The organism is Alistipes sp. HGB5, from assembly GCF_000183485.2.
GTDB lineage: Bacteria > Bacteroidota > Bacteroidia > Bacteroidales > Rikenellaceae > Alistipes > Alistipes finegoldii.
Genome location: NZ_AENZ01000002.1, coordinates 1 through 57671, shown reverse-complemented (window position 1 = coordinate 57671; position 57671 = coordinate 1). Strand labels below are relative to the sequence as shown.

39 protein-coding genes and 1 pseudogene (1 of these 40 running past the window's edge) are annotated in these 57671 nt (G+C 55.8%); 27 read left to right on the top strand and 13 right to left on the bottom strand.

The window, feature by feature from the left end; translation table 11 throughout:
- From mfd to HMPREF9720_RS00195, 8 genes are all read left to right on the top strand, one after another.
- On the top strand, positions 1–2149 hold the 3' portion of the coding sequence (gene mfd / locus HMPREF9720_RS00230) for a transcription-repair coupling factor (RefSeq protein ID WP_009596117.1). It extends 1178 nt beyond the left edge of the window; the window shows 2149 of its 3327 coding nt (coding positions 1179–3327); its start codon lies off the left edge, out of view; the stop codon is at positions 2147–2149.
- A complete protein-coding gene (locus HMPREF9720_RS00225; protein WP_009596112.1) occupies positions 2146–2886 on the top strand; it encodes a type III pantothenate kinase in 741 nt (246 codons plus the stop codon). The genes mfd and HMPREF9720_RS00225 overlap by 4 nt, the downstream gene beginning before the upstream one ends.
- Positions 2861–4234 carry an OmpP1/FadL family transporter gene (locus tag HMPREF9720_RS00220; RefSeq protein WP_254654343.1) on the top strand — a complete coding sequence of 458 codons (1374 nt, stop codon included), beginning with the start codon at positions 2861–2863 and terminating at the stop codon, positions 4232–4234. Before HMPREF9720_RS00225 ends, HMPREF9720_RS00220 begins: the two co-directional genes overlap by 26 nt.
- Positions 4235–4350: 116 nt before the next feature.
- Positions 4351–5685: a tetratricopeptide repeat protein gene (locus tag HMPREF9720_RS00215; RefSeq protein ID WP_009596104.1), complete on the top strand. Its 1335-nt coding sequence runs from the start codon at positions 4351–4353 to the stop codon at positions 5683–5685.
- 3 nt (positions 5686–5688) lie between these two features.
- On the top strand, positions 5689–6564 hold the full coding sequence (lptC, locus tag HMPREF9720_RS00210; protein ID WP_009596094.1) for an LPS export ABC transporter periplasmic protein LptC: 876 nt from the start codon (positions 5689–5691) through the stop codon (positions 6562–6564).
- A gap of 3 nt (positions 6565–6567) precedes the next feature.
- Positions 6568–7830 carry a hemolysin family protein gene (locus tag HMPREF9720_RS00205; RefSeq protein ID WP_009596097.1) on the top strand — a complete coding sequence of 421 codons (1263 nt, stop codon included), beginning with the start codon at positions 6568–6570 and terminating at the stop codon, positions 7828–7830.
- A gap of 90 nt (positions 7831–7920) precedes the next feature.
- Positions 7921–9954: a peptidylprolyl isomerase gene (locus HMPREF9720_RS00200; RefSeq protein ID WP_009596114.1), complete on the top strand. Its 2034-nt coding sequence runs from the start codon at positions 7921–7923 to the stop codon at positions 9952–9954.
- 102 nt (positions 9955–10056) lie between these two features.
- Positions 10057–11199, top strand: a complete 1143-nt coding sequence (locus tag HMPREF9720_RS00195; protein WP_009596062.1) for an iron-containing alcohol dehydrogenase — start codon at positions 10057–10059, stop codon at positions 11197–11199.
- Between the two features lie 273 nt (positions 11200–11472).
- Here the strand turns inward: HMPREF9720_RS00195 and scpA are convergent, their stop codons facing one another.
- Together scpA and HMPREF9720_RS00185 are read right to left on the bottom strand one after the other, a co-directional pair.
- Positions 11473–13611, bottom strand: coding sequence for a methylmalonyl-CoA mutase (scpA, locus tag HMPREF9720_RS00190; RefSeq protein WP_009596087.1), 2139 nt, complete (start codon positions 13609–13611; stop codon positions 11473–11475).
- Between the two features lie 2 nt (positions 13612–13613).
- A complete protein-coding gene (locus HMPREF9720_RS00185) occupies positions 13614–15464 on the bottom strand; it encodes a methylmalonyl-CoA mutase family protein (RefSeq protein WP_009596057.1) in 1851 nt (616 codons plus the stop codon).
- Positions 15465–16070: 606 nt separating this feature from the next.
- Here HMPREF9720_RS00185 and HMPREF9720_RS00180 point away from each other — a divergent pair.
- Together HMPREF9720_RS00180 and HMPREF9720_RS14895 are read left to right on the top strand one after the other, a co-directional pair.
- Positions 16071–18227, top strand: a complete 2157-nt coding sequence (locus tag HMPREF9720_RS00180) for a glutamine synthetase III family protein (RefSeq protein ID WP_014775974.1) — start codon at positions 16071–16073, stop codon at positions 18225–18227.
- A gap of 131 nt (positions 18228–18358) precedes the next feature.
- The gene (locus HMPREF9720_RS14895; protein WP_009596077.1) at positions 18359–18691 is read left to right on the top strand and encodes a hypothetical protein; all 333 of its coding nucleotides are present in this window, start codon (positions 18359–18361) and stop codon (positions 18689–18691) included.
- Here HMPREF9720_RS14895 and HMPREF9720_RS15735 read toward each other — a convergent pair.
- Positions 18684–18884, bottom strand: a complete 201-nt coding sequence (locus HMPREF9720_RS15735) for a hypothetical protein (protein ID WP_244989989.1) — start codon at positions 18882–18884, stop codon at positions 18684–18686. The two genes, HMPREF9720_RS14895 and HMPREF9720_RS15735, sit on opposite strands and share 8 nt — an antisense overlap.
- 81 nt (positions 18885–18965) lie before the next feature.
- On the opposite strand from HMPREF9720_RS15735, the gene HMPREF9720_RS00170 reads away from it, so the two are divergent.
- The 6 genes from HMPREF9720_RS00170 (at position 18966) to rpsU (ending at position 24483) form a co-directional block, all read left to right on the top strand.
- On the top strand, positions 18966–19652 hold the full coding sequence (locus HMPREF9720_RS00170; protein WP_039939397.1) for a hypothetical protein: 687 nt from the start codon (positions 18966–18968) through the stop codon (positions 19650–19652).
- Between the two features lie 24 nt (positions 19653–19676).
- Complete coding sequence (locus HMPREF9720_RS00165; protein WP_009596101.1) at positions 19677–20525, top strand: ATPase; 849 nt, start codon at positions 19677–19679, stop codon at positions 20523–20525.
- Positions 20488–21303: an N-acetylmuramic acid 6-phosphate etherase gene (locus HMPREF9720_RS00160; RefSeq protein WP_009596115.1), complete on the top strand. Its 816-nt coding sequence runs from the start codon at positions 20488–20490 to the stop codon at positions 21301–21303. The genes HMPREF9720_RS00165 and HMPREF9720_RS00160 overlap by 38 nt, the downstream gene beginning before the upstream one ends.
- Positions 21284–23095 (top strand): menaquinone biosynthesis decarboxylase, encoded by a 1812-nt coding sequence (locus tag HMPREF9720_RS00155; protein WP_009596111.1) that lies wholly within the window; start codon positions 21284–21286, stop codon positions 23093–23095. The genes HMPREF9720_RS00160 and HMPREF9720_RS00155 overlap by 20 nt, the downstream gene beginning before the upstream one ends.
- Before the next feature lie 41 nt (positions 23096–23136).
- Positions 23137–24192, top strand: coding sequence for a helix-hairpin-helix domain-containing protein (locus tag HMPREF9720_RS00150; protein ID WP_009596078.1), 1056 nt, complete (start codon positions 23137–23139; stop codon positions 24190–24192).
- Positions 24193–24291: 99 nt separating this feature from the next.
- Positions 24292–24483: a 30S ribosomal protein S21 gene (gene rpsU / locus HMPREF9720_RS00145; RefSeq protein WP_009596091.1), complete on the top strand. Its 192-nt coding sequence runs from the start codon at positions 24292–24294 to the stop codon at positions 24481–24483.
- A 422-nt stretch (positions 24484–24905) separates the two neighbouring features.
- On the opposite strand, the gene HMPREF9720_RS00140 is transcribed toward rpsU, so the two are convergent.
- From HMPREF9720_RS00140 to HMPREF9720_RS15715, 10 genes and pseudogenes are all read right to left on the bottom strand, one after another.
- Positions 24906–27629, bottom strand: coding sequence for a hybrid sensor histidine kinase/response regulator transcription factor (locus HMPREF9720_RS00140; RefSeq protein WP_009596080.1), 2724 nt, complete (start codon positions 27627–27629; stop codon positions 24906–24908).
- A 17-nt stretch (positions 27630–27646) separates the two neighbouring features.
- Positions 27647–28144 carry a carbohydrate-binding protein gene (locus tag HMPREF9720_RS00135; RefSeq protein WP_009596055.1) on the bottom strand — a complete coding sequence of 166 codons (498 nt, stop codon included), beginning with the start codon at positions 28142–28144 and terminating at the stop codon, positions 27647–27649.
- A 70-nt stretch (positions 28145–28214) separates the two neighbouring features.
- Positions 28215–29717, bottom strand: a complete 1503-nt coding sequence (locus HMPREF9720_RS00130; protein WP_175282378.1) for a DUF4185 domain-containing protein — start codon at positions 29715–29717, stop codon at positions 28215–28217.
- A gap of 44 nt (positions 29718–29761) precedes the next feature.
- Positions 29762–31327: a DUF4185 domain-containing protein gene (locus HMPREF9720_RS00125; RefSeq protein ID WP_139022425.1), complete on the bottom strand. Its 1566-nt coding sequence runs from the start codon at positions 31325–31327 to the stop codon at positions 29762–29764.
- Positions 31328–31361: 34 nt separating this feature from the next.
- Positions 31362–32960 carry a RagB/SusD family nutrient uptake outer membrane protein gene (locus tag HMPREF9720_RS00120; protein ID WP_022044653.1) on the bottom strand — a complete coding sequence of 533 codons (1599 nt, stop codon included), beginning with the start codon at positions 32958–32960 and terminating at the stop codon, positions 31362–31364.
- Between the two features lie 11 nt (positions 32961–32971).
- Complete coding sequence (locus tag HMPREF9720_RS00115) at positions 32972–35908, bottom strand: SusC/RagA family TonB-linked outer membrane protein (RefSeq protein WP_009596089.1); 2937 nt, start codon at positions 35906–35908, stop codon at positions 32972–32974.
- A gap of 17 nt (positions 35909–35925) precedes the next feature.
- The gene (locus HMPREF9720_RS00110; protein WP_009596103.1) at positions 35926–37512 is read right to left on the bottom strand and encodes a glycoside hydrolase family 172 protein; all 1587 of its coding nucleotides are present in this window, start codon (positions 37510–37512) and stop codon (positions 35926–35928) included.
- Positions 37513–37537: 25 nt separating this feature from the next.
- Positions 37538–38398: a carbohydrate kinase family protein gene (locus HMPREF9720_RS00105; protein ID WP_009596099.1), complete on the bottom strand. Its 861-nt coding sequence runs from the start codon at positions 38396–38398 to the stop codon at positions 37538–37540.
- Between the two features lies 1 nt (position 38399).
- On the bottom strand, positions 38400–39728 hold the full coding sequence (locus HMPREF9720_RS00100) for a sugar porter family MFS transporter (RefSeq protein ID WP_009596107.1): 1329 nt from the start codon (positions 39726–39728) through the stop codon (positions 38400–38402).
- An 804-nt stretch (positions 39729–40532) separates the two neighbouring features.
- A pseudogene (locus HMPREF9720_RS15715) lies at positions 40533–40634 on the bottom strand (site-specific integrase); the annotation flags it as partial.
- Between the two features lie 564 nt (positions 40635–41198).
- Between HMPREF9720_RS15715 and HMPREF9720_RS14890 the strand changes: the two are divergent.
- The 11 genes from HMPREF9720_RS14890 (at position 41199) to HMPREF9720_RS00045 (ending at position 57591) form a co-directional block, all read left to right on the top strand.
- On the top strand, positions 41199–41345 hold the full coding sequence (locus HMPREF9720_RS14890; protein ID WP_227042929.1) for an integrase core domain-containing protein: 147 nt from the start codon (positions 41199–41201) through the stop codon (positions 41343–41345).
- Between the two features lie 663 nt (positions 41346–42008).
- Entirely contained in the window at positions 42009–43397 is a 1389-nt protein-coding gene (locus HMPREF9720_RS00090; protein WP_009596088.1) for an MFS transporter, read from the top strand.
- A 73-nt stretch (positions 43398–43470) separates the two neighbouring features.
- On the top strand, positions 43471–44007 hold the full coding sequence (locus tag HMPREF9720_RS00085) for an RNA polymerase sigma-70 factor (RefSeq protein ID WP_254654342.1): 537 nt from the start codon (positions 43471–43473) through the stop codon (positions 44005–44007).
- 180 nt (positions 44008–44187) lie between these two features.
- Positions 44188–45189, top strand: coding sequence for a FecR family protein (locus HMPREF9720_RS00080; protein WP_009596067.1), 1002 nt, complete (start codon positions 44188–44190; stop codon positions 45187–45189).
- Between the two features lie 40 nt (positions 45190–45229).
- Entirely contained in the window at positions 45230–48817 is a 3588-nt protein-coding gene (locus HMPREF9720_RS00075) for a TonB-dependent receptor (protein ID WP_009596056.1), read from the top strand.
- Positions 48818–48843: 26 nt separating this feature from the next.
- Entirely contained in the window at positions 48844–50349 is a 1506-nt protein-coding gene (locus tag HMPREF9720_RS00070) for a RagB/SusD family nutrient uptake outer membrane protein (protein WP_009596108.1), read from the top strand.
- 23 nt (positions 50350–50372) lie between these two features.
- Entirely contained in the window at positions 50373–52442 is a 2070-nt protein-coding gene (locus HMPREF9720_RS00065) for an FISUMP domain-containing protein (RefSeq protein WP_009596084.1), read from the top strand.
- Between the two features lie 43 nt (positions 52443–52485).
- Positions 52486–54660 (top strand): glycerophosphodiester phosphodiesterase, encoded by a 2175-nt coding sequence (locus HMPREF9720_RS00060; protein WP_227042930.1) that lies wholly within the window; start codon positions 52486–52488, stop codon positions 54658–54660.
- Positions 54661–54694: 34 nt separating this feature from the next.
- The gene (locus HMPREF9720_RS00055) at positions 54695–55510 is read left to right on the top strand and encodes a glycerophosphodiester phosphodiesterase family protein (RefSeq protein WP_014775990.1); all 816 of its coding nucleotides are present in this window, start codon (positions 54695–54697) and stop codon (positions 55508–55510) included.
- A gap of 27 nt (positions 55511–55537) precedes the next feature.
- Complete coding sequence (locus tag HMPREF9720_RS00050) at positions 55538–56593, top strand: NAD(P)H-dependent glycerol-3-phosphate dehydrogenase (protein ID WP_009596054.1); 1056 nt, start codon at positions 55538–55540, stop codon at positions 56591–56593.
- Between the two features lie 17 nt (positions 56594–56610).
- A complete protein-coding gene (locus HMPREF9720_RS00045; RefSeq protein ID WP_009596121.1) occupies positions 56611–57591 on the top strand; it encodes an endonuclease/exonuclease/phosphatase family protein in 981 nt (326 codons plus the stop codon).
- The last annotated feature ends 80 nt before the right edge of the window (positions 57592–57671 follow it).

Genomic DNA, 57671 nt, shown 5'->3' with positions numbered 1-57671 from the left:
GTGCCTCTATACCGACCATCAGATTTTCGACCGCTACCAGCGTTACCGCATCAACGGCGAGATCAGGCGCGACGAACAGATGACCGTCGCCGAGCTGAACCAGTTGCGGCCGGGCGACTATGTGGTGCATATCGACCACGGCGTGGGCCGCTTCGACGGGCTTGTGAAGATCAACGAAAACGGCAAGGCGCACGAGGCGATCAAACTGGTCTACAAGGATGGAGACGTGCTGTTCGTGAACGTCCATTCGCTCCATCGCATTTCGCGCTACAAGTCGGGCGACGGCGAGCCGCCGAAGGTCTACAAGCTGGGCAACGGCGCATGGCAGAAGCTCAAGAACGCCACCAAGAAGGCCGTCAAGGATATTTCGCGCGAGCTGATCGCCCTCTATGCCAAACGCAAGGCCAGCAAGGGATTCGCATTTACGCCCGACAGCTATCTGCAGCACGAGCTGGAGGCGTCGTTCCAGTGGGAGGACACGCCCGACCAGCAGACGACCGTGGCGGCCGTCAAGAAGGACATGGAGTCCGACCAGCCTATGGACCGGCTGGTCTGCGGCGACGTGGGCTTCGGCAAGACCGAGGTGGCGATCCGCGCAGCGTTCAAGGCGGCCGTGGACGGCAAGCAGGTCGCCGTGCTGGTGCCGACGACGATTCTCGCCCTGCAGCACTACCGTTCGTTTTCGGAGCGTCTGCGCAACTTCCCCGTGCGGGTCGAGTATCTCAACCGCACGAAAACGGCCAAAGAGGTGTCGCAGATCCGCGCCGACCTCGAAGCGGGCCGTATCGACATCCTGATCGGCACGCACAAGATTCTGGGCAAACAGATCGTATTCCGCGATCTGGGGCTGCTGATTATCGACGAGGAGCAGAAATTCGGAGTAGCGGCCAAGGAGAAGCTGACGCAGCTGGCGGTCAATGTCGATACGCTGACTCTCACGGCGACGCCGATTCCGCGAACGCTGCAATTCTCGCTCATGGGTTCGCGCGACCTTTCGGTCATCTCGACGCCGCCGCCCAACCGGCAGCCGATTGTCACCGAATCGCACGTCTTCTCGGAGGAGATCATCCGCGACGCCGTTGAAACGGAACTCGCGCGCGGCGGACAGGTCTACTTCGTCCACAACCGCGTCGAGGACCTGATGACCATGCAGGGGCTTATCACCCGCATCTGCCCCAAGGCCCGCGTGGGCGTGGGACACGGCAAGATGCCTGCCGAGAAGCTGGAGCGGCTGATCATGGACTTTATCTACGGGGAATTCGACGTGCTGGTCGCCACGACCATCGTCGAGAACGGCATCGACATTCCCAACGCCAATACGATCATCGTGAACAACGCCCAGAACTTCGGCCTGAGCGACCTGCACCAGCTGCGCGGACGTGTGGGCCGCAGCAATCAGAAAGCCTACTGCTACCTGCTTTCGCCGCCCGACGAACTGCTGTCGTCCGATGCGCGCCGCCGCCTGCGGGCCATCGAGGAGTTCTCCGATCTGGGATCGGGCTTCAATATCGCCATGCAGGACCTCGACATCCGCGGCGCGGGCAATCTGCTGGGAGCCGAGCAGAGCGGATTCATCGCCGATATCGGTTTCGAGACCTATCAGAAGATCATGAACGAAGCGATCGCAGAACTGCGCGCCGAGGGACTGCACGTCGCGGGCCTGAACGATTCGGAACAGGAGGTGGTCGAGCAGCTGCGCTATATCGACGACGCGCATATCGAAATCGAGGTCGAAGCCGGTCTTCCCGACTCCTATGTGGCGCAGCAGGCCGAGCGCCTGAAGCTCTACCGGGAGCTGGATTCGACCAAGAACGAGGAGGCGCTGCTGGCCTTCGGAGAGCGTCTGGTGGACCGTTTCGGCCCTCTGCCGCGTGAAACCGAAGAGCTGCTCAACGTGGTGCGCCTGCGCTGGGAGGCGATCCGGCTGGGCATGGAGCGCGTGAAGGTCAAGAACGGGCTGATGATCGTGCATTTCGTCGGCGAGCAGGACTCGCCCTACTACAAGAGCGACACTTTCATGGACCTGCTCCGCAAGGTCACGCAGAATCCCGGCAGATTTGTGTTGAAACAGCACAATAATCGTCTGGCGATGACCGTTAGGAATGTCAAAGACATTGAAGACGCATATAAAACGTTGCAGCAGCTTTGAATTTAGTAGTAGATATCGGAAACACCCTCGTGAAACTCGCTGTTTTCGACCGGGGGGAGATCGTTTTTCAGCGCTGCGTGGAGCGGCTGCATCCGTCGATGCTCGAAGAGCTGTTCGCGGTATGGCCCGTGCGCCGGGCCGTCGTGGCTTCGACGCGCGGCGAAGTGGGCGAAGTGGCCGATCTGCTCCGGCCGCGCGTGGAGTATCTGCTGGAGTTCTCTTCGCAGACGCCCGTACCCATCGGCAACGCCTACCTGACGCCCGAAACGCTGGGCCGCGACCGGCTGGCCGCGGCGGTCGGCGCCACGGTGCTTTATCCGGGCCGCAACGTGCTGATCGTCGATTTCGGTACGGCGGTGACCATCGATCTGGTAACGGCCGACGCAACGTTCCGCGGCGGGTGCATATCGCCGGGCATGAAGACCCGTTTCAGGGCGCTGCACGACTATACGGCCAAACTGCCGCTCTGCGCCGCGACCGAAAGCGAAGAGCTTGCGGGGCTTACCACCCGGCAGGCCATCGAGCTGGGCGTGATGAACGGAATCGCGTTCGAAATCGAAGGCTATGCGGCCCGCATGCGCAGCCAAATAGACGATTTATGCGTAATTTTTACCGGAGGAGACGCGAATTTCTTTGTTAAACGAATTAAAAATACGATATTTGCAAATTGTAATCTGGTTTTTTGCGGATTGAATAGAATTTTAGAGTACAATGCAAGTGAAGAACACCTTAATTAAACTGGTTGTCATTGCAGCCGTGATGATTCCCTGCGCCGCTGCGGCTCAGACAAGCAGTATTAACGCATTCTCTCCCTACACGATGTACGGCATCGGCGAACAGAACACGCCCGGTACCCTGCCGATGCGTTCGATGGGCGGTGTAGGTGTGGCCATGCGCAGTTCGGGCGTGGTCAATCTGCTCAATCCGGCGGCTTTCAGCGCCGCGCCGCAGAAGAGTTTCCTCTTCAACTTCGGGCTGGAGGGCCAGAATTACTACAACTCCCAGAAGGTCGACGGCATGTCGAAAAGCACGGCCTACAACACCTTCAACTTCCACGACATCGCATTTCAGCTGCCGCTGGCCAAGAAGCTCGGTCTGGGCTTCAGCCTCACGCCTTACAGTTCGGTAGGCTACCGCACAAAATACACCCATGACTACGATCCGTCCGATCCCGTATGGGGCAACGTCGGCCGCGCGCAGTACATCTATCAGGGCGAGGGCGACGTGACGGAGGTCAAACTCGGCGTCGGCTGGGAGCTTTTCAAGAACTTCTCGCTGGGTATCGCCGCGCAGTATTACTGGGGCGATATCGACCGCTCGTTCGTGATGACCCCGACCCCGATCACGGGCGACGGCTCCTACTCTTCGACGGTAGGTACCGACAACTACAGCATTTCGAGCATCAAGGGGCAGATCGGCGTGCAGTGGAATGCCATCTTGAATCAGAAACGCGCCCTGACGCTGGGCGCCGCCTATGATTTCGGCGGCGACCTCAATCCCACGGTGACGAAAAATATCTATGTGGGTGACCTCTACAACTCCACCGTAAAGGGCGATACGACGCATTTGGCACTCGTATTGCCCCGTCAGCTTTCGGCAGGTGTCTTCTACCAGACCTCCAAGTGGACGATGGGGGTGGATTACGTCTATCAGGACTGGGGCGGCCGCAACAGGCAGACCGAATCCACCGGCGTCAGCGGACCGGACCGGAGCGCCTTTGCGGTGGCATATGCCGATACGCATACGATCAAGGCCGGCGTGGAGTACACCCCCAACCGCTACGATGTGCGTAATTTCCTGAAACGCTGGTCCTACAGGGCCGGATTCCGTTACGGAACCCACAACCAGACCTACAACGGCGACAAACTGGGACAGTATGCCGTGACGCTGGGTATCGGCGTGCCCGTGAAGTTCCTCGCCATCTCGTCCATAGACGTCGGCGTCGAATACGGCCGCCGCGGTTACAACTTGGCCGAACGCCTCGGACTGGTGCGGCAGCAGTATTTCAAATTCTCGATCGGCTTCACGCTCTTTGCCGGCAGCGAGAACGGCGAGTACTGGTTCCTGCGGCCTAAATACGATTAGTTTTTGACCCGAAAATTTGCACTTTTGGAGAACCGGCAGTAAATTGCATTGGATTTCGGTACATCCGACGGACACTAAAACATATAAAATTAAATACAAAAATTAATCTCTGACCGATGAAAAACGTTAAAATTCTGCTTTCCGCTGCTCTTGTATTCGTAGGGGCGACGGCTCTGGCTCAGGACTTCAGCGCTCCGCAGTACGAGAAGTGGGGAGACACGCCCGAACAACGCGAAAAGAACATTCTGAACAGCAACTTCCTCAAGGAGTCGTGCGACAACCGCGACTACAATGCCGCTGCTCATTATCTGAATGAACTCATCAACAGCGTTCCGACCGCTTCGGTCTCGTTCTACCAGCGCGGCGCCGTGATCTACAAGAACAAGATCAACCGTGCCAAGAGCGTCGCCGAGAAGAATACGTATATCGACTCGCTGATGCTCATGTACGACCTGCGCGCCAAGTATTTCGGAGATCATCCCAAGCAGGGTACCGCTTTCATTCTCGATCAGAAGGCGCGCGAGTTCCTGCGCTACAAGCCCAACGACCGCAAGGGTATCCGTGAAGCGTTCCGTGCCGCAATCGAGGCCGGCGGCGACAATACCGATCCCGAAACCGTCGTGGCTTATTTCAGCAACCTCTGCGACGACTACAAGAACACCGACGAGGTGCTGCCCGACGAGATCATCGCCGAGTACGACCGCCTGACGCCGTTCTTCGAGAAGAATCCCAATGCCAACGAGTACAAGGCACAGTTCGACGCCGCGTTCGGTCTGAGCGGTGCGGCAAGCTGCGAGAATCTCGAAAAGCTCTTCCGCGGCAAGCTCGAAGCGGCTCCCGACGACGAGGCGCTGCTGGCGCAGGCCGTGGCGCTGATGTCGCGCGCCAAGTGCGACGGCGACTTCTATTTCACGCTCGCAGAGAAATACTATGCCGTGAAACCCTCTTCGGAGACCGCCATGTTCCTTGCGCAGGCTTTCCAGAGCAAGGGCGACTACGCCAAGGCGATCAAATACCTCAACGAGGCGCTTGCCGTCGAGCAGGATCCTGCGGAGCGTCAGCTGCTGCTGGTGCGCATCGCGCTGATCGACTTGGTCGCAAACGATATCCCCGGAGCCGCTTCCGCTGCGCGTCAGGCCCGCGACCTGAATCCTGAGGACGGCGTGCCCTATTACGTGCTGGCTCAGTGCTATGCCATTTCGGCTGCCAACTGCGGCGGTTTTGCCGGTCAGGCTACCTTCTGGGCCGCTTACGACACGATGTCGAAAGCCATCGAACTGCTGCCTGCCGATTCGGAATACATCGAGTCTGCTAAAACGTCGTTGAATGCGTTCCGCAGCCGTTTCCCGACCTCGGAGGAGTGCTTCTTCAACGAGCTGCAGGCTGGTTCCCGCTATACCGTGACCTGTGGTACGGCCGCCGGTGTCGTGACTTCCGTACGTCCCCGTTAATAAATGAACAGGCTCATCGCAAGATACGCCATGGTAGCACTCTCCGTTATGGGGAGTGCTATCTTGCTATTCTCTTGCGAACGCGACGAGGCGGAGGATGCTGCGGCTTCCGAAGAGACGATGAGAACCGAATACAGTGAAAATCTGTCGATCGTCGAATCGCAGAACGGCCGCCGTTCCTACCATTTCGTAACTCCGCTGGTCGAGGGCTATTCGCTGGCCCGCGAACCTTACCGCGAGTTCCGCAAGGGAGTCAAGATCACCACTTACAAGGACGATTCGCTCTCCACGGTCGATGCCGTGCTGACGGCCAATTACGCCATCTACTACGAGAACCGCAAATTGTGGGAGGCCAAAGGCAATGTCGTGGTCGTCAAATCGGATGGCAAGAACCTCTACACGCAGCAGTTGTTCTGGAATCAGCAGACCAAGAAGATCTATTCGAACGTCGATTCGAAAATCGTGCAGAACGACGGACGCGACGTCTTTATCGGCGAAGGTTTCGAATCCGACGAGGAGTTCAAGGACTGGCGTTTCCGCCGTATGAAAGGCCGCATGGAGGTCGAGGTCAAACCCACCGAACAGGAGGTCGAGGTCGTTCCCGATTCGACTGCCGGAGGCCGGACAGGGGCGTCGGGACCTGTCCCTGCGCAGCAGTCCGGCAAAACCGCCGTTGCATCCGCCGGCGAGCCTATGCCCGAACCCGCTGTCAAGCCCGCCGTCGCTCCGGTTCCGGTCCGGCGGCCCGTTCGCAGGGATGCGCCCGGCAGACCGGCGTCCGCAGGGGAGCCTGCCGAAGCCCGGCCCAGAACGGAACAGCAGCAGATGAAGCCGGTGGATCTGAAACTGGACGATGACGAGATACAATCAACCCAATAAGAGATGCTTACTTCGGTCATACTGATTGTCCTGATGCTGTTGCTGTCGGCATTCTTTTCGGGTATGGAGATCGCTTTTACGAGCAAGAACCGCCTGAAACTGGAGATCGACCGCAAGCAGAGCCGCATGTTCGACCGCATAGCGGATATATTCTCCCGCCACCCCGGACAGTATATCACCACGATTCTGGTGGGCAACAATATCGCGCTGGTCATCTACTCGCTCTACATGTCGCTGCTGCTGCGCGGTATTTTCTACGCGCTGGGGTGGGAGAGCATCGCCCGGAACGGTTCCGTGGCGATCGAAACCGCCGTTTCGACCGTCATCATCATCTTTTTCGCGGAATTCCTGCCCAAGTCGGTCTTCCGCAACAATCCGAACTTCTATTACCGCGCGCTGGCGCCGGTAATCTATTTCTTCTATTTGCTGCTCTATCCGATCGCGCGGCTGACGACGCTCATTTCGCACGGTATCCTGCGTCTGACGGGCCGCCGCGTCGAAGAGCGGACGACGACGCACAGTTTCGACCGCGAGGACCTCGCGTCGCTGCTCGACACCAACAGTTCCGAGCCGCGTCCCGAACCCGACAACGAGCTGAAGCTGTTCCAGAACGCGTTGGATTTCGCCGACCTGCGGGTGCGCGACTGCATGGTGCCGCGCGTGGACGTCGAGGCCGTGGACATTGACGATACGACCATCGAACAGCTCACGGCGCGTTTCGTCGATTCCAAGTATTCGCGTATCTTCGTCTGGCGCAAGAGCATCGACAACATCATCGGCTATATCAACTCGAAGAGTCTGTTCACCCGTCCGGCCGGTATTTCCGACGTGATGATGCAGGTTAATTTCGTCCCTGAGACCATGCCGCTGCAACTGGTGCTGCAGAACTTTATCAAGCACCGCACCAACATCGCCGTGGTGATCGACGAGTTCGGCGGCACGGCGGGCGTCATTTCGCTCGAAGACGTGCTGGAACAGATTTTCGGCGAGATCGAGGACGAGCACGACGTGCCCGACCTGACCGAAAAGCAGGTCGGTCCCGACGAGTATGTCCTCTCGTGCCGTCTCGAAGTGAAATACCTCAATGAGAAATACGGTCTGGGTATCGAGGAGAGCCGCGAATACGATACGCTGGCGGGTTTCATCATCTTCAATTACGAGGGGATTCCCACGGCCGGCGAGACCGTTTTCGTCGGCGGTCTGCAGGTGCGAATCCTGCGTACGACGCGTTCGCGGATCGACTTGGCGCGGGTCCGGAAGTTGTGAGAATTTTTATGGCATAATAAGGGCCTTTTCCGAATAAATTTACTACCTTTGACTGCTAATTCGAAACAATACGAATAATTTACAATTTATATGGCAAGTTTAAACACTTTACGCACCAAGTTCGGCATCGTGCTGTCGATTGTCATCGCAGGCGCCCTCTTGGCTTTCATTCTCTCCCTGAAGACCGAAATGGGCTTCTCAGGCAACGACCCCCGGGTCGGTGTTATCGACGGTGAAAAGATCAACTATTCGGAGTATTACAACCAGTATGAGCAGGTCAAGGCGCAGAGCGGTGCTCAGGAGAGCAACGAACAGCAGTCGGCGATGCTTGCCAACGCTGCATGGCAGGCCCTGATCGGCAAATACGTGCTGACTCCCGGATTCGACAAGATGGGCCTTCGCGTTACCGAGCCTGAACGTATGTCGATGGTCAGCGGCCAGCATCCTTCGCAGGCTTTCTACAATGCCTTCGCGGATCCCCGCACGGGTGAGTACAACGTCGCCGCCGTTCACCAGTTCCTCTCCGAGGCCGAAGCCAACGCGCAGGCGCAGCAGGCTTGGGCGCAGCTCAACGAGCAGGCCCGCATGGAGCGCGAGGTCGCCAAGTTCCTCGGCCTGATCAAGGGCGGTGTGTATGTCAATTCGCTCGAAGTGGCCAACGGTGTGAACTCCGCCAACAACACCTATGCCGGCAAGTGGGCCGGTAAGAAATACTCGGCCGTTCCCGATTCGCTGATTCAGCTCAAGTCGAGCGACATCAAGGCGTATTACAACAGCCACAAGAACATGTTCAAGCAGACGCCGTCGCGTGCGCTTTCGTATGTCGTGTTCGAGGTTTCTCCGACCGACGACGACATGCTGGCGCTCGAAAAGAGCGTCGCCGAGGTCGGCGCGCAGTTCGCCGCCACCGAAGAGCTGAAGTCGTTTGTCCGCGCCAACCGCAATGGCAAAATCGCCGACAACTACGTCTCGGCGAAGCAGCTTTCGGAAGAGGAGGCCAAGGCCCTGCTCGACGGCGCCACCTACGGTCCCGTACTGAAGAACAACGAGTGGACGATGGCCCGCGCGCTGGATACCAAGATCGTTCCCGACTCGATGGGCATCCGCCACATCGTACTTCCCTATACGCAGGAGGCGCTGGCCGACAGTCTGCTGACCGTGCTCAAGGGCGGTGCCGATTTCGCTCAGGTCGCTGCGCAGTATTCGGTTTATGACGCTACCGCCGCCAACGGCGGCGAGGTGGGCGTCATGCCGTTCTCGGCCTTTTCGGGCGAATTCGCTGCAGCGCTTGCCAATGCGAAAACCGGCGATATCGTGAAGATCGCTTCCGGCGACGCCATTCAGCTGATGCAGGTTTACCGTGCCGACAAACCGTCGAAGCACGTTCAGGTCGCTTCGATCACCTATCCGGTCGAGGCTTCGGCCGCTACCCGCCGCGACATCCACAATCAGGCCGGCACCTTCTCTGTGAACGCCAAAGGTTCGGTCGAAGCGTTCAACGACGCCGCTTCGGCTGCCGCCGTTACGCCGCGCATCGCGTCGCTGGCGCAGGGCGAGCGTACGATCCGCGGTCTTGAGGATTCGCGCGACGTCGCCCGCTGGGCTTACGGCGCCGAGGTGGGCGATGTTTCCGAAATCTTCCCGGTAGGCAAGGATTATGTGATCGCCATGCTGACCGAGATCGACGACAACGAATTCGCTCCCCTCGAAAAGGTTTCGGCACAGATCCGTGCTCAGGTACTCCGCGACAAGAAGTACGACTATATCGTGAAGGAGCTCTCCGGCTCTACGCTCGACGAGCAGGCCAAGAGTCTCGGAACCGAAGTCGCAGACTTCGACAACGTGACCTTCGGGGCTTTCTATGTGAACGGTCCCGGTTTCGAGCCCCGTCTGATCGGCGCTATCTCGTCTACGACCGAGAAAGGCGTTCTCTCGGCTCCGGTCAAAGGTCTGAGCGGCGTATATGTCTTCGAGGTGGATGACATCCAGACCTCGGACAAGCAGACTGCCGAAGGCGAGAAGGTGCGTGCGCAGGCTATGGCCGAGAGCATGGCCCAGCAGTTCTCGGTGCAGGCTATCCAGCAGATGGCCAAGATTCAGGACCTGCGCGGAAAATATTTCTAAACCCGATTTTCGAGACATAAAAGAACGCCGGAGTATTCCGGCGTTCTTTTTGTTATTTTTGCGTATATTTAGGAGTCGTATTGAAACTTATCGCATACCGTTATGAATAATTTCATTTATCACAATCCTACGAAACTGGTTTTCGGCAAAGGACAGATCGCCAGACTCGGCAAACTGATCCCTGCCGACAAGAAGATCATGATTACCTTCGGCGGCGGCAGCGTGCGCCGCAACGGGGTTTACGATCAGGTCTTGAAGGCGCTCGAAGGGCGCGACTGGGTCGAGTTCTGGGGCATCGAACCCAATCCCTCCGTCGAGACGGTCCGCGAGGCCGTGGCTTTGGGCCGTGAGAACGGTTCCGACTTCCTGCTGGCCGTGGGCGGCGGATCGGTCATCGACGGTACGAAACTCATCGCTGCGGGCCTGCTCTACGACGGCGATCCGTGGGATATCGTGCTCAAGGGACAGGCGGATAAAACCGTTCCGCTGGGCACCGTCCTCACGATGTCGGCCACGGGTTCGGAGATGAATTCGGGTTCGGTCATTTCGCGTCAGGAAACCAAGGAGAAGTACGCCTTTTACGGCGATTATCCGGTCTTCTCGATTCTCGATCCCGAAACCCTCTACTCGCTGCCGCAGCGGCAGATCGCCTGCGGGCTCTCCGATACCTTCGTACATGTGCTGGAACAGTATATGACCACGCCCGGCCAGTCGCGTCTGATGGACCGCTGGGCCGAGGGCATCCTGCATACGGTGATCGAAATCGCTCCGAAAATCCGGGAGAACCAGCATGATTATGCCGTGATGTCGGAGTATATGCTGGGGGCGACGCTGGCGCTGAACGACATGATCCGCATGGGCGTGACGCAGGACTGGGCGACGCATATGATCGGTCACGAGCTGACGGCCCTGCACGGACTGACACACGGTGCGACGCTGGCGATTGTCATCAATGGCACCCTGCGCGTGCTCCGGGAGCAGAAGCGCGGAAAACTGCTCCAATACGGCGAACGGATCTGGGGCATTGCCGACGGTTCGGAAGAGGAGCGCATCGACCGTACGCTCGAAGCCACCGAAAAATTCTTCCGTTCGCTGGGGCTTTCGACCCGGCTTTCGGAGGAGGGGATCGGCGAAACGACGATCGCGGAGATCGAACGCCGCTTCAATGCCTCCGGCGTCAAGTACGGCGAAGCGCAGAATGTAGACGGCGCCGCGGCGCGCCGGATACTCGAAGCGTGCATGTAGGCCGTTCGCACCGGATTTAAGCAGAGGGGCTGTCTGACAAGTCCCCGAAATTGGAAATCACCCCTGCCAGAGTTTTATCTGACGGGGGTGAAATTCTAAAAATCGGACTTGTTAGACAGCTCCTTTTGTTTTCGGAGGTGCGCTTCGTGTAAATCGGTCGGTTTTTGCGAAAGCAGGGAATTTCGTCATAGTCCGCCTTTCCGCTCTTTTCCCCGAACGGATAAAAAATACCCTCCGGGAAACCGGAGGGTATCGCTATTGCTTTCAGTCGCTTTAGTCGGCGAGCAGAATTTCGAGTATCTTGATAGCTGCGGTGGCGATCGGCGTACCGGGGCCGAAGATGGCGGCGGCGCCGTCCTTATACAGCTGGTCGTAGTCCTGTGCGGGGATCACGCCGCCGACGATGACGATGATGTCTTCGCGGCCGAGCTTCTTCAGCTCTGCGATGATCTGCGGCACGAGGGTCAGGTGGCCTGCGGCCAGCGACGAGACGCCCACTACATGCACGTCGTTCTCGACGGCCTGCTTGGCGGCCTCTTCGGGAGTCTGGAACAGCGGGCCCATATCGACGTCGAAGCCGATGTCGGCGTAACCCGTGGCAACTACCTTGGCACCGCGGTCGTGGCCGTCCTGACCGAGCTTGGCGATCATGACGCGCGGCTGACGGCCCTCTTTCTTGGCGAACTCGGCGCACAACTCCTTGGCGCGCTCGAACTGTTTGTCGTTTTTCACTTCTGAACTGTATACACCTGAGATGGAACGGATAACTGCTTTGTAGCGGCCTACGACGACTTCGCAGGCATCGGAGATCTCGCCCAGCGAAGCGCGGACCTTGGCGGCCTCGACGGCCAGCTCCAGCAGGTTGCCCTGCTTGGTCTTCACGCACTCGGTGATCGCGGCCAGCGCCTTCTTCACGGCGGCTTCGTCGCGGTTGGCGCGCAACTCCTTCAGACGCTTGATCTGGCTCTCGCGTACGGCGGTGTTGTCCACTGCGAGGATGTCGATCGGAGCCTCTTTTTCCAGACGGTATTCGTTCACGCCGATGATCTTCTCGGTGCCGGAGTCGATGCGGGCCTGCTTGCGGGCCGCTGCCTCCTCGATACGCATCTTCGGAATGCCGGTCTCGATAGCCTTGGCCATGCCGCCCAGCTTCTCGACCTCCTGAATACGCTCCCAAGCCTTGTCGGCGATCTCCTGCGTCAGCGATTCGACGTAGTACGAACCTGCCCACGGGTCAACCTCGCGGCAGACGTTGGTCTCCTCCTGAATGTAAATCTGCGTGTTACGCGCAATACGCGCCGAGAAGTCGGTCGGCAGGGCGATCGCCTCGTCGAGGGCGTTGGTGTGCAGCGACTGGGTGTGTCCCAGTGCGGCGCCCATGGCTTCGATGGCCGTACGGGCCACGTTGTTGAACGGGTCCTGCTCGGTGAGCGACCAGCCCGAAGTCTGCGAGTGGGTGCGCAGGGCCAACGATTTGGGGTTCTTGGGATCGAACTGCTTCACGATCTTGGCCCACAGCATACGCGCGGCGCGCATCTTGGCGATCTCCATGAAGTGGTTCATGCCGATGGCCCAGAAGAACGACAGGCGCGGTGCGAAGGCGTCCACCGACATGCCGGCGTTGATACCTGCGCGCAGGTACTCCAGACCGTCGGCCAGCGTGTAGGCCAGCTCGATGTCGGCCGTTGCGCCCGCCTCCTGCATGTGATAACCCGAAATCGAGATCGAGTTGAACTTGGGCATGTTCTTCGAGGTGTACTCGAAGATGTCGGCGATGATGCGCATCGAGAACTCAGGGGGATAAATATAGGTGTTGCGCACCATGAACTCCTTGAGGATGTCGTTCTGGATCGTACCGGCCAGCTGGTCGAGTGTGCAGCCCTGCTCCAGTCCGGCTACGATGTAGAAGGCCAGCACGGGCAGCACGGCGCCGTTCATGGTCATAGACACCGACATCTTGTCGAGCGGAATGCCGTTGAAAAGCACCTTCATGTCCTCGACCGAGCAGATCGACACGCCGGCCTTGCCCACGTCGCCCACCACGCGCGGGTGATCGGCGTCGTAACCGCGGTGCGTCGCCAAGTCGAACGCCACCGACAGACCCTTCTGGCCTGCGGCGAGGTTGCGGCGGTAGAATGCGTTGGACTCCTCGGCGGTCGAGAAACCCGCATACTGGCGGATGGTCCACGGACGCATCACGTACATCGTCGAGTAGGGACCGCGCAGGAAGGGGGCGATACCTGCCGCGTAGTTCAGGTGCTCCATGCCTTCGAGGTCTTCGGCCGTATAGGCGCCCTTGACGGGAATGCGTTCGGCCGTCAGCCACGGCTCGACCTGTCCGCAGCCTTTCGAGGCGCAGCAGCTCTTCTGCTGGCCTGCGTCATATGTCAGTTCTGAAAATTTAGCTCTCATGATTAGATTCCCATCTCTTTAAGGTAGAATTTAAGTGTTTCCAAGACGTTCGACTTCACGTTGATGAAGTTGGTGATGCCCTGCGCTTCGAGTTCGGGTGCGCAGGCGGGCGCTCCGGCAACCACGAGGATCGCCTTGCCGCAGAGCAGCTCCTTGATTTTGGGAGCGGCCTCGGCATAGTCGTCGTCGCTGGCGCAGACCACGACGATCTGGGCTTTCGACTCCAGCGCGGCTTTCACGCCCTCCTCGATCGACTTGAAGTAGGTGTTGTCGATCACCTTGATGCCGGCGCATGCGAAGAAGTTGCACGAGAACTGCGAGCGGGCGCGGGCCATGCCCAGATTGCCGCACGTCAGCATGAATGCCTTCGGCTCCTTGCCGCTGCGATCGACATGCAGGCGCATCTCCTCGAACGCCATGGCGCCGCGGTAGGGAACGAGCACGTTGCCCTCGGCCTGCTTGCGCGTAACGGACTCGGCGGTGATCTCCTTGCCGGCGACCTCCGTAAAGTTGGGATACTGGTTGGCGCCGAGCAGTATCTGGCGGCGCGTTGCGATGTTCTTGTCCTTGGCTGCAGCCGACGCTTTGATGCGCTCGGCGATGAAGCCTGCCTTGTAGGCTTCGGTGTAGCCGCCCTTCTCCTCGATTTCGAGGAAGAGCTTCCACGCCTCGGCGGCGATCGACTGCGTGAGGTTCTCGATGTAGTACGAACCGCCGGCCGGGTCTACCACCTGATCGAAGTGCGACTCGTGCTTGAGCAGCAGTTCGACGTTGCGGGCGATGCGCTTCGAGAACTCGGTCGGGTTTTCGAACGATGCGTCGAAGGGCGTAACCTCCAGCGAATATACGCCGCCGATTGCGGCCGACATGGCTTCGGTCGTGCCGCGCAGCATGTTTACATAGGGGTCGTATACGGTCTGGTTCCACTTCGACGTCTCGGCGTGGATCTGCATCTTGCAGGCGCAGTTCTTTTCGGGATTGTAGCCCTTGACGATGTTGGCCCACAGCATGCGCGCCGCACGGAATTTTGCGATCTCCATGAAGTAGTTGGAGCTTACCGAGAACGAGAAGCGCAGCTTGCGTGCGGCTTCCTCGATCGTCAGTCCTGCGTCCATCAGGCGTACGAGGTAGTCATGGCCTGCCGAAAGGACGAAGGCCAGCTCCTCGACGATGGTCGAACCGGAGTTGCCGAAGATCTGACCCGATACGGTCACCACGCGGATGTGCTTGTACTCTTTGGTCTTGCGGATCAGCTCTGCGATGCGGGCGAAGCACTTCTCGCCGTTGGGCGAGCAGAAGTCGCCTTTGGTCGAGAGGCCCTTGACCAGCGGGTCGATGCAGAACGCGATGCGGACATCCTCTTTGGCGATGCCCTCTTTTTCGATCTTCGCCAGTACGAGTTCGGCTACGTCAGCCGTTTTCTGACCGCAGAAGGTCAGCTGGACGGCCGGAATGCAGATCTCGCCAAGCAGCGTGTCGAGGTCGGCGGCGGTGAAAGCCTCCGACGCGATGCAGAAGCCGAGCGAATCGACGCCTGCGTTGAGGATCTTCAGCGCCTCGGCGTTTGCCTCCTTGGGGCATACGACGCTTACGGTCTGATGTACGCGCCAGCGGTTGTGTGCGCGTGTACCCCGTACGTAAGGGAACTCGCCTGCCTGCGAGCCCAGAAACTTGATGCCTTCGAGGTTCTCGGCGCGGTAGTAGGGACGGACGTTGAATCCTTCGCCCGTTTTCCATACCAGTTTGCGCTCGTAATCAGCACCTTTCAGGTCGGCCGTAATCACTTCCTCCCACTTCTCGGTCGGGACCGGCGGGAATTCGGTGAACAGCTTTTCACGTTTGGTATTTGCCATAACTATTTAGAGATTAGTATAAGTGTTGTTTCAAAATTGCTTGTAAAGGTACAAAATTATTAATGATTGAAACAAGAAATTGTTAATAAAATAACACTATATAATTTCTTTTTATAATGTGGTGCATTTCGTTTACTTTCGCCAGCGGGCTGAACGGTCGATTCTGTCGGAGGTAAAATAGTTGAAATATGTTCTTTATTACTTCTGTTTTGCGAAAAAACCAAAAATTGCGATTTTTGGGATTTCGGTGAAAAATTGAGGTGTTTTTCCGGAAAATGGCGTGAAAATTCGGGCTGATTGCTGAAAAATGGCCTTGTTTTTCGGAAAATGTTGAAAAAAAAATCGGTGTTTTTCGAAAAATAGCCGTTTTTGTAAAAACAACGTAACGGAAAAATAATTACATTTGCAACCAGATAACAATACATACGGCGGCGGGGGAGAAGCCTCCGGTTAGTTAGGTCGGAGAGAGCCTGCCGCGAGGCAGTTGTCCGTTGAATTTCAGGTTAGGTTTTAGTTTAGCAATTATTTCGGTTTCTCCCCTGCCCGTATGTTTTTCGGAACGCTAATCCAATTCAGTTGATTATGTCATCATTACTCAGATTCAAGATGGTCGATGCGGCTATAAACCACACCGCCGTCGAGGTTAATGCCCCCGAAGGACGTCCGTCGGACTATTTCGGCAAGAAGGTGTTCGGGCGCGCCGCCATGCGCAAGTACCTGAACAAGGCGACTTACGAAGCGTTGGTCGATACGATGGAAAACGGCACGCGCCTGACGCGCGAGGTCGCCGACAGCATCGCGGCGGGCATGCGGCAGTGGGCGCTGGAGCACGGCGCGGACCACTACACGCACTGGTTCCAGCCCTTGACGGGCGGTACGGCAGAGAAGCACGACGCCTTCGCCGATCCCGACGGCTGCGGTTCGGTGCTGGAGGAGTTCTCCGGCAAGCTGCTCGTACAGCAGGAGCCGGACGCCTCGTCGTTCCCCAACGGCGGCATCCGCAATACGTTCGAGGCCCGCGGCTATTCGGCGTGGGACCCGACGTCGCCGGCGTTCATCGTCGATACGACGCTCTGCATTCCGACCGTCTTCATCGCCTATACGGGCGAGGCGCTCGATTACAAGGTGCCTCTGCTGCGTTCGATCACGGCCGTGAACAAGGCTGCGACGGAGGTGTGCCGCTACTTCGATAAGAACGTGCAGCGGGTCGTGTCGTATCTGGGCTGGGAACAGGAGTATTTCCTTGTGGACGAAAGCCTGTGGGCCGTGCGTCCCGACCTGATGCTCACGGGCCGTACGCTCATGGGCCACGAGTCGGCCAAGAACCAGCAGCTGGAGGACCACTATTTCGGTGCGATCCCGACCCGCGTGATGGCATTCATGAAAGACCTCGAATACGAATGCCTGAAACTGGGCATTCCGGTCAAAACCCGTCATAACGAGGTGGCGCCCAATCAGTTCGAGCTGGCTCCGGTCTACGAGGAGGCCAACCTCGCCAACGACCACAACCAACTGCTGATGACCGTGATGGACAAGATCGCCCGCCGTCACCGGTTCCGCGTCCTGCTGCACGAAAAGCCCTTCAAGGGCATCAACGGTTCGGGCAAGCACAACAACTGGTCGCTGGGCACCGACACGGGCGTGAACCTGTTCGGACCGGGCAAGACCGCTTCGGAGAACCTGCAGTTCATCACCTTCCTCGTGAATGCCATCTCCGCGGTCTACAAGTTCAACGGCCTGCTGAAGGCGTCGATCATGAGCGCCACGAACGCCCACCGTCTGGGCGCCAACGAAGCGCCTCCGGCCATCATCTCGACCTTCCTCGGCACGCAGGTTTCGGCCGTACTCGACAAACTGGCCGCCAGCAAGGGCGACGACGCGATCCGTTTCGACGCCAAGAACGTCTTCAAGATGAGCGGTATCTCGCACATCCCGACGCTGCTGCTCGACAACACCGACCGCAACCGCACTTCGCCGTTCGCCTTTACGGGCAACCGCTTCGAGTTCCGCGCCGTGGGTTCGTCGGACAACTGCGCCGAAGCGATGATCGTGCTCAACACGGCGATGGCCTACGAGCTGACGGAGTTCCGCAAAAAGGTGGACGCCAAGATCGAAGCCGGCATGAAGAAGGAGAAGGCCATTTACGAGGTGCTGAAACAGATGATCAAGGCCTGCAAGGCGGTGCGTTTCGACGGCAACGGCTATTCCGACGAGTGGAAGGCCGAGGCGAAGAAGCGCGGTCTGGACTGCGAGACCTCGACGCCGCTGATTTTCGAGCGTTACCTCGACAAGGCGACCCTCGAAATGTTCGGTTCGATGGGCGTTTTCACCGATGTCGAGCTGGAGGCCCGCACCGAGGTGAAGTGGGAGACCTACACCAAGAAGATTCAGATCGAAGGCCGCGTGCTGGGCGATCTGGCGATGAACCATATCGTGCCTATCGCGTCGAAATACGAAGCCCTGCTGCTGGACAAAGTCTACAAGATGTCGCAGATTCCGGGACTGAACGCTTCGGCCGACATTGCGCTGATCAAGAAGATTCAGTATCATACGGCGGAGATTCAGCGTCTTACGGGCGAAATGATCGACGCGCGCAAGAAGGCCAACAAGATCGAGCAGATGCGCGAAAAGGCGATCGCCTACCACGATACGGTGTCGGTTTTCTTCGACGAGATCCGCCGCCATATCGACAAGCTGGAGGAGATCGTGGACGACCAGATGTGGCCGCTGCCCAAGTACCGCGAGCTGCTTTTCCTGCGCTGATGCGCTCCATAGTAAATAGTATTGACGTATTGTGCGATAATCCGGGCGGCAAGCCCGGATTATTTCTTTATCTTTGCTTCCCCGGAGGCTGCGAATAGTGTGCGGCCGCCGGATTGATTATAATATTAAGTATGGAGTATTTGAAGAGTTGGTTTCGCGGATTCGAGCAGGGGATTGCCGATTTGCAGCCGCAGCAGCGGGAGGTGCTGTTCCGTGCGTGCGCTGTAAACTGCGTGCATGGAGGACCGTTCGGACTCTACCGCAGTCTGTTCGAGGCGGCGGAGGGGGATTTGGACCGGTTTTTTGTGAAAATAGACGAACTGGACGGCGTTCGCGGCGAAATCGTGTGTGCGGGACGGGAGTACAACCTCTGTTTCGAGGCCTGTTCCTGTGCCCTGCACCGTGCGGGGTGCGTGAATACGCCGATGTTGTGCGAATGTTCGCGGCAAAGCTGCTTTACGTGATGTCCGAACTCTGGCCGGATCGGAAATTCGGGATGGAAGTCCGCGCGTCGATCCTGCGGGGCGCTGACGAGTGCGTGCTGAATATCACGGTCGGATAACGGATTGGTGTGCGGTGCCCGGAGGGTGTCGGGAAACGGTGATGCCGGACGATGCTTTGGCTGATGCCGCACTTGATGCGGAATCGTGATTTCATAATGTGGGTAATTGTTTTTCTGCATTTATTTTTTTACTTTTGTTTTTGACCGTATGTTGCGGACGAAGAACCCAGTTGTGAATGAAGCGAAAAATAGGAACGGCATTGCTGACGGTATGCGTCACCGCAGCAGCATATGCCCAAGGCCCGCTGTCGGCAGCAGATCGGACGCGGAACGCAAAAACAGCGGCGCGTATCGAACGGTACCGGCTCGATTCGAAAGAGAACAACCTCTTTGTGACGGCCGCGTCGGGGATTACGGCGCATAACCAGGCGACTGCCGGCGTGAAGGTGGAGTACAGCCGCCAACTGAAAGGAAATTTTTATTGGGGTGCGGATTTTTCGGCCCGGTGGCATCTGGGAAGTTTGATGGATTACGACTGGAGCGGCCGTGGACCTGACCCTTACCGCAATACGGTGGCACAGGATATTTACAAACTGGATGCAATGGCCTATTACCGGCTTCCGGTGGTGAAAGGCAGGCTTTTTCTGCGTTTCGGAGCTGGTGTCGGGGCGGGATATCACCGGATGATCCGGGATGTGGACGGCGAAAAGGATATGGATAAAGATAAGGTGTTGCCTTACTTCAATGTAGAATGTGCGTGGATTCTGCGGGTGACGAAGGGGTTTGAACTGAAATTTTCACCGACGATCCTGCTCGCGCCCTCCGAATTTTCGGTGTCGCCCGTCAAACTCGGTGCGCCGACCGATGTGACGCCGTGGCTTACGGACGCCGGATTTTCGCTTACATGCGGCTGGCGGTTCTGATGAATTGAGAAGAAACAGTATAGTATGAAAATTATTGCCGACAGCGGATCGACCAAATGCACCTGGCTGCTCACCGACGGCGTGCATACCCGCGAGGTGCGCACGCGGGGAATCAACGCCGTGCAGCACTCGCCGGAGCAGATACGCGAAGCCCTTGCGGAACTTCCGCCCTGCGGCGCGGCCGAAGCCGTCTATTTTTACGGTGCAGGGTGCGGACATACGTTTCCCGACGCGACGGCGAAGATGGTCCGGGAGTTCGGTGAACATTTCGGCGCGGCGCGTATCGAAGCCGAATCGGACCTGCTGGGGGCGGCGCGGGCGTTGTTCGGCCGGGGCGAAGGCGTGGCCTGCATCCTCGGCACGGGTTCCAATTCGTGCTGGTGCCGCGGCGGCGAAATCGTGGAAAACGTACCGCCGCTGGGCTACGTTCTCGGCGACGAGGGCAGCGGTGCGACGTTGGGGCGCAACCTCGTGAACGGCATCTTCAAAGGGCATATTTCCCTGCGCGGCGAGTTTCTCGCGGCGCACGGACTGACTTACGAGGAGATCATCCGCCGGGTTTACCGGGAACCTTACGCCAACCGTTTCCTGGCGTCGTTCGCGCCGTTCGTCCATGCGCATCTGGACCGCCCCGATATCAGGGACATGGTCGAGAGGAGCTTCGCCGATTTCGCCGAGCGCAACCTGAGCGGTTATCCCGTCCATCTGCCCGTGGCGTGTGTGGGCGGCGTTGCGGCCGCTTTCGGGGATTTGCTGCGCGAAACGCTGACGCGCTGCGGCCGCGAGGTGGTGACGATCGTCCGCTCTCCGGCGGCCGGATTGACAGAATATCATTATGGAAAACAGAATAACCGAACAGGCTTCGGCCTATGACGATTTACAGCGGATGTCGGTGCACGACATCCTGACGGGTATCAACCGCGAAGACGCGCGCGTGCATGAAGCCGTGCGGACGACGATTCCGGTGATGGAACGTTTGGTCGAACGCATCGTCGAGCGCATGGAGTGCGGCGGGCGCATGTTTTATATCGGTGCGGGCACGAGCGGGCGGCTGGCCGTCACCGACGCTTCGGAACTGCCCCCGACCTACGGTGTGCCGTTCGACCGGGTCATCGGCCTGATCGCCGGGGGCGACGGGGCTTTGCGGCGGGCCGTGGAGCATGCCGAGGACGACATGGAAGGTGCGTGGCGCGATATGGCGCCTTACGCCCCGACCGGGAAGGACGTGCTGATCGGCATCGCCGCATCGGGAACGACGCCTTATGTGATCGGCGGCCTGCGCACGGCGCGGAAACACGGACTGCTTACAGGTTCCATAACCTGCAATCCCGCCTCGCCCGTGGCGGTCGAAGCGGAGTATGCGCTCGAAGCGGTCGTCGGTCCCGAATTCGTGACCGGCTCGACCCGCATGAAGGCGGGCACGGCCCAGAAGCTGATGCTCAACATGCTCTCGACCGCCGTGATGATCCGACTGGGCCGCGTCGAGGGCAACCGCATGGTCAATATGCAGCTCACGAACGACAAACTCGTGGCCCGCGGCACGCGCATGGTGGCCGAAGCTTCGGGGCTGGACCAGACGCGGGCCCGCGAACTGCTGCTGCGTTACGGATCGGTAAAAAAAGCATTGGAGCATGTACCGGAGTCTGAATGAATATATCGCGCGGCTGGAGCGCGAGGGTGAACTGATCCGGATCGGGGCGCCCGTATCGCCCGTCGAGGAGATCGCCGAGATTACCGACCGCATCTCCAAGACGCCGGGCGGCGGCAAGGCGCTGCTGTTCGAAAATACCGGCACGGCGTTTCCCGTGCTGACGAATCTGTTCGGCTCCGAACGCCGCATGGCGCTGGCGCTCGGCGTCGGAACGCTCGATGAACTTTCGGAGCGTATCGACGTCCTGCTGAAGCAGGCAGCCGCGCCGCGCAATTCGCTCTCAGACAAACTGCGCGCCCTGCCGATGCTGGCCGAGATGGTGCGCTGGTTTCCCCGGACCGTGTCGGGCCGGGGCGCGTGCCAGCAGGTCGTGCTGACCGGGGCCGAGGCGGCGCTCTCCGCGCTTCCGGTCCTCAAATGCTGGCCTGCGGACGGTGGCCACTTCGTGACCTTGCCGATGGTCAATACGGTCGATCCCGAAACGGGTGTGCGCAACGTCGGCATGTACCGCATGCAGGTCTTCGACGACCGTACGACGGGCATGCACTGGCATGTCCACAAGACCGGAGCGCGCCATTACGACGCTTACAAGCGTCTGGGCCGCCGGATGCCCGTCTCGGTCGCGCTGGGCGGCGATCCCGCCTATACCTACGCCGCGACGGCTCCGATGCCCGACAACATGGACGAATACCTGCTGGCCGGGTTCCTGCGCCGTCGTCCGGTGAAGTTGGTGAAGTGCGTTACCAACGATATATATGTCCCTGCCGACTGCGACTTCGTGATCGAGGGCTATGTCGATCCGGCCGAAGAGAAGGCGGCCGAGGGGCCTTTCGGCGACCATACGGGCTTCTATTCGCTCGAAGACCGCTATCCGCGTTTCCATGTCACGGCCCTGACCCGCCGCCGCGATGCGGTTTATCCGGCTACGGTCGTCGGCATCCCGCCGCAGGAGGACGCATGGATCGCCCGCGCGACGGAGCGGATCTTCCTCGCTCCGATCCGCATGGCCCTGCAGCCCGAAGTCCGCGACCTGACGATGCCCGAAGCCGGTACGGCCCACAACGTCGCCGTCGTTTCGATCGACCGCCGTTACGAGGGGCAGGCCGTGAAAGTCGCTCAGTCGTTGTGGGGCGCGGGACAGATGATGTTTAACAAATACCTGCTCGTCGTGCCGTCGGGGACCGACGTGCGCGATTCCGATGCGCTGGCGCGGTTGCTGCGGCGGATCGATCCCGTGCGCGACCTCGTTCGCAGCGAGGGAATCCTCGATGTGCTGGACCATGCTACGGCGACGCCCGGCTTCGGCGGTAAAATTGCAATAGACGCTACCACAGCCGGAGCTGCGCCGAACCCCGCGTCTCAGTCGGAATCCGTACCGCAACTCTCTTTGCCGGAGGGCTGCCGCACCGATCTGCTCGAAAAGTGGGGCGCGGCGCTTGCCTTCGCCGAACCGGGGGCCGGGGTTCGAGCCCCTGAGGGGGTGCGATATTTCGTGCTGTTCGACCCGGCGGCGGCGGAATTGACGCCCGAAGAGCTGTTGTGGCTCGCGGCGGCCAATACCGATCCGCGGCGCGACGTGCGGACGGAGGGCGCGACGCTCGTGATCGACGCGCGAAGCAAACGGCCCGGCGATGGCGGCAATCCTGCGCGTTTCCCCAACATCGTGACGGCGTCGGAAGCGACCGTCGGGCTGGTCGATCGCCGCTGGACGGAGTACGGGCTGGGCGCTTTCGTGGAATCGCCTTCGCGGCGTTACCGCCGCCTGCTGCTCTCCGGCGGTGCGCAGTGGTAGGTTCCGGCATTTGCCGGACGGTATGTAAATAGTCTCTGCATATGGGAAAGTTTTTTACAGAACGTGAGATTCGGGCCGTGGCGGTTTTTCTGCCGCTGGCCGGGTTGCTGGTCCTCGGCATCGTCCTCGTGCGTCCGAAGGCCGATCCCGCGGCGGCCCTGCGGGTCGAAGCCGAAATGGAGGAGCGGGCCGATACGGTCGTCATGCAGCCCTTCGATCCGAACACCGTAGATTACGACGGCCTGCGGCGGCTGGGGCTTACGAAACACGAAGCCGTGAGCCTGCTGAAATACCGCGCCGCAGGCAAGATTTTCCGTATTCCCGAAGATGTGACGCTCTGTTACGGCATCAGCGATTCGCTCTTTTACCGGCTGGAGCCCTACATACGCATCGGGCGCAAGTATGCCATCGCTCCGCAGGAGTACCGCACGGGGCGCGTCGTCTCCGAGCCGATGCCGCCCGCGCCGTTCCGCATCGACACGGTGAGCGCGCGTTACCTGCGGGCCATCGGCGCATTGTCGAAACGGCAAGCCGAAGCCTTTGTCCGGTGGCGCGACCTGAGCGGCATTTACGACATGGAGGAGCTGCGGGCGTGCTATGTGGTGAGCGATTCGGTCGCATCGGCGCTCGAACCTTACGTCATCTTCCCCGAACGCAAAGCGGAACCGATCGACGTTCCCGTCGAGATCAACACGGCCGATTCGGCCGCGCTGAGGAGCGTGGCGGGCATCGGCGAGAAGACCGTCGTCTCGATTATCGGCTACCGCGACCGGCTCGGCGGATTCCTCCGCGCGGAGCAACTCGCAGAGGTTCCGGGAGTCACGGAACGCAATTATGAGAAAATTTTGAAACAAATTTACTGCGATAGTTGTGAAATTCGGAAAATTGATATTAACTTTGCAAGCCCGAAAGAGTTGGGACGGCATCCGTACATTCCGCCGCAGACCCTTCGGAAATTACTTAAACGAAGACAGTTGAAAGGAGGTTGGAGTACCGCTGAGGAATTGATCGAAGACGACATAATGACCCGCGAGGAGGCAGCACGGCTGGTTCCCTATCTGCGGTTCGGTGCCCGAAGCGGACCTGACGACGAGTAGACGAAGCGACATTGCAAGGGGGAAAGGTATCGGAAGATATGCGCCCCGGAGGATTTTAAGTAAACGAAAGAATTAAAAACAATAAAAAAGTAGAATATTATGATTATCATGCCGGTAAAAGAGGGCGAAAACATCGAGCGCGCCCTGAAGAAGTTCAAACGTAAATACGAGCGCACGGGCGTCCTGAAGGAGCTGCGCCGCCGCCAGTACTTCACCAAGCCTTCGATCGCGAAGCGCGTGGCGAAGCAGCACGCCATTTACGTGGAGAACATGTACCGCGACGAGGACTAGTCCTCCGGTGTTCTGCACCATATACGCCCCGGCCCGAAAGGTGTGGGCTTGAAAAATGTAACGACTTGGTTTATCAGGTCGTTACATCTTTGTATAGGAGAGTAGGTAACGAGAAGGCAACGGTTTATTTTTCAGCCCATTATACTGAATTTCAGTGTTTCAAATAACTACGACGAACTACAAAAACATACAGAAAAATCCAAACAGTCACCATTCATCCAAATTCTTCTAGTGCAAACCGAATTGATTTACCAATAACTATATTGGTAAATTCATCTCATTAGCTTGATTATTAATGTATTAATGCCATATTTTGTGTTTTTATCTAACAATTGACATTTTGAGCATCCAGATATGAGTTCTAACTCAAGTGTTTCATAATACGAGTCACAGTTAGATAAAAGAGGTTTTTAAATCACCATCTATTCTCGCGTTCGATACATATATTCCGTCGGTGTCATATTGTATACGCTTTTGAAGCATTTTGCAAAATAAGCGGGTGAAGAGAATCCTACTATATAGGCGACTTCGCTTACATTGCGCCGTTGATCTGTTAACAGTTGAACTGCCTTCTGCAACCGGTAATTACGCAATAAATCCGATGGGGACATTCCGAAAATACTTGTGATTTTCCGATAAAGCAATATTCTCGACATTCCTAACATATCGCTCATCAGTTCGATTTTGAAATTGCTGTCGCTATGCTGCGCCTCGATCAGATTGAAGAGTTTATCCCGGAACACATCGTCCACACAAGGAAGATTGGCGGCTTCGTGCCTCGTCAGACGACCGAATTTTTGGGCGAATGTACTGGCAAGGCGCTTACGTTCTTCGATAATCCGGATAATTTTCAGACGGACATACTGCATATTGAACGGCTTGTGAATATATTCGTCAGCACCTTCTGCAATTCCGTAAATCCGTTGGTTGTCATCCGAAAGAGCCGTAAGCAGCACGATCGGAATATGACAGGTCGCTATGTTAGATTTTATGTTGCTGCACAACTGGAATCCGTTGAGCGCAGGCATCAGCACGTCGCTCAGGATAAGCGATACTTCATCATCCATCACGGCTTTAACGGCATCGTAACCGTTATTGACGGCAATAACGCGGAAGTTCGTTGAAAGTTCATCTTTAAGATAGGCGAGTATCTCAGAATCATCCTCGGCAATGACGATTGTTTCGTTATATTTCTTGGCCAATAACTCATTGACCTTATTGTCGTCGATCACCTCGTCCGCAAGATAATTCGTCGGAAGAGTTTCGTCAAAAGTGACATTTTCTCCGAAATGCGATTTTCCCTTGAACAGTTCGACCCGGAAAACGGTATAAGCCCCCGGAAGACTATCCGCCGTTATGTATCCATGATGCAGTTCGACATATTCCCGTGTCAGGTGTAATCCGATCCCCGTACTGTAATTCGACGTGTTCTTGAGCGCATAAAAACGGTCGAAAATACGAGGAAGACTCTCTTTATCTATACCCTTCCCGTTATCCTCGACTTCGATCAGTACGCTCGGACCGTTATCTGTCACCGACACCAAAATCGTACCGTATTTGGGCGAATATTTGAAAGCATTTGAAAGCAGGTTGAGCAACACCTGTTCGATTTTATCGGTATCAATCCACAACTGCTGATGCGACGTGTCCGTACGAAATTTATAGACGATCTTTTCCGTTTCGGCATAAGTCTCGAAATAACTAAGTATCTCTTGTGTAAACTGCACGATATCCACCTGTTTCAGCGTAAGCATCATTTTATTATTTTCGATCTTCCGGAAATCGAGAATCTGATTCACGACATTCAGCAGATGGCGCGCGTTACGCTGAATCGTCCAGATATTACGTTGAATTTCGGGGTCCTTTTCCCGCTTGACAATGCTGTCGAGCGGATTGAGGATCAGCGTCAGCGGAGTGCGGATTTCATGGGTTATATTTGTAAAAAACTGTAATTTGTGAGCCGTTACATTCTCTATCTGGGCATGCTTATCCATCAACTCACGGGTTGCAATTTCGATTTCAGCATTTTTTGCGGTCAGGATTTCGTTGCGGCGCCGGAGACGCAGATTCAATCGGATGGCATAAATGCCCATTCCTCCCGCAACAAGGGCGATAATTATGACGGCCCACAATGAATATTTCAGATTGTCAACGCTTCGGTCATATTGTTCAAGAACCGTTTTCTGTTTGTTGATCTGTTCCTGATAACTGACTATCTGTTCCTGCTGCGCCTTGAGTGTGTAGGCATTGTGAGAATCGACGAGTGCCGATTGCAGTTGGTAGCTCTTCTCTACCCGTTTACCAAGAAGGATACGTCTGGCGATCGCCATGACCTTGTCTCCTCCCGTGGGATAGAGGAATGAGGCTTGCAGTCTGCCGTCGAGAACCGCATCTACTCCGACGAGCGCATCTATTCCGATAAATTTTATCCGCTGCGCACAGAGTGAATCGGCTGCATTGATCACATTGTAGGCAGCTAGTGCCATATCGTCGTTGTGCGCAAAAACCAGATCGATATCGTTATAGTGGCCGATCGCCGCCACGCGCTCTTTTGCCACATCGGGTTTCCAGTCGCCGGGAATGGTATGCACCGAATAGCTTTCACTCGCTTCGGCAAGGAATCCCTTATGCCGTTCCACAGCGGGTGAAGAGCTCATCAATCCGGTAATTTCGAGAATCGTAGACCCTTCGGATAATATGGTGTTGATGTAGCGTCCCACATCACGGCCGATATCGTAATTATCCGCACTGATGCAGGTCGTGTAATGGTCCGAATGTATTTTACGATCCCAGATGATTGTCGGAATTCCCATGTCGAAAGCTTCGACGGCGATCGGTGTCACCGGCTCCGATTCGTTCGGCGAGATGATGAGCAGGTCGACCTTCGCCTCAATGAATTCACGAATCTGATCGATCTGTAACTGTGTATTGTTATGCGCATTGCTGACCACAATGCTCAATTCCGGATATTTGGCCGCTTCGGCTTGCATCTGAATCATCATGATCTGACGCCATAGGTCGTTGGTACATTGGGAGAATCCGATCACATAATGACGCTTGGGCTCCGAGATCGATTCACGACGGCAGCCGTTCGTCATCATACATATGGCAAGCAGTAAAAACAGACGGATTGTGCAATGCGGCATAATACGCGAATTTATAATTATTTTATCATATTCAGGCTGAAATCATCGACGAAATAGGTTGAATTCCGGTCTGTCCAGACACCGCAGAAAACAGTGAGTTCCTGCTCCTCGCCGGAATCGAAATCCAGCGCCATTCGGGTCCAATCTCTGCCGGACAGCAGGAACAGCCTGTCTTTCAAAACACTGCCGTCGGGCCGGCGTACACCGATATACACGCCGTTCGTCAACGGGGGCAGGGACATGCGGGCGAATGCGGAAAGCCGGTATTCCTTTCCGGGCATCACTATTATTTTCTGTATGCAGATGTCGGACCAGACGGGTATATAACGGGGTGTTTCGACATACAAGGCGCAGGCAAACTCTCCCGCATGTGCCTCGGATGTCAATTCGGACTTACCGATGTCCCACATCTTCGCAGACTCTTCGAATCCGCCGTCGGCGAGCAGGTTTTCCCGGCCGTGCGGAGTGCAGGCGAACAGAATATAACTTATCAGCGGCAAAATGGTCTTGTACATAAAGTTAGGTCTTAAAAACGGATACCCGGCCGTGCATAACACGGCCGGTTCCGCCGGATGTCAGAGTTAGTTACAGTTGCGAAACGATAAAGTACATATTGTCGCCCGACGAGTAGGGATAAACGGACGGTGAGAACCAGCCTCCCTGATTAGCATTATCGAGCGCCAGCAGTTTTTCACCCGACCAGTCGCCTTCGGGAGAACCGGCATCGCGGTAGACCAGACCGCCCGTCGTCCCCGAACGGTAAATCATAATATAGCGTTTGTGAGTCGCATTATAGGCTACACACATTTCGGATGCATTGCCATAGGTGATCGCCGCCGCTGATTCTGGGTCTCCCGCCACCCAGTCGGTGCCGTCCCAATAGGTCCAGTTGGCTGCAGTTGCAATATCACCGTCGCTTTTGATGCGCGCGACGTATATCTTGGGCGTGGAACGGCCTGCGTCCGAACCGAACATGTAAAGATACTTGTCGCTCAAATAGAATGCCGCCTGCACAAAATGCCCGGCTCCGCTCCAACGGCCGCGGATCTCACGGGTCCAGCTTTTACCGCCGTCTGCCGATGACAACAACCCGGAAAAGTTTGCCGTCCATGCGTCGCTGTCTTCGGGATCGAGCGACTTGAACGAATAATAATGGATATACTGTTTGCCGTTGACGGTCACACCGGCCGTCGGAACACAGGCGGTTTCACCGTCTCCCGACGGTTCGAGAATAGGAACGATACCGTCGTTGCCGGGCGAAACCTGTGCGATATAGAATCCATCATCGGGATTCATATCGTTCGACAATGCGAATGCGTTTGCGTAATGCTTGCCCCCGGCCGAAACATCGGCCAGCGCCATGGAAACCGTATTGTTCGGTCCGGCCCAGATGACGGCTTTACCCGCAAACGAAATATCCGTAAACGAGGCATTCGAGACAGTGCCCGTCGTCTGGCAGGCACCCAATTTGGTCGAGGTCTGGGTGGTGCCGGTCGGAACGAGTCTGAAATCGTCCAGTGCGACCCATACTCCGGGATAGCCCCATGCTCCGCAAAAGACATTGCCCTGCGTATAGTCGCCGGAATTGAACTCCTTGGTGAATTCGGTCCATACGTCGGGATTCCAATCGCCGGCCTGTCCGTCATAGATCGGGCCGCCTTCCAGCCGGACGCCCGTAAAGGCGTTCATTCCGGCCCACGAAGCCTGTCCGAAGCAGGAGAAGGTGTAATCCTTGCCCTTTTTGAGTGCAATCGACTGCAAGCAGGCATCGCACCAGCTGCCGTCGTTGGGGTTTTCAAGCTTCAAAGCGACCTGACCGCCGTGTGTCTGCGTGTGTTTCGACACCAGCGAAGGCTCCTTGTACGCTCCTTCGAAATACCAGAGTGAACGGTAGTCGATTGCTTCATCGGGGAAAAGCTCGAAACCGGGCTCGGAAATCATATTGAATTCGTCCGCCGCGAACGTGGCTTTCATCAGGGTGATGTTCGAAAGCTGCGTCGGATCGGGATTAAGCTTGATGTCGTTGCCGCCCTCCTCTTTATCGTCGGCACATCCGGCAGCGAATGCGGCGGACAGCAAAAGTAACATTGCGAAATAACAGTTTTTCATGGTTTTTGTTTTTTAGTTGTAGGTTATTCTGTTTTTACGGGTTTCAGGCAAATATCGTCCACGGTGAGCGTCATTTCGGGAGCGCCCCAAACTCCGAAAAAGACATCGGCACTTACAGCCTGACCGGCATTGAATTCACAACCGAAGCGTGTCCATTCGCCGGCTTGGGCTGTGCCCGTTATGTCATGGATTGTTCCGTCGGTCAATCGGACTCCGACATAGGCACCCTCAGGAAGCACCTCTTCGGATTTCACCCAGCACTCGATCGAGTAATCGGCATTCTGCTGCAAGGATACCGTCTGAGTGCATACGTCCTGCCACTGGCCGGAATTCGTATTCGAGAAACGGCAGGCGATCTTGCCGCTGTGCGCATCGCGCGAAGTGAGGGCCGCCGCATTCACATGCCACATCGTCTTGTAGCTCAACGCCTGAGTCGGGTGCTCCTCGAAACCTCCTTCTGCAAGCAGATTGATCCCCGCCTGATCCCAGTTGAGGTCGGCACGCATCAGGAAAACGTTCCATGTAGGCACGGCATGAGAGATGACAAACCACAATTCGTCGTCTTCGTTGAACCACGGGTGAATATAGGGAGCATAAAGCGCATTGCCATCCTCATACATGATGATCTTCTCGCCCGACCAATCTCCTTCGGGAGAGGGTGCGTCCCGGTAAACGACGGCCCGCTGATTGACTGACAGATACATCATCATATACCGTTTGTAACGGCTGTTGTATGCAACGGTCATTTCAGACGCCGTTCCCCGTGCGACTGGCTCCGCCGCCTGTTCGTTGCGCTCCCAGCCGCCGCCGGTCCAGTATTCGTAGGCCGATTTGTCGAGAAGCTTCGTTTCGCTGACACGCGCCAGATAGACGTTGCCGTAACGTCCCGAATGTGTGCCGTACATATATATCAACCCGTTTTCCTTCAGATAGGCGACCTGCGTGAAGTTGCTGTCGGCATTCCATTTGACGCCCGAACGGGTCCATGCTGTCCCATAATTATCCGAGTAAACGATTTCGCTGTAATTCACCGACCAGTAATCGTTATCACCCGTAGGAGTCCAGTCATGGATACTCATGTAGTTCAGGTACTGACGGGTGCCGACCGCAATGCCGCCCGTAGGAATGCAGGTCACTTCGTATTCCGAACCATCGGGATATTGCCCGGTTTTGGCCCGCGAGACGACGATCTCCTTTACGGCATTGCCATCCATCAGCATTCCCGAATAATAAAGCCCGTCCGTCAAGTCACGATCCGAAGAGAGTGCGATGGCGTTCGATTTCCAGTTGCCGCCTCCGTAGTCGAAATTATCGCCGAATGCGCACATGACCGTCCCGTTGCCGGCATCCCACATATTGTTGTAATCGGTACGGCCGATATTGAACCGGGCGTCCGTTCGGTTGGGATTGGGAATCGTTTCTCCGCTTTCCGAACGTCCGGTGACGCGCGCCACGAGCGTTATGTTATCCGGCAGCAGCGTCCCTGTTTCGAGAGGTTCCGGTCCCGGCGGTTCCGGATCGGGAATCTCCGTATCGGATGCCGACGAGCAACCCGGCAGCAGAAATATGGCGGCAATCAGGAACAACATGCTTCTGATCCCGGATACGGGCCGCCTGTCTGTTTTAATAAGAATATCCATCATTTTGACGAAGGTTAATGTTGGAAAGCAGTTCGGAAGAGGGTATCGGATACAATTCGAGATATTTCTTCTGCTTGGGCGTGTGGAATGTCCAGCTTCCGTTTACATAGAGATTCCACCGGATCAGCTGCTCGCGCCGCATTCCTTCGCCCGTGAACTCGCGTCCGAGCTCTTTCAGGAATTCGCCGTAAGGCACGGATACGCCGTCAACGACTGTCAAGGCGGACAACTGCTCGGCCGTCAGCTCACGCACGGATCGGGGCAGAGACGGATCGAAACTGCGTCTGCGCACCTCGTTCACGATGTCAGCGGCTCCCTGTGCATCCCCGTCACGAAGCATACATTCGGCTTTCATCATCAGGGTCTCCCCGAAGCGGAACACGACCCAGTCCTGATCGGTCTCCCATTTCTGGCCGATTTTGACCTCGTACTTTCCGAAGCGGTAGCCGTCGAATTCACGGGCGGCGTCGATCGAGGCGATTTCGTTGACATAATTGAAGGGTGTCACTCCGTCAGTAAAATAGAGCGGCTGCTTGGTGAGGTAGTCGTACTGTTGCCCCATGCAGTAACTCTGCCTGTAACGTTTGTCATTGTAATGATCGGGATCGGTGGCATCGAACGTCTCTTTTACGTACGAAGGCACGGCACGCAGTCCATTGTAACCGCCCGAACCCGCGTTGTAGATCGGTTTGCAGGCCCAGTGCTGGGTTTTGGCATAGATGCAGTGGAAAATCGGCGATCCCGTCGTTTCATCATACGGCACCGCAAAAATGATTTCGGGCGACGTTTCGCTTTGCAGACTGAAAATATTGGAAAAGCTGTCGTCGAGCTGGTATTTCGCAGACCCGATTATCTCGTTGCAAAGGATGAGCGTACTGTCGCGCTTGGCGGCATATTCGCTGCCGAGCCACGATTCGGCATTCAGATATACCTTTGCCAGCAGATGCTTGGCAGCCCACTTGTTAAAACGACTGTACCGCTGTTCTTCGGGCAGTTTGTCCATGCTCTCGCGCAGTTCCCGCACGACGAAATCATACACCTCTTTCCGGTCGCGCGTCGTCGGCATATAATCTTTCGGCACGTCGTAGGTCTCCATGATCGGCACATTCCCGAAAAGAGACAGCAGGTAATAATAATAGAATGCACGCACGGCACGAACCTCCGCCAGCGTTTGCTCGTCGAGCTCCAGCCCGGCCTCTTCGAACTGATGCAGCACCCGGTTGCAGCAGGTCGTAATGCCATACCACAAGTGGCTCCAACAAGTACTGAAATGGGGGTCGGTCGATTTCCATTCGTGATTGTCCAGCCGCAGCCAGATACCGCCGTCATACCAGCCTCCGTCCGAATTGGTCGGAATGACCCATGCATCGGTTCCGAGCTCGGTCAGGTCCCAGATGCTGCGGTCCTCGTTGAACCAGCGCATCTGCCCGTACATGGGTGTCAGCAGGTAGGCCGAGCTCTGTTCACTGTCCTCCAGAATCTTGTCGATTGTCATATCGCTGTAAATATCCGGATCGAGATTCGTGCATGAAGCCAGCAGAAGTGCGCATGCGCCGAACAGATGTATTGTTTTTCGTTTCATGGTTTTGATCATTAGAAGTTGAACGATGCACCGACGATGTACGAACGCAGGTTAGGGTATTTGTTGATCGGGTCCACGCCGGGTGTGAGGCCGACGATCGCCACTTCGGGGTCCAGCCCAGAATAGCCGCTGATCGTAAGCAGGTTCATGCCCGTACAGAAGACCCGGATACTGCGTATCACCTTGTTGCGTTGTGAAAGATCGAATGTGTAGCCGATGGTCAGATTGTCGAGTTTGACGTAATCGCCCGGTTCGATATAACGGTCCGAATAGATCGACGGCGCGAAATTGTAATATTCGCCGATCTTCTGATAAGCTGATTTCGGCACGTTGAAACTCGACAGCCAAGCGAGTGTTTCATACTTCATCCGGTAGGCGTTCAGAATATCGAAGCCGAAAGCTCCGCGAAAGGATACCGACACGTCAAGCCCCTTCCAGCGATAACTGGCCTGCAAAGCGGCGAACATTTTGGGCATCCCGTTACCGATAATAGTCTTATTATCTTCACTGGGGTCCGAATTTTCGGCTCCGACAACATTCCAAGTCGTGCTGTTTTTCAGTCCATCGACACGCCATCCGTAGAAGTTGCCGACTGCCCAGCCATCTTCGAGCCGGTGCGTGTAAGTTTGCATGGGTTCTCCGGTCGAGCCGAGTGTCAGATATTCCATTGTATACCTGTCGTTGGAGAGCGAAATCAGTTTGTTTTTGTTGTAGGAGAAGTTTCCGCTGAGGGTCAATGCCATGTCTTTGCGGGAGATCAGGTCGCCTGAAAGCATCACCTCGACACCTTGGTTGCGCATCGAACCCACGTTGGCCAGAATCGAATTGGTAATATTGGGCGGTGTCGGAACCGTGTAGGTGTAGAGCAGGTCATCGGTGCGCCGGTTGTAAAAATCGATACTGCCCCGGAACCGACTGTTGAAAAGAGCGAAATCCAGTCCGACGTTAAGTTCCTTTTTGCGCTCCCATTTCAGATCGTCGTTGGCATTGTTCGTCGGCACGATACCATTCACCCATTTACCTCCGTCATACCCCATGTATGCCGTACTGAAATTGTATAGCGGGACATATTGGTAGGGCGATGAGGGAGCGGTGCCGGTTATGCCGTATCCGACCCGTAATTTGAGATCGGAAACCCAATATGCATCCCGCATGAACTTTTCCTGTGTAATCCGCCAGCCGGCACTTACGGCCGGAAAAGTACCCCAACGGTTGTTCTTTCCGAACTTATCGCTTCCCTCATGGCGCAGGCTGGCCATAAAAAGGTATTTATTGTCGAAATTATAGTTCACTCGGCCGTAGAAACCGATCAGCTTGATCCGGTACTTATAGCTGGTCAGCTTCGAGGTGCCATCGAGCGTCGAATTCGCCGAACCGATATTCCATGCGCCGAATCCGTCAATTGGGAAATCGTAGGCATACATTTCGGAAGATTGGTGGATATAGTCATTGTAACTGTATCCGACGGTTGCCTGCAGCGTATGGCGGCCGAATTTGCGCGAATAGTCGGCCTGTAATTCGAGTGTCTTGTCCTCGCCGTGGCCCCCGGAGAGTCGCGCCTGTCCCTGCGTGCTGCCCATCGTCGATGAATAATGCTTTTGGGTCGTGCTGTAAGCGTAATCGTTGAAGTCGCCCATGTAGATACCCGTTGCACTGATCGTCAGGTCCTTGACCGGTTCGACCGAAATCCGTCCCGACATCATCAGCTGGTCGTACTTGTTTTCGGTGTTCTGTTCTTTCAGTAAGCCTACCGGGTTGGCACCGTTGCTGTTTTCATAATAGGAGCCGTCGGCGTTGTAGACCGGGATGGTCGGGTTCCGGCTGAGCGCCTGCATATAGAGATCGTCCGGAACGATACCCTGCGTTACGATTTTATTGCTGACATTCAGGGCGATCTTGAACCGGTCGTCGAACATTGCGTGGTTGATGCTGAGTTTGGCGGTCAACGACTCGTCGAAAGAGCCCTTGTAGATACCTTGTTTGTCGTTGTAGGTTACCGAAGCGAGGTAATTCGTCCGGGCATTTCCGCCTTGCAGCGAAACATAGTGCGTCTGACTGACGGGCGTGCGGGTAATCTCCCGGACCCAGTCCGTGTCGCCCTTGAAATCGTTGATCAGGTCGAAGCGGGAATCCTCTTTCGCAAGCCGGGATTTCAGACTGCGGAGTTCCGTGGCATCCGGATAGTCGGAGGTCTCATCGAGCATTTGGTCGATGGTGACATAGCCTTTGTATTCCAACGCGACTCGTCCCGACTGCGGCCGTTTGGTATTGATGATAATCACGCCGTTCGTTCCGCGCGTACCGTAGATGGCAGCGGCCGAACCATCCTTCAAGACATCGATGGATTCAATGTCTTCCGGTGAAATGGCGTTGAGGGACCCTCCGGCCACCCCGTCGATCACGATAAGCGGAGCCGAAGAGGCTGCCAGCGTCGAAATACCGCGCAACATGATGCTCAGCTCGCCGCTGGGATTGCCCGATGTTTTGGAAATACCCAGACCGGCGACTTTTCCCTGAAGCAGTTGAAGCGGATTGCTGACGCTTCCTTGTAAAAATTCATCGGATGACACTCGGGTGATTGAACTGGTGATCTCCTCTTTGCGGATCGTGCCGTAACCGATCGCAATCACTTCCTCAAGGCCGATGGCATCGGCTTCGAGTGCGAAGTTCACCTCTGTCCGGCCATTTACAGCGGCTTCTGCACTCTTCATGCCGATAAAGGAACACACGAGCGTTGCATTTCCGTCCTTTACGTTCAGCGAGTAACTGCCGTCGCTGCCGGTCGAGGTCCCGGTCGTAGTTCCCTTGACGATGACCGATGCCCCGGCAATTCCGTTTCCGGTCTGATCGGTCACTTTTCCGGAAATGCCGTGACTCGTTTGAGCAGATGCCGGCATGCCGTACAGCAGCATCAGAGCCATGCATAACATGAAATAGAGTTGTTTCATAATTGATGGTATTTAGGTTAATTTTTCTCCGTTGCCGCAGACGCTGCCGTCCCGTACCAGAAAGCAGCTGCCCGGTAATCGACCGCACCGGGATTCCAGCTCAGCATTTCCAAGTCAAATTGCAACCGTTGCCCGAAAGGTATTACATCCAGATTGCGGGTTCGGACAAAGGTATTGTATCCGTGCGACGATGCTTCATCGGCCCGGGGAGCGCCGCCGAACGGCGTTGCGAACGGCACCACAGGCGCCCAAGAACAGTTGTAATAGTCCTCTGTCCCGGTACCCATGAACGACGGGAACGTATCGTTATCGATCCATATCTTTTCATCGCCCTCACCATACCAGTCCGGGCAGTGGTTGTAAAGCGACAACACATCGCCGCAATAGACCCCGCGACCGGTTATGGTCGTAAAATTCCAGTCGAGATTGTCCGGCGAGTTATAATCATTGTTGACTGGAATACTTGTTTCATCGTGGTAAGTTGCATGGAAATAGAGTGTCTGTGCCGTCCAGTCGAAATCATCGACATAACCCGTGATTACGGCTGTAAAGGGAATATCGGTCCTTTTTTCGAGACGCAGGTCCGCATGTTCCGCATAAGGCATCACCCAACGGCTCGTAAAGGTGCCTTTGCCGTCGGACGAGACGTACCAGTTCGATGAAGCCGGTGCACCGGTGCCGGCTCCGAAGAAACAGTCGAGGGGACACCATACGCAGCGTATACCGTCGAAATCGATACGCAGCCAAGTCCGCTGCATGATCTCGACAAGATCTGCCGGATCAAATTCCGAGAGCGTTATGGTCAACGACCGGATCGCTTTGTTTCCGTCGGGCAAGTGCAGCGACGTGGCGCCGTTCGACATCGGGGTGACGGTCCGGGTACACTCCGTTCCGTCGGTATACGTTTCGGGCGAAAACAATTTACGGTTTACCGCGGCGATCTTATCCGTGAGCTTGCGCACTTCTCTCAACGAGAAGGTCCGAACATTCGTTCCGTTGTCATAGGTTCTGTATCCGACATGATAATAACGGGGGATTTTGACCGTGTAATCGGACTCTTCGAGTGTGATGCGGCAGGATCGGGCATAAGGCAGGGGCAGAAAGAAGGTGTTGCCGCCGGTTTTGGAGAGTTCATCTTCATAATGCGTATGTGTCAATGAGAGGGCCTCGCCTACAGTCACCGGGAAGCGTGCCATATCATAGGCTGGAATCTCGATTTCAGGCGTACTTGCTCCGTCGAAATAGAACCGCAGCGTTCCCCGTTTATCGTTGGTTGTCATCCAGATGCGCGTTATGGCTCCGGGGCCCTTTTCATCGAAGAGCACCTTTTCGACACGGCCGCGAATCGTGTCGAGCCGTTCGAATCCGGCTCCGTCGTCGTTGGCGAACCAGCCGGGTTCATGAAGGTCAACGGTACGGCGGTCGTAACTGCTGACCTGCGCCGCACGGTAATTCACGGCCGGATAACCGGTCACTGCGTCGTATGAAATCATTTCATCCAACAGTGACGCCATCGTCACCTGTGAAGCGGCGTCCGAGGGACTGCCGTGCGTTCCGCAGCCTATGGTGCAGAGCGCCATTAAGATCGTAGTCAGTCGTTTCATGGTAAACTTGGGTTTTAAGGTCAGATTATTTTCGAGGCGGAGGCCATGCGCCTGCGCAGGTACAGACATAAGCCGCGGTTTCAACGGCAGTCCGGTGCGCCTCTGCGATCGTCCGGCCCGAAAGCAAGGCTCCGATCAGGGTTCCGGAGAAGGCATCGCCAGCGCCTACGGTATCGACGACTTCCACCCGGGGTGTCGGCAGCGTAGATATATACTCGCGGGTATAAATGGAGCTGAAACGATCCCCGCCGGTAAGTACGACCATGCGAAGTGCATATTGTTCCGCCAATTGGCGGCACGCAGCATCCGTATCCTCCGGAAGCGCAAACATCTCCTGCAACCGGACGAGTTCGTCATCGTTTATTTTCAGCACGTTCGCGATGCGGAGCGACCGGTCGATCAACTCTTTCGAATAGAAATGCTGACGCAGGTTGATATCATAGATGCGATAAGCGTCGGCCGGTACAGTTTCGACCATGGCGCATGTGGTCCGGTGCGAAACTTCGCCGCGCTGTGCCAGCGTGCCGAAGCAGATGGCGCCGGCTCGGCGCGCCAAAGACAGCATCTCTTCCGTGAGCGGAATATAATCCCATGCGACATGTTCGTGGATCGTGTAGGTAGGCTGGCCGTCGCAGAGCGACACATCGACAGTGCCGGTCGGCTTATCCACCGTAGCAACGAGTGTACGGATACCGTAACTGGCGGTAACTGCCAGCAGATCGCGTCCGGCATCGTCATTGCCGACAGCGCTGACAGCCCAGCCTTCGACACCGTTCTGCGAGGCATGATAGGCAAAATTCACGGGAGCTCCTCCGGCTTTGCGGCCAGTAGGCAAAATATCCCACAGAAATTCGCCGATGCCGATAACAAGGGGTTTAGAATACATCTTACTCTTTTTTTAGCAGTTGTTTTTCAATCTCTTCAAGCGAACGCCCTTTGGTTTCGGGAATCCAGATGTAGATAAACAGCCATGCAGCAAGGCAAAGGACTCCGAATCCGGCAAAAACGATTGCCGCACCGAAACTCTCCAGCATTATGGGGAAGAACTGCACGACCAGAAATGCGCAGGCCCAGCTGATCCCCGTTGAAAGCGCCATGGCCGTACCCCGGATCGCCGAGGGATATATTTCGGCTGTAACGACGAACATAAGCGGGGAAAGCGACACAGCAAAGAAAGCGATGTAAACAAGCAGGACGATCAGAATCCCGATACTGCCGGGCAGCGGCTGGGCAAAGGCATAGGTCAGGTACGCTAGTGACACGACCAATCCGGCACATCCCCACAAAAGCAGTTTCTTGCGGCCCAGACGGTCCACTAGCCATACGGCGACAATCGTGAACAGAAAGTTCACTATTCCGACATAAATGGCCTGCATAAGTGCCGTATCTCCGCCGATACCGGTCTGCCGCAATATTTCAGGGGCGTAATTGATGATAACGTTAATTCCGGTGATTTGCTGGAATACGGCGAGCAACGAGCCCAACAGGACGATGTGTGTCGTCGATCCGCGGAATAACTCGGATAATTTGGGCCCGCCCTTCTGCGAAGATTTCGGTGTTTCAAGCATAACTGCCGCATCTTCGGAAGAAATTCCCATGCGGGCGATGGCTTTTCGGGCAACCTCATATTCCCCCTGTTTAATCAGCCAACGCGGACTTTCGGGCAGAAACAACAGCATCAGTAGATTGCCCGCAGCGAACAACAACGGCAATCCTAGCATCCAACGCCAGTTGTTTCCCCACGAAATCATCCCAAAATCGGCGCAATAAGCAGCAAGAATGCCGATAACGATGAATAACTGGTAAAACGAAACGAATGTTCCGCGCCATTTGGCAGGAGATATTTCGGATATATAAATAGGTATTACAGCCGAGAGGACACCCATACCGCAGCCGCCTAGGAAACGGGCTGCAATCAGCCATGCGGCATTGCTTGCCATGGCACATCCGACGGCCGACAGTATCAACATGACGGCAGATATGATCATCATGTTTCTGCGGCCGTATTTATCGCTGTAACGCCCTCCCAGCAATGCTCCTATCAGGCAGCCAATCATAATGGCGCTTGTCACGAGTCCCATGGCCATGGCCGAAAGCCCGAACTCGGCGGTAATGAATTCGAGCGCCCCGGAAATTCCTCCCAAATTAAGCCCGACTACGAATGCCCCGAACGAGGCGGCAAAGACATACCCGAATAGTAGTAACTTGTTTTTCATATCAGATTAGTTGATTTATTTGGTATAACAAAAATAGTCTGTTGTGTGTAACGTTTCGATAACGATTGTTACAGATGTGATAAGCCTTGTTACAAATCGATCTAATTCGATTTGCGTGTTTGTAGTCTGGTTACAAATCCGCAATATGGATAAGAGCGGTCGTATTCATGCAAATCTTTGCGTAGCGACACGACATGCAAATGGTCCCATCTGACGATGGGAAAAATTCGCGCCGGAGAATCTCTGCCCAAAGTTTTCAGAATTCCCCGATGCTGCTTCCGAGGGTAGGGCTGTTCCCGATGCAATATTACAACAGTCTGAAGATGAAAAAAAGTCCGCCGAACGGACTGGAGCGGTCGTGAGCGGACATCAGAATCGAAGCGATTCGGCAGGTTGTATATTGCCATCGAAACAAATATTCAGATAAAGAAACAGACGGTTGGACAAATATTTATCGGAATAATCATCCGGACATGCGGATGATTCGATGCAGAAACAGAGAAATATATAATTCAAGAAATAAATATCTAAACAAATCTGCATTTATACGGCAGTTTATCGAAGCAGGCCGCGAAAGAAATCTCTGTTGCAACTATTTGGTTTCTGATATGCGTGTGTTGTGAAGCGGCTGCCGTCCGGTCCGCAGAGTGTGCGACGGTAGCGACCAGCAAAACGCTGGGGATGGAAATCCCAAGGCTCGCCCTTCGAGCGATTCGCATGGCCTTGCGTATTTTCATCTCCGGTGTTTAATTCCCTGCCGGCGGAAATAAATTACGGGGTACGGTATTCCGGAATCGTGCCGGATTACTGCGTGACCTTGAAGACGCTGTTGAGTTTTTCGCTCAACGCCGCCATATCCTGCCCGATCTTGTCGTTGGTGATGCGGGCATAGATTTGGGACGTGGTTGGCAACCGGCATTTTGCCTGTCGTTTCTATGCAGGTTGTTCGGGCTATACCCGTCAGGCCTATTATAAACATTTATGGCGTAATGTGCAAGCAGCCTTGTCCGATACCCTTCTTTTGAAGCGGATGGGTTACTACCGAAAACTGATGCCCCGGCTCGGCGGCTGCAAACTGTGACATTTGCTGCAATAAGACGGATTTCCGGTCAGCCGGGATCGGTTATTTACGCTGCTTTCGGAAAACAATCTTCTAGTCAAACGTCGGAAGAAATAGCTTACGACCTGCTCGCGGCGCTGGATGCAAATATTCGAATCTGATCCGAGGTTTCGGCCTCGAACGGACGCATCGTTTATGGGCCGGAGATATTACGTATATTTCTTTGAAAGAGGGATTTGCATATCTGGCTCTGATAACGGATGCCTATTGGCTATGATCTGAATACGACTTTGGAACGGGACGGAGCGCTCTGTGCTCTGAGGATGGCCATAGACCACACTCCGTAGCAAAAACGGCAAGGGTTAATCCATCACTCGGACAGAGGATGCCAATATTGTTCGAAAGAATATGTGAAATTGTTGACCGATAATGGGATTCGCATCAACATGACTGAAAAGGGCGATCTGTATGAGAATGCTGTTGCAGAACGGGTGAACGGTATTCTGAAAAGCGAATGGATCGACGAAGAATGTTTTGAAAGTTTTCAGGCAGCATAAGAACGCCTCGATGAGATCGTTATCCTTTACAATTCACTCAGACCTCATGCCAGTTGCGATTGGCTTACGCCCTTTGAAGCGGAACCTAGAACCGGGAAGTTCAAACATCATTGGTGCCGAAAAATTCGGAAGTCATATGTAAACTTATATCAGGACAATATTTTTTGAACCAAAATGCTCATATTTAATTATCACTGTAAACCTTTTCAGGACCATCAGGAACCGTTTCATTTTCGGAAGCCGTAACGAGGAATTCTGAAACCTTTGGGTAGGAATTTTCCGGTGCGGATTTTTTGCTCATTTGAAGCGAGCGAGTCTGGAGCCGCTTTCAAATCGCGTTTTTTAGATATATAAATACCAACCGCAAATCGACAGTCGGAAATGACCAAAATATTGAAAAATGTGGTTTGTAAATATTCTTTCCGGCTTAATGAATTCCAATGAACTGCTCTGCGAAGCCGGATTGGAGCATGACTTCAACTGTCTTATCGTTAAATGTATTTTCGGCAAGGGGGCGTTGTCAGACACGACTCGTCGAAGATGCGGCTTTCTTCGGGAGTGATGATTTTTCATACTTCAAATGGCAGAAGTCTTTGTGTGTAGTGTGTGCTTCATGTGTCCTATATATAGACATGATGGATGAACCTGCTAATTCAAGACACAATGACTCCCGAACAAACGAAGAAATTCAAGTACTGGCAGACCCGCACAATCGTCGTGACGATGGTCGGTTATGCGCTCTATTATTTTGTCCGCAAGAATTTCAATACCGCCATGCCGAGCATCGAGGTTACATTCGGCATAACCAAGGCCCAACTGGGGCTGTTTCTGACCTTGAACGGTATTATTTACGGTCTGTCCCGCTTTATTAACGGATTCATCGCCGACCGTGTAAGCGCCCGGAAGGTCATGTCTCTGGGACTTGCGCTCAGTGCGCTGGTCAATATCGGATTCGGATTCAGTGATAAAATGGCGATGCTCGTCGCCGGAACGGCCGGCGGGCAGGAGTACATTACGGCGCTTACGATCATCATGGGTTCGATTTTGCTGTTGAACGGTTATTTTCAAGGCATGGGAGTTCCACCCGTCCCGCCCCTCATGACTCACTGGGTGCCGGCCAACGAACTGGCCCGCAAAATGTCGATCTGGAACATGTCGCACTCGATCGGGGCCGGGTTGATCTTTGTAATGGGCGCCGTGCTGGTACACTATTTTGACAACAGCGCATGGCGGCTTTGTTTTCTCATTCCTGCGGCGTTTTCGCTTTTGGGAGCGGTCGCTTTGTACCTTGCACTGCGCGACAAACCTTCTTCGGTGGGGCTGCCCGAACTTGAGCAGATGAAGGTTCCGGGCGAAGAGCAGAAACCTGTCCGGAAATCGGACAAGGCCTATCATGCGGCCTTCCTGCGCCGTATGGTATTCGGGAATCCGATCGTCTGGGTGCTTTCAGTCTCCAATTTTTTTGTTTACATCGTCCGGTTCTCATTGCTCGACTGGGGGATGATGCTTCTGCCTCATACCAAAGGAATATCGGTCGCCGTAGCCGGAATCATGGTGGCGGCATTCGAATTTATCGGCGGAAATCTGGGTATGGTGATCGCAGGATGGGCGACTGACCGGCTGTTCGGCAGCCGCGCACACCGCACATGTGTTTTCTGTATGCTTGGGACGATCGTCATGACGATCGTATTTTGGTGCATTCCCGATACCGTCTCTCCGTGGGTAATGGCCGTTCCTTTCATGCTGATTGCTTTTTTTATCTACGGACCGCAGGCGCTGCTCGGGATCGCCATGTCGAATCAGGCGACCAAAGAGGCGTCGGCCACTGCCAACGGGATACTCGGCGTATTCGGTTATGCCAGTACGCTGATCTCCGGCGTCGGGCTGGGGTTTATCGCCGACCGTTACGGGTGGAATTCCATCTACGCCGTAATTCTTGTCTTCGCCGTTTTGGGGTTGCTGACGTTGACGACTATCTGGAAAGCCGCTCCCGACGGTTACGGTGCGGCAAAAAAATTCACAGCCGAATACGAAAGGAATTCGAGTCGATAATTTTTTTTATATTTGTTTGCCTTCACACCATTATCCCGGAAAACAGATGCCGTTGGATTCCGAATACGAACTGATGCAACGATTGTCCGCAGGCAACGAGGATGCTTTCGGAGAGTTGTTCGGGAGATATTATCCCCGTGTCTGCGCGTTCGTCGGCTGTATCGTCAAGGAAGAGAGCACTGCGGAAGACATTGCGCAGGACATTTTTCTGAAGATTTGGGAACGGCGCGACATCTTTCAGGGGCGGGTCGCTTCGTTCAACGGATATGTTTATCGCATGGCGCGTAACGCCGCTCTCAATGCGATTCGCCAGATGACCAATATTGATTGGGAACAATATATTCAGATCGAGGAAACGCTGCCGGACGAATCGTTCGAAAGGGAATACTATTCCCGTGAAAAAGAGCTTTTCATCCGGCTTGTCGTCTGCCGGATGCCCGAACAACGCCGCCGGATATTCGAAATGAGCCGTTATGCGGGGATGGACAATCAGGCCATTGCCGACGAACTCAAGATATCGAAACGAACGGTCGAAAACCACCTGACGCTCGCATTGAAAAAACTACGCGAGGCATTAGCCGTTTTCTCGCTTCTTTTCTTTATGCACTGATCTCATTCGCCGGGTAATCCCGAAAAAAAAAGTGTTTGTCGTTGTGTGTCGAACCGTTCCGGTGTGTCTTATAAACAGAGACGGGGACCGGGCTTTTCCGCCCCCCCCCGGAAAGCGGCAGGGAGCGCCCGCTTCTCTTTCCGCAGGAGAATTTGAAACCCAAACAATCGAAATACCACTATGTCGAGAATCCGAAAAATCATCAGTATTTATCTGAGTTATCGCCAGCCCCGCAGTACGCGTAAAGAGTTTGCCGAGTGGTTCGCAGCTCCGTTCGACGGAGAGACGAAACAACGGCTGATGCGGGAGTACTGGGATGCGCTGTCTCCCGAAATGTCTCAGGACCGGGTGCAGAAGGCATATGCCCGCGTACGGGAACGCATCGGGTTCCGGAGTGTCTCGCTGCCGTCGCCGCAGGGTGTCCGTCCGGTGTTCAGAAGAGCGGCAGTCATGGTGGCAATGATAGCTATCCCCGTTTTGGCCGTTGCGCTCTATGCGCTGATCGGGCATATGAACTCCGCTCCCAAGTGGCAGGAAATCTACGCCCCTTACGGTCAGACCCGGAGCGTGGTTCTGGCCGACGGTTCGCAGATCGTCATCAATTCCGGGAGCAGGCTGATCTATCCCGACCGGTTCGCCGGAAAGGAGCGGCGGGTGTTTCTCTGCGGAGAAGCTTATGCCGATATCGCCAAAAATCCCAAGCGCAGTTTCGTGCTCTCGGCCGACGACGTCGATATTCTGGTGCACGGCACCTCGTTCCGGGTCAGTTCCTATGTGAATGACAGCGAAGTGGAAGTCGCCTTGCTTTCGGGTGCGATAGACATGCAAACCAAGAATCTGCAGCAGAACTGCAAGATCCAGATGACTCCGGGCGACATGGTCAAGGTCGACAAACGGTCGGGGCGCGTCACGTCGATGCGGTTCCCCGGCGGGACGTTCGCCAACGGCATAGACGACGGTCACCTGACGTTCATCAATTCGCGGCTCTCGGATATAGCCCGGCAGCTCGAACGCACGTTTGACGTGAAGATCGTTATCGACAGCCAGCAGCTAGCCGACGAACGCTATTATTCTGTTTTCATAAATCACGAAACGCTGGACGAGATTCTCTCCATTCTGGAACAGAACGGCGATATGAAACACCGCCGCGAAGGGGAGATGATCCACCTTTATAAGAAATGACCATCCGAAAAACACAACCTATAAACCTAAAACTTCATCTATGAAAAAAACATTTACTTTTCACACCCGGAGCCGGTTATGGATTCTTTGCGCCGCGGTGTGCATGGTATGGGCCGTTCCGCTGCATGCCCAAACGCGGAGGATCAGTCTGAACCTGAAGAACGCAACGATTCAGCAGGCGGTGATCGCCCTGCAGCAGCAGGGATATTCACTCTCGGTCAAGGCCGACGATGTGGACATGAAGGCTCCGGTGGACATCCATGCCCGGAACGAAGAGCTGCAGGCGGTTGTGGACCGTATTTTTGCAGGGCAGGACGTGAACTGCATCATCAACGATAAAAGTATTCTGATTACGAAAGTCCCGTCTCAGCCTTCGTCCGAAGACTCGCCGCAGGAATCATCCGTAACCGGACAGGTGAAAGGCCCGAACGGACTGCCGCTTGTCGGCGTCACCGTGCTGATCGACGGTACGATGGTCGGGACGACGACCGATGCCTCCGGAAATTTCCGGATCAGGGCGAAGTCCGGGGATACGCTGGTCTTCTCGTATATCGGTTACGACGAGCGCCGGGAAAAGGTAGGAGTCCGGACGGAGATCGACGTGACGCTGGCCGAAAGCTCGACGCTGGTGAATGAAGTGGTGGTGATCGGTTACGGCACGCAGTCGCGCCGTACGCTCTCGACAGCCATCTCTAAAGTCAGCGGCGAGGTCTTCGACAATGCACCGGCCGCGACCGTGGGCGATGCGCTGAAAGGCCGGGTTGCGGGACTGCACGTACAGACGAGCAACGCCATAGCCGGAGAGTCTCCCCGCATGATGATTCGCGGCGGATCGTCCATCACGATGGGCAATGATCCGATCTACATCGTGGACGGGGCTTTGCGCGAGGACCTGACCGGTATCAATACGAACGACATTGAGTCGATGGAGGTGCTCAAGGACGCCGCCTCGGCCAGTATCTACGGCGCTAGGGCATCCAACGGCGTAATTCTGGTCACGACCAAAAAAGGTTCGTTGGCAAAGGGCCCCCAGATCGTGTTCGACCTCCAGCTGGGCTGTTCGTCTCCTTCGCGCAAATGGGATTTCATGAATGCCCGCGAATACATTAGTTTTCTTCGTCCCGTTATCAGCAAAGCCTATGCGAACGGCATTGAGCACAATGCGAAGACCATGCTTTCGGGTCCCAATGCCTACGGTACGGGAAACACGGCGCCGAATGCCAACTATTCGACCCGTTATCTCGATTACGGGCAGCCGGTCCCGGCAGGTTATCAATGGATGTACGATCCGCTGGATGCTAATAAGGTGATTATCTTCACCGATACCGACTGGCAGTCGCAGTGGTTCACCGACGCATTCTGGCACAAGGAGTACATCGGTGTAAACGGGGGAACCGACAAACTGAAATATGCCGCGTCGGTCAGTTATCACGGCGACGACGGCATGGTTGCGATGAGCAGCTACAAGGTCTTCACCCTGCACGGCAGCACGTCGTTCAAGATTACGAAGAATCTGGAGGCGTCGACTACGTTCGACTTGTCGCGCCAGAAAAAGCATCCGCTCATCGACAACTACTATCAGGCCATCGGCCGAGGCATCATAGCCGCACCCACGGCGCGCGAATTCGACGACAACGGCGACTGGTGTCAGCTGAGCTCCAACGGCAATGCCCATAGTGCGGGATGGTACGAGTCGTTCTACGACCGCGAGCAGGCCATCAACCGGGCTTCGGGGACGTTCGGACTCAAATGGAACATCACCGACGGATTGACGGCTTTCGCGCAGTACAACTATTTCGACAACTCCTACCGGGGAAGTTATTATGCCTACGGAGAGCGCAACGGCACTCCCAATAACGTCTCGCTGGAGCGCAACACCACCGAAACCCGCGAACAAACCATCCGGGACATCTTTACGGCTCATCTCAATTACAACAAGACGTTCCGCGACGTGCATACGCTGAACGTTACCGGCGGTTATGAGTATATGTCCCAGAATTACTGGAAGGTGAAAGCCAATGCGAAAGGGGCTTCGTCGGACGATGTGCCTGTGCTCGGCTCCGGTTCGATCTTCACGGCGAGCAATCAGGACGAGAAGCAGGCGATGATCTCCTATTTCGCGCGGGCATCGTACAATTATGACGACCGTTACATCGTTTCGGGAACGTTTCGTGCCGACGGGTCCTCCAAATTTGCTGTCGGCAATCAATGGGGCTATTTCCCGGCCGGTTCGGTGGCATGGGTCATTTCGGAGGAACCGTTCTGGCGCAATGCCAAGAAGACGGCCAACACCTTCAAGTTGCGCGCCTCCTACGGACAGACCGGTAACAACGGCATCGGGCTTTACGATGCATACGGCGCATTCGCGACCGGCACGTACCACGGGCACACTACATTGCTGCCGTCCGCCATGGCGAATTCGGCCCTGAAGTGGGAGACTACCACGCAGCTTGATCTCGGTATGGATTTGGGATTTTTCGGCGACCGGCTGCGGTTTGTGTTCGACTACTACAACAAACATACGGACAATATGCTGTTTTCCATCTCCGTACCCGATACGGGACCCTATTCGTCGGTCAAGGCGAACGTGGGCAGCGCCCGGTTCTACGGCGTGGAAGTCGAGCTTAGTTCGGCGAATATCCGCAGGGAGCATTTCAGCTGGACGACCGACATTACGTATTCGTTTACCCGCAACAAGGTGTTGTCGCTGCCCGGAGAATATGCCTATGACGAGATCGATGCGGACGGCCGTGCGACGGGGCGGCGTGCATACCGTATCGGCGGATACAAAGCTTCCGAGAGCGGTTACCGCTTCGGCGGTACTGCCGTGGGCGAACCGCTGGGACGCATATACGGCTATAAGATCGACCACATCATCCAGACGGAGGCCGAGGCTGATGCGGCTCTTTACGACGAACAGTCGAACGGTTACCGCGTAGGCGACGGACGTATGGTCAAGGGGCGCAAGGATGCCGGCGACTATGAATGGCGCAACCGCAAAGGTTCCGCGCGCAGGGACGGCGAGGAGATCATCAACGACGAGGACCAATTCTATCTGGGCAATGTCATGCCTCACTCGACGGGAGGTATCAACAATACGTTTCGCTACAAACGGCTTTCGTTGAACGTCTACTGCGACTTTGCGCTGGGACATTCGATCATCAACGGCATGAAGGCCCATCTGCTGCGCAACACCATGGGCAACTGCAATTCGACGATCGGCCGTATCGCGTACGACTGCTGGCAGCATCCCGGCGATACGGATGCCAAGTACGCCCGCTTTTTCCCCAACGATTCCGACTGGGGCAACCGCAACTGGCGCCAATCGAATTTCATGGTTGAAAAAGCCGACTATTTGTGTCTGCGCGACGTTTCGCTCTACTACGACCTGCCCGAACACTGGCTGCGCAAAATCGGCATCCGGAAAGTGACGGTGGGCGTAACCGGGAATACGCTTTGTTATTGGACGGGAGTTACGGGGGCCATCAGCCCCGAAAGCGGTATCGGATCCAATGCGGGTGCAGGCATGTATACGCCCGTGTCGACCAGCAATTCCAACTCCGACATCACCGCCAATATGATGCCGGTTCCGCGCAAGATCATCTTCAGCCTCAAACTGGTTTTCTAACGTTTCAGACCTTAAAACAACCAACCATGAACTATAAAAACATAAGATCGCTCCTGCTCGTATGGATTGCCGCGGGAGTTGTCTCCTGTCACGGCGATTTGGACATCATGCAGGACAACAAACTATCCGTGAGCAATATGTGGAAGACGTCCATTCAGGTCGAGAACTCCACTTACGGCATCTACTCCGCCATGCGGGACAACTTTGTTCAGGATCAGGTCAACGTCCTGACTTGGGGAGAGCTGCGCGTGGGCGAGTACATGTGGCGGAACAGCCGCACGGAGACGATCTGGCTCGCGGACCTGCGGAGCGTGGTGCAGAATACCATGTCCTCCACGACGAACGCCGTCAGCTGGTCGAAACTTTATACGGCGATCGATCAGGCCAATGCCGTGCTCAAATACGCGCCTGCGGTCGCCATGACCGATACGAAACGAAGCTGGGCGATCGGACAGGCGTCGTTCGCCCGCGCCTATCTCTATTTCTGGGCCGTGCGGTTGTGGGGCGACGTTCCTTTGAACCTGAATCCCATCGAGTCGGTCGCACAGCCCGAAGCCTATCCGATTCGTGCACCCAAAGCCTCGGTATACGCCCAGATCGGGACCGACATCGACCGGGCTGTCGAAAATGCGGGCAGTCTCGGTACGGATAAATACTTGGCGACCGCGGATGCCGTCAACATGCTCAAGGCCGAATACGCGCTATGGATGTATGCGGTGCAGAAGGGCGGCGACGACTATCTGACAATGGCCGAAGAGGCGCTTGCTGCCGTCGGAGTCAAGGCCGGCGACAACCGGCTGCTGACTGATTATGCCAAGATCTTCGATGGCTACGGTTCGAACAATAAGAATTCGAACGAGGTAGTATTCGCGCTCTACAACAGCCGCGATGAAAACAAGACCGGGGGATTTTCGACCTACTTCGCCTTCTCCGACGGTGCGATCGATCCCAATGCCCAAGCGACCGTGCCGACGAATACGACTGTGCAATATCTGGACTATGGCGACGAGTACCTTGAATTGCTGCACAAAAGTCAGACGGAAAACAACGACTCGCGTGTGAAGACCAATCTCGGCGAGGGACCCTACGGAAAGGAAAACCGGGCGGTGGTTACGTGGCCGAACAAGTTCATCGGCAATGCGGACAGCAGTCCGATGATTCGGGATTGCGACATCCTCTACTATCGTTATGCCCTTGCCGTGATGCTGGATGCCGAGTTGAAATATTACCGCAGGGACTATGCAGGGGCGCTGGCTTCGCTGAACATCATCGCCAAACGGGCGTACGGGAAGGAGAACTTCCATACTTCCGCCACGCAAGGCGATGTCTTGAAGGCGTTGTGCAACGAATACTTGCTGGAGTTTCCTTGTGAAGGCGTTGTCTGGTGGGCATTGATCCGCCTCGATCGGATTTGGGAGTACAACGCGGACCTGAAGGCGCGCAAGGATGCCGCCAACATCCTGTTGTGGCCCATCAGCAAGAGTGCCCGCGACAAAAATTCGAACCTTGCCCAAACGGAGGGATGGTATTGATCGAAAACCTAAAATTACGGAACATGAGACTGAATTTCAAGAAATATATGGCGGGGCTGGCGACTGCGGCGACGCTGCTTCTGACAGCCTGCTACGAGGATCATACAGATTTGGAGGACCGGACGACGCGGATTCGCATCAGTCCTGAAATCGAAGCGTTCGAAGCGGACGGAACTGCGTCCGTGTCGGGCAACAGCAATGTCACGTCGGTGGTGCTGGTCAAGGTCGGCACCCGCGTATCCCGCATGGAGTGGGAGGCGGAACTCGTCGACTGGATGCCCTCGGTCGATGAGACCGGGCCGTGGGCGACGATCCAGCGTGTACCCGTCGTTTCGCAGTATACGGAGATTGCCGGACCGAATACCGTCGCCGTGACGCAATCCGGTTTCGAGTTGACTGCATTGCCCAATACGGGATACGGACGCCGGTGTACGGTGCGCATTACGGCCGAGGACGGTACGGTGCAGGATTACGAACTGTTCCAGTACGGCGAGCTGGCCGATGCTGAGGTGGTGCCGGCGCTCGAATCGGTAGAGATATCTTTTCAGGGCGATCCTGTCGATCTGGCTTATACCACGAATATGGGCGACAAGTATGCCTATGCGATCGCTTACGAGGAGGGAGGCGCCGAGGGCTGGTTGACGGCCGAGCACCGCGGTGAAGGTTTGCTGACGCTGACCGCCGAGCCGTGGGACGACATGGAACGGGATCGCCGGGCGACGCTGACGATCACCGTGGGCGACGACGAAACGAGCAAAGCGGCGGTGGACATTCCCGTCGTGCAGCTTAGGAAGGCGGAATACTATTATGTTTACGGCTCTGCGCTGGGCGAGGAGGCTGCTACGGCGTTGCAGATGAAGCGCGAGTCGGACGACTCCTATCGTGTCAGCGGATTCTTCTTCGCCACGGAGGACAATCTGATCTGCATCAACAAGGATTCACGGGCCGGCGATCCGAGTTGGTATCTCGGTGCCGACGGCGAGCTGAAGAACTGGGCCCGGAATGTTACGGCTTCGGATCTGAAGATCGAAGCGAACGGTTATCGTACGCTGACGGTGGATTTCGCTGCGGGTACGTGGAACTGGATACGTCAGAACAGTACGCCCAATTGCATGCCCGACGAAGAACTTGCGAACTATCCTACGAAGGATTACCCGACGGCGTCCGGCGGAGTCAAGACATGGATGACCGTCAGCCTGCATTGGAACGGCGGGCCCGGCATCGGAGCCGTCAAGCTCGGTTCGGGACTCGTCGGGGGCTCCAAAACCGGCGGATACGGCAAGCCCAGCGATACGACCGTGCCCTACGACGTTCGCAATCCGGCTTACGATACGGCCGAAAACGGCGGAGGCATCGAGGAACTTCGGGCGAATGACGGAACCCCGCTGGCTTCCAAATACGGCCGGTTGTATTCCTCTTTCGAGGCTGTTACGGGGCAGCCCAACGGTGCATTGAACAAGGCCTATCAGATCGCTTCGCCTTACGGCGAGCCGGGTGCCGTGCTGGTCGATGCGACCGGAACCGCCGTCACGATCGAAAACATCCTTATGGCGACGCTCGCTGCGGCGGACGACGATGCGAAGGCCGAGGCCGAGCATCCCGTGTTGAAGATGCAGATACAGGGGATTTGTCCCTATGGCTGGCATATCGCCAACCTTCAGGACTGGAAAGATCTGATCTGGGCCGCAGCGCAGGCTTCGAAGGGTTCGCGGTACGAAATCGCCGAGTCGTCGGCCAGCTATAAGGCCATCGGCGGAGGTTCGATCGCCAATCTGTCTACGATTCTGTTCGACGCTTCATGGAATACCTATTCCTCCGGATCGCCCATATCGCCGCTGGCGCCCGATTTCGGGTTCAACATGTTCATTCAGGGATGGCGCCTCTACGATACCGGATATAATTACGGCGCTACCTCCGGCGATCCCCGGTTTTATGCGTGGATTCCGCTTCTGGGGCAGTATACCTCCAAGAAAACTTCGTTCTGGCGCATATACATCAGCGGACACACCAAAACCGACATGACGCTGAACGACGGGTTCGATCTGGGCAACGGTTCGGGCGCTGCGATACGCTGCGTGAAGAATTATAAATAAGGAACAAATCAAAAAAAGAATCATGATACGAAAAATCATATGCATGTTGACATTGGCCGCCGCCTTCGTCGGTTGTACGAAGGACGAATGGCCCGATCAGCCCGACTGGAGCAGGATTCCCGATCCGAGCATTCCGGTCGACGACGGATTCATGAAGCCGGCGGCGTGTTCCAATACGGTCGTTGCCCATCGCGGAGGAGCTGCCGAATGCGGTGCGCCGGACAACTCGATGGCGGCGTTGGAGTACGCCATGAGTCTGGGATGCTACGGCATGGAATGCGACATTTACTGGACTAAGGACAACGACATCATCGTGGCGCATGCCAACGGCGACTGCAAGGTCAATAACCTGCAGCCGTGGACGGCTACCGTGGCAGAGTTGCGCGCTGCAGGGCGGTTGTCGAACGGTGAGGAACTGCCCACGCTCGAAGAGTTTATCCGCCGGGTGATGGTCGAGGGCAACTGTACGCGTCTGGTGCTCGACGTCAAGCGTGTGGACAAACCCTATGCCCAGCCCGAATATGTGATCAATGCGGCGCGCCGTGCGTGCGAGATCGTCACTGAAATGAAGGCGAAGCATTTCGTCGAACTGATCTGCACGGGATTCAACCTTGATGCGATGAAGGCTGCGCACAATTGCGCCGTAATTGCCGAAGTGCCTATCGGCATGAACTCGTCGCGTTCAGGGAAGGAGTACGGCACGCTCGGCTTCGGGTGGGCCAACCTTTCGGCGGCAAGCGGAATGGATGCGGCGGCGGGCGGAAAGGGGTCCTGCTCGCTCGAAGAGTACGAGAAGGCGGGTGTGGCTCTATCGGTCTACAATGTTGACCAGCGGGCGGGAGACGGCAATGCCGTTTATTCGACCGCTGCTGTGAATTATTACATTGCGAATTACAAACGTTTCCGCACGTTATGTTCGAATTATCCCAAGTGGCTGATCGGGAAGATCGACCATGCTTACAAGGTGTACGACGGCATTCGCAGCGAGGCGGATTTCGAGGCTTTCGCGGAATCGCTCGCCAGCGATCCGACAGGGCGCCGTTTTCTCGACGGCAACGGCGAGGTGGTGCTCCATTGCGATCTGACGCTGAACGGGTTCGTGCCTTTGTCTAATTTTTCGGGCACGTTCAACGGAAACGGTAAGACGCTCACGATCGGTTATCGCGGCGACGCGCAGCAGATCGGTCTGTTCAAACGTCTCAGCGGCACGGTACGGAACCTGACCGTCGCCGGACGCTTCGAATCGGTACGCAGCGACGACAGCGAAATTCATCTGGGGGCGTTCGCGGCCGAAACCGACAATGCGGCGATCGAGAATTGTACGAACCGGGCGGAAATCGTTGTCGCAGACGCTGCCGATGTCACGCCGCGCACCATGATCCTGAGCGGATTCGTCGGAAAGGCTTTCAACGGCGTGACGCTTCGCAACTGCCGGAACACCGGAAATATCTCGTTTTCATCGCCGGCTCTTTATATGATCGGAGGCTTTGTCGGAGCTGTTCAGGAAGACGACGGGCTGTACACGATCGCCGACTGCCACAACACGGCCGACTTTGACAATGCGGGCAGTAATTCGGGCTGGAATTTCATGGGCGGCATTGCGGGCAAAACGATCAGCCGGCAGCTCGTTCCGGGCGAGACGTCGAATTACCGGCTTATCGTCGAAGAATGCTCCAGTACGGGTACGATCAGCATTGCCGGGCCGTCGAAAGTGCGCGCTTCGGGTATCGTGGCCCAAACGCAGGGCGCTTACCGGATCAGCGGATGCACGTTTTCCGGAGCGATCGAGAGTACGGACGCCACCAAACGCGACGTCGTGATAGGCGGTATCATGGCCATGGCCGACAAGGAGTGTGTCGGGCTGGTCGAAGGATGCACTTTCAGCGGACGGATTTCGGCTGCGCAGGCCGGTGCCAACAACTTCTTCGGCGGCATATACGGTAACAACGGAGGTGCCGCGAGCGTTGTGAACGATTGCCGGACCACGGCTTCTGCCTATGTCGGCTGTCCCATCGGCAAATCGGTGGGGATGCTTGCCGGGCGTCCCAACAAGAAGGGCTTTACGGTCAGCAATTGCCGGATCGCCGGAACCGTAACGAACAAACAGGGCGCGGCAGTGGTGATCACGGCCGATAACCTTGAAGATTGGATGTTTGCCGGATATGGTACCTCCGTGGCGGTGACTCTGAAAAACAACGGTTACAACGACGGAAAATAGCACGGAAAGATACTAACTCTAAATTATTCGAAAAATGAAAAAACTATTGTTGACGGGCATCGCGCTCGTCGGAGCGGCGCTCGTGTTTGCACAACCCCGGCTGGTCGCGCACCGCGGCTTTTACACGACGCCGGGATCAGACGAAAATACGATATCGAGTCTGATCAATGCGCAGCAGCTGGGCGTATACGGCGTGGAATTCGATGTCAACCGGACCTCTGACGGGGAGTTGATAGTCGTCCACGGTCCCAAAGTCGGCGATCGGCTCGACGCGCAAAGGGACACGTATGCGGAGATCAGCCGGGTCGTATTGCCGGGCGGCAATCGGATACCTACGCTCCGCGAATTTCTGGAGCAGGGTCGGAAGGACCCCGGAACGAAGTTGATTCTGGAATTGAAGAAACACAAGACGCCTGAGATCGAAACCCGGATCGTCGAAGAGATCGTGTCGCTCTGTAAGAAACTGAACATGCTGGACCAAATGGAGTTCACGTCCTTCAGCGAGCACGCCTGCAGGGAGTTTCGGCGCTTGGCTCCGCAGAACAAAACACTGTATATTTCCAATTCGCTTTGGACGCCCATCAATGCCGATGTCGCTAAGAAGGAGGGTTTTCAACTCTCTTACAGCATGTATGTGTTTATGAACCGGCCCGAACTGATCGACCGCATGAATGAAATCGGCGTAGAATCGACACTCTGGATCGTAGACAATCCGGAGGTTGTGGACTGGGCCGTCAAACATAATGTGGGTTTTATTTCGAGTAATTTTCCCGACCGGATCAAAGCGTATCTCGATGCGCTCCGGACAGTGGAAACTGCCCGTAATGGCGCCTGCAATCTGATCAGATAAGACACAATCTCATAACTCAAATTTATCATGAAAAAAGTAATCGCAATTATCGGTTCCGGCATGATGGGTTCCGCTCTGGCGTTTCCTGCCGCCGAAAACGGTCATGAAGTGCGTTTGGTAGGCACGCACCTCGACCGTGACATCATCGACGAATGCCGCCGCAGCAATAAGCATCCCAAATTCGACAGAGCGTTCCCCGTCGGAGTAAAATATTATCAGATCGAGGAATACAGAGAGGCAGTCGCCGGAGCCGATTTCGTTATCGGCGGTGTTTCGTCGTTCGGTGTGGATTGGTTCCTGAACGAGATACTGGTAAATCTCGATCCCCGGTTGCCGGTGTTGTCTGTCACCAAAGGGCTTATCAATCTCGAAGACGGAACGTTGATTTCCTATCCCGATTATTGGCGGTCGGAGCTGAAGAAAAGGGGCGTCGACCGAGAGGTCTGCGCGGTCGGCGGCCCCTGCACCTCTTATGAACTGGTATTCCACGACCAGACCGAGGTGGCTTTCTGCGGCAGGGACACCGCTTCCCTCCGACTGTTCAAAGAGACGCTTTCGACCTCTTACTATCACATTTCGCTGACCCATGACGTGATCGGTCTTGAGAGCGCCGTAGCGTTGAAAAACGCGTATGCGCTGGCCGTCGCCATGACTATCGGTTTGGTCAACCGCCATCATGGCGCGGATGCCGGGTTGCATTACAACTCGCAGGCCGGAGCATTCTATCAGGCGGTCAAGGAGATGCGCCGGCTGCTTAAGATACAGCAGGCGACCGAAGACTGCGAGAACATCGGTATCGGAGATCTTTACGTGACGGTTTACGGCGGTCGAACCCGCAGAATCGGTATTCTGCTCGGTGAAGGGAAGAGTTATTCCGAAGCGATGGATATTCTGGCCGGTGTGACCCTCGAATCGCTGGTCGTGGCGCGCCGGGTTGCAAAGGCGATTTACCGCAAGGCGGAATTGGGTCAGGTCTCCCTGCAGGAATTCCCGATGCTGGTACATGCCAACGACGTCCTCGACAACGGGAAGGATGCCGAACTTCCGTGGGAGAAGTTTACGTTCGATCATACGGCAAACTGAACGGAGCGGTTACAGCAATGAAAACAGCAATTAAAGCGGCCGCAGCCGCCGGCCTGTTCATCCTGACCCTGTTTCCGGGATGCGCGCAGCGGCAAACGGATGAAGCGAATCTGCGCTTGCTCTATTGGAATATCCAGAACGGCATGTGGTCGGGGCAGGGTGACAACTATACGCGTTTTGTCAATTGGGTGAGCGCCCAGAACCCCGACGTCTGTGTGTGGTGTGAATCGGTAACCAACTACAAAACGGCTTCAGATGAGAAGATAAAACCCGAAGAGGCCTATCTGCCGGAACATTGGGGCGAACTGGCCCGGCGCTACGGACATGAATATTGGTATAAGGGCGGACACCGCGACAATTTCCCGCAGGTCATTACGTCGAAATACCCGATCGAGAACGTGGCTCGTCTGATCGGAGCCGTTCCCGACAGCATTGTTTCTCACGGTGCGGGATGGGCGCAGATTCGGAAAAACGGTCATACGGTCAATATCGTTTCGCTGCATACATGGCCGCAGGTCTACGGTTTCGGTCTGGCCGACAAGCTGGAACGCAAGGCCAGCGCCGCGGCGCGCGAGGGCGACAGGTTTCGCCGGATGGAGATCGAATACGTGTGCAACCATACGATCGGATCGGTTGCCGGCGCGGAAAAGCAACTATGGATGATGATGGGGGATTTCAACTCCAAATCGCGTGTCGATAATTACGAGTACGGATTTCCGGAGGATACGACCGCCTTTTTGGTCCATGATTACATATGTCAGCACACGCCGTATGTGGATGTGATCGCAGCGAAATACCCCGGCGAATTCCAGACGACGACCGGCCGGCGTTTCCGGATAGATTATGTTTACTGCACCCGTCCGCTTTACGATCGGATCGTCAGTGCGCGGGTCGTAAGCGACGAGTACACTACGCCTGTCCGAGATCCGCAGGAATTGCGCAATTTCTGGCATCCTTCGGATCACCGCCCGATCATCATAGATTTCGATATGCGTTGATGCGGATTCCGATGACTAAAGACTTTGCAATATGTCGATGACCAATTCCAAACTAACGCGTGTAGCGGACAATATCCGAA

Coding starts and splice junctions, on each gene's coding strand:
- HMPREF9720_RS00215 (WP_009596104.1), top strand. CDS start 4,351: ATGAAAAACGTTAAAATTCTGCTTTCCGCTGCTCTTGTATTCGTAGGG.
- HMPREF9720_RS00130 (WP_175282378.1), bottom strand. CDS start 29,717: ATGTTACTTTTGCTGTCCGCCGCATTCGCTGCCGGATGTGCCGACGAT.
- HMPREF9720_RS00100 (WP_009596107.1), bottom strand. CDS start 39,728: ATGAAAAACAAGTTACTACTATTCGGGTATGTCTTTGCCGCCTCGTTC.
- HMPREF9720_RS00155 (WP_009596111.1), top strand. CDS start 21,284: ATGTACCGGAGTCTGAATGAATATATCGCGCGGCTGGAGCGCGAGGGT.
- HMPREF9720_RS00220 (WP_254654343.1), top strand. CDS start 2,861: ATGCAAGTGAAGAACACCTTAATTAAACTGGTTGTCATTGCAGCCGTG.
- HMPREF9720_RS00080 (WP_009596067.1), top strand. CDS start 44,188: ATGTCGAGAATCCGAAAAATCATCAGTATTTATCTGAGTTATCGCCAG.
- HMPREF9720_RS00180 (WP_014775974.1), top strand. CDS start 16,071: ATGGTCGATGCGGCTATAAACCACACCGCCGTCGAGGTTAATGCCCCC.
- HMPREF9720_RS00090 (WP_009596088.1), top strand. CDS start 42,009: ATGACTCCCGAACAAACGAAGAAATTCAAGTACTGGCAGACCCGCACA.
- HMPREF9720_RS00200 (WP_009596114.1), top strand. CDS start 7,921: ATGGCAAGTTTAAACACTTTACGCACCAAGTTCGGCATCGTGCTGTCG.
- HMPREF9720_RS00135 (WP_009596055.1), bottom strand. CDS start 28,144: ATGTACAAGACCATTTTGCCGCTGATAAGTTATATTCTGTTCGCCTGC.
- HMPREF9720_RS00115 (WP_009596089.1), bottom strand. CDS start 35,908: ATGAAACAACTCTATTTCATGTTATGCATGGCTCTGATGCTGCTGTAC.
- scpA (WP_009596087.1), bottom strand. CDS start 13,611: ATGAGAGCTAAATTTTCAGAACTGACATATGACGCAGGCCAGCAGAAG.
- HMPREF9720_RS00170 (WP_039939397.1), top strand. CDS start 18,966: ATGAAGCGAAAAATAGGAACGGCATTGCTGACGGTATGCGTCACCGCA.
- HMPREF9720_RS00075 (WP_009596056.1), top strand. CDS start 45,230: ATGAAAAAAACATTTACTTTTCACACCCGGAGCCGGTTATGGATTCTT.
- HMPREF9720_RS00065 (WP_009596084.1), top strand. CDS start 50,373: ATGAGACTGAATTTCAAGAAATATATGGCGGGGCTGGCGACTGCGGCG.
- HMPREF9720_RS00050 (WP_009596054.1), top strand. CDS start 55,538: ATGAAAAAAGTAATCGCAATTATCGGTTCCGGCATGATGGGTTCCGCT.
- HMPREF9720_RS15735 (WP_244989989.1), bottom strand. CDS start 18,884: ATGAAATCACGATTCCGCATCAAGTGCGGCATCAGCCAAAGCATCGTC.
- HMPREF9720_RS00125 (WP_139022425.1), bottom strand. CDS start 31,327: ATGTTGTTCCTGATTGCCGCCATATTTCTGCTGCCGGGTTGCTCGTCG.
- HMPREF9720_RS00085 (WP_254654342.1), top strand. CDS start 43,471: ATGCAACGATTGTCCGCAGGCAACGAGGATGCTTTCGGAGAGTTGTTC.
- HMPREF9720_RS00105 (WP_009596099.1), bottom strand. CDS start 38,398: ATGTATTCTAAACCCCTTGTTATCGGCATCGGCGAATTTCTGTGGGAT.
- HMPREF9720_RS00165 (WP_009596101.1), top strand. CDS start 19,677: ATGAAAATTATTGCCGACAGCGGATCGACCAAATGCACCTGGCTGCTC.
- rpsU (WP_009596091.1), top strand. CDS start 24,292: ATGATTATCATGCCGGTAAAAGAGGGCGAAAACATCGAGCGCGCCCTG.
- HMPREF9720_RS00060 (WP_227042930.1), top strand. CDS start 52,486: ATGTTGACATTGGCCGCCGCCTTCGTCGGTTGTACGAAGGACGAATGG.
- HMPREF9720_RS00205 (WP_009596097.1), top strand. CDS start 6,568: ATGCTTACTTCGGTCATACTGATTGTCCTGATGCTGTTGCTGTCGGCA.
- HMPREF9720_RS00110 (WP_009596103.1), bottom strand. CDS start 37,512: ATGAAACGACTGACTACGATCTTAATGGCGCTCTGCACCATAGGCTGC.
- HMPREF9720_RS14895 (WP_009596077.1), top strand. CDS start 18,359: ATGGAGTATTTGAAGAGTTGGTTTCGCGGATTCGAGCAGGGGATTGCC.
- HMPREF9720_RS00160 (WP_009596115.1), top strand. CDS start 20,488: ATGGAAAACAGAATAACCGAACAGGCTTCGGCCTATGACGATTTACAG.
- HMPREF9720_RS00070 (WP_009596108.1), top strand. CDS start 48,844: ATGAACTATAAAAACATAAGATCGCTCCTGCTCGTATGGATTGCCGCG.
- HMPREF9720_RS00140 (WP_009596080.1), bottom strand. CDS start 27,629: ATGCCGCATTGCACAATCCGTCTGTTTTTACTGCTTGCCATATGTATG.
- HMPREF9720_RS00055 (WP_014775990.1), top strand. CDS start 54,695: ATGAAAAAACTATTGTTGACGGGCATCGCGCTCGTCGGAGCGGCGCTC.
- HMPREF9720_RS00150 (WP_009596078.1), top strand. CDS start 23,137: ATGGGAAAGTTTTTTACAGAACGTGAGATTCGGGCCGTGGCGGTTTTT.
- HMPREF9720_RS00120 (WP_022044653.1), bottom strand. CDS start 32,960: ATGAAACGAAAAACAATACATCTGTTCGGCGCATGCGCACTTCTGCTG.
- HMPREF9720_RS00045 (WP_009596121.1), top strand. CDS start 56,611: ATGAAAACAGCAATTAAAGCGGCCGCAGCCGCCGGCCTGTTCATCCTG.
- HMPREF9720_RS00195 (WP_009596062.1), top strand. CDS start 10,057: ATGAATAATTTCATTTATCACAATCCTACGAAACTGGTTTTCGGCAAA.
- lptC (WP_009596094.1), top strand. CDS start 5,689: ATGAACAGGCTCATCGCAAGATACGCCATGGTAGCACTCTCCGTTATG.
- HMPREF9720_RS00185 (WP_009596057.1), bottom strand. CDS start 15,464: ATGGCAAATACCAAACGTGAAAAGCTGTTCACCGAATTCCCGCCGGTC.